We start from the raw sequence: 41,607 nt of genomic DNA, 5'->3' as shown, positions 1-41,607 counted from the left end.
ACTCCGCGCCCCTCCCGCATGTCAGACCACACCTTCACCCTCTCCAATGGCCTCAGGCTGGGCTATGGCGAGTACGGTGATCCCTGCGGCGAGGTGGCCTTCTACTTCCATGGCTGGCCCTCCTCACGCGTGCAGGGCTCGCTTTTCCATGAGCATGCCAAAAAGCACGGCATGCGCCTCATCTGCCCGGACCGCCCCGGCATCGGCCTCTCCGATTTCCAGCAGCGCCGCACCCTGCTCGACTGGCCGGACACGCTGGAACAACTCGCCAGGCATGTGGGCGCGGACAACTACCACGTCATCGGCTGGTCGGGTGGCGGCCCCTACGTGCTCGTCACCGCGCTGAAGCTGAACAAGCGCCTGCTCTCCGCCTCCATCATCTGCGGTGCGCCCCCGCTGAAGTTTCTCGGAGACCAGCAGATGTTCTGGCTCTACCGCTTCATGATCCAGCTGCGGCATTATTTTCCCACCATTCTCGGGCTCGTCCTGCGCCTGGGCGGCATGGCAGCCAGGGGCAGCCCCCACAAAGCCCCGCTGCGCTGGCTCATGAAGCTGCTCGGCCAGGAAGACCGCCGCGTGCTGCTGCTGCCCGGCATCTACGATGTGGTGCGGGATGCCACCCTCGGCGCGCTGGATCGCGGCCCCCGCAGCGTCATCGCCGATGCCGACATCTACCTCAGCGAATGGGGCTTTGAAGTCAGCCAGATCAATTTCCCCATCCACTTCTGGCATGGCAGGCAGGACCGCAACATCGCCTGGACCTACACCCAGCAGATCTCCCAGCTCATTCCGCAGGCCGAGTCCCGCTGGTCAGAGATCGACGGCCACTACTCCCTGCCCATCACTCATGCCGAGCAGATCATCACCACCGCGCTGCAGAAGGAAGTGCCCGTGGGAAATCGCGTTTAGTCCAGGGCTGGCATCATGACCCTCCAGGGGCCATCGGGCATTTCCAGACCACCTTGCCGGAAATGAGCTTGGCGAATGGCGCTCAACTTTGCCTGATCCCGTTTCCCTCCGTGTTTGCAAAGCTGCGTCATCGGGCTAGGTGGAGACGTATCCCAACCTCCCATGCCCACCGAACAAGACATCCGCACCGCCCTTGGCAACGTCCGCTACCCTGGATTCAGCCGTGACATCATTTCGTTTGGCCTCGTGAAAGGCATCCAGATTGAAGGGAAGAATGTGACCATCGACATCTCGGTGGCGACGCGTGACCCGAACATTCCGCGCCTCATCCATGAGCAGGCGATGGACGTTCTGAACAAGGTGGCGGGGATCGGCGAGGTGAAGCTGAATTTTGACATCAAGGACCCGCCGGGAGCGGGCGTGACGGCGTCTGAAAAGCTGGGTAAATCGAGCATTCCCGGAGTCAAGAAAGTGATCGCCGTGGCGTCTGGCAAAGGCGGCGTGGGCAAGAGCACGGTGGCCTCGAATCTGGCGATCGCGCTGAGCCAGAGCGGGCTGCGCGTGGGGCTGTGTGACTGTGATTTGTACGGGCCGAGCATTCCGCTCATGTTTGGCACGGACGAGAGGCCGTATCAGAATGATGAGCAGCAGATCGTACCGGTGGAGAAATATGGCGTGCAGCTGATCTCGATGGGATTTTTGCTGGATGATGGCTCGCCGGTGATCGTGCGCGGACCGATCGCCACGCGCTACACGCAGCAGTTTCTGCGGCAGGTGGCGTGGGATAATCTGGATGTGCTGGTGCTGGATCTCCCGCCCGGCACGGGGGACATTCAGCTTACGATCGTGCAGACGGTGTCGCTGGACGGGGCGGTGATCGTGACGACGCCGCAGGAGGTGGCGCTGATCGATGCGCGCAAGGCGGTGGGGATGTTTCAGAAGGTGAATGTGCCCATCCTCGGCATCATCGAAAACATGAGCTACTTCCTGTGCCCGAGCGACAGCAAGATGTACCACATCTTTGGCAAAGGCGGCGGTGAGAACGAGGCCAAACGCCTCGGCGTGCCGCTGCTGGGCCAGATCCCGATCGAGATGCACGTGCGTGAGTGCGGCGACGAGGGGCACCCGATTGCGCTGGAAGATGCAGAGAAGTCGGCGTCTTCGAAGGCGTTCCGGGAGATCGCGGCGAAGCTGAAGTAGCGGCGGAGCGGAGGGGGCTGAATGCTGCCTGCGGAATCCATGGATTCCGTGGTTGATCATGCGGTTTCTGAAGCGGGATGGAGTGAATGTGGCACATGGGCGCAAGCGCCTGATGTTTGCCTGCGTACTCTTGGGCATGTCTGATTTCTCCACACTTTCGCGCCGTGAACTGCTCTCCCGCATGGGGGGCGGACTGGGCGCGCTGGGGCTGGCCTCCACGCTGCATGCCGCGCCCCGCACGAACTTTGTGCCGAAGGCGAAGCGGGTGATCCAGCTCTTCATGAACGGCGGGCCGTTTGGGCCGGACTTTTTTGATCCGAAGCCGGGGCTGACGAAGTATGCGGGGCAAAAGCCGCAAGGCGCGGACCTGCGCACGGAACGGCCCACCGGCGGGCTGCTGGCCTCTCCGTATGCGTTTTCAAAGCATGGGCAGAGCGGGCTGGAGATCAGCGAGCTGCTGCCGAATCTGGCGCAGCATGCGGATGATCTGTGCGTGCTGCGCTCATGCCACACGGACAATCCGAACCACGGCCCGGCGCTGCTGCTGATGAACAACGGCACCATGACGGAGCGCGTGCCGAGCATGGGCTCGTGGCTGAGCTACGGCCTGGGCAATGAGAATGCTAACCTGCCTTCCTTCGTGGTGCTCTGCCCGGGCAAGCCGGTGCGGTTTTCGGTGCTGTGGACGAGCGCGTTTCTGCCGGCACAGCATCAGGGGGTGTACATCAATCACTCCAACCTGGAGCCGCAGAAGATGATCCCGTGGCTGACGAATGAGAAGCTGGGCAAGGCGGATCAGCGCAGGCAGATCGACCTCATGCAGGCGCTGAATGCGGAGCATCTGGCGACACGTGGTGGAGCGGATGTGGCGCTGAACGGTCGCATCCAGGCGATGGAGACGGCCTACCGCATGCAGTCGGCTGCGACGGATGCCTTTGATGTGAATCTGGAACCGCCGAAAGTGCGCGAGATGTATGGCAAGAGCCATTTCTCCAACGGCTGCCTGATGGCGCGGCGTCTGGTGGAGCGTGGCGTGCGCTTCGTCCAGTTGTATTACGGCAACGGCCAGCCCTGGGACACGCACTCAAAACACGATGAAACAACGCGGCGGCTCGCGGCAGACATCGACCGGCCGATTGCGGCGCTGATCGGTGACCTCAAACAACGCGGCATGCTGGATGACACCCTGATCGTGTGGGGCGGGGAATTTGGCCGCACACCGGTGAGTGAAAACGGCAACGGTCGGGATCACAACCCGCATGGTTTCTCCATGTTCTTCGCCGGAGGTGGTGCGCGCGGCGGCACGGCCTATGGTGAGAGCGATGAGTTTGGTTTCAAAGCGGCGGTGGACAAGATGCACGTGCACGATGTGCACGCGACGATCCTGCACCTCCTGGGCATGGACCACGAGAGGCTGACGTACCGCTACGCAGGACGTGATTACCGCCTGACGGACGTGCACGGGCGCGTGCCGCAGGCGATTGTGGGGTGAGATTTCCGGCGGTAGGTTGGGCGTGGTTGGCGCGTAGAGATCTCTCAGGCACACTGGACACCCTTCGCCAAACCACCCGACTGCGCGGACGTTCCTACGCCATGGTGCTTGCCGTACACTCATGGACGGGCGGGCTTACGCCACACCCATCCTACGAAGGGGGAATGCGCTCCGGTGAAATCGTCCAACTCACACCCGGCTCTTGTCCGTCTTGAAGCGGCTCCAGAAGGAGGGCTTGCTGGGCACGGCGCGGCGGATTTCCACGTTGGGTTTTTTGGTAACCTTGGGGGGCGGTGGGGACTTGGGTTTGTCCGCTGCTTTTTCGGGCTGCGCGGGGGCTGGTGTGGCAGGCGGTGCGTCCGCTGGGCCGTAGAGCTCGCGGGTTTTCTGATGCAGCATTTCAGCCTCGGCGGCACGCTGCATGGAGTCGCGGATGCTGGAGGGGACAGCGCTTTCCGTGAGCGGTGGCAGCAGCGGATTGGGGCCGGCGGCCCAGGTGCCGAGCGTGGGCATCATCGAGGCGATTTCGTTCTGATTGTTCACCTTGTGCAGACCGATGACGCGCAGTGAAGTGCCGAAGAGGTAGAAGATGGTGCTTTCGTCCAGACCTTCGACCATGCTGCCGCCGCGCTGCAGGATGGGGCTGCCGCGCAGGATGATTTCATCTCCGGTGATGAAGGCTTCCTGGCAGAGCGCCTTGGCGGGCTCGTTGAAATTCATTTCAATGAAGACCTTGCCCCGGGCGCGCGCTTTGAGGGGCTTGCCATCGGGCGAGTACTTGAAGACCTGGATCGAGTCTGCGGCGATCTTGATGTAAGGCGGGAACTCCAGCTGCTGCGTGGAGATGCTCTTGGCCTCCACGAAACTCATGCTGAGCAGGAAGCTCAGATCGGTGGGAGACTTCACCAGCGAAATGTCTTTGCTGCCGGTTTTGTCAGCGGTCGCGGACTTGTCGGCAGTGGCTGCGGTGTTGAGGCTTGTGCAGCCGACGCAGAGCACGGCGGTTGCCAGCAGGGCGACTGCGGAGCCGGGGTTGAACAGGGAGGAAAGGTTCATCTGCAAGACTTAGATACACCCAAAGGTGATTTTGCTCATCTTGAAATTATTATAATGTGCCGTCCGAGGGCTGAGCGGGTGGCCTGAGGCGCTCGTAGGTGGAAAACCTCATGGCGTAGGCATGAGTGGCGTCGGCGGGAAAATCCTGCCGTGAGGTCTCCCGCCATTCGCCGGGATTCACCGTGGGGAAGGGGATACCACTGCCGAGGATGGAGTCCACGTGGGTCAGGATCAGGCGGTCGGCGCAGGGCATGGCGGCGGCGTAGGCTTCCCCGCCTCCGCAGACAAAGAGCTCTGCGGCCCCCCCTGCGGCGGCGACTTGCAGGGCCTCGGCCACGCTTGAGACAACTTCTCCGGCAGGCGGGATATACACGGGGCTGCGCGTGAGCACCAGGGGGTGGTGGTCTTCAAACCAGCCCGTCATTTCCTCATAAGTGCGGCGGCCGATGAGCAGCCACTGGCCGCGGGTGCTGCGGCGGAAGTGTTCTTTGTCCCGTGGCAGGTGCCAGGGCACGCCCCGACCGGTGGAGATGAAGCCATCCGCTGAAACAGCGGCGATGAGGGTCTGTACCGGGCGTGAACTCACTCAGTAGATGGCGGATTCACCTTCGCTCAGCAGGCGCACGCGATCTTCCAGCTGTCGTTCGATCGCGGCTTTGACGAGGCGCTCAGCAGGCTCGCGAAGGGGCTCTCCGCCGAGCGGGAAGGTGTCATGATGCATGGGGATCATGGACTGAGCGCCCATCATTTGAAAGGCATCCAGGGCTTCCTCGGGATTCATGTGCACCTGCCGGCCGCTGGGGGCATCGTAGGCACCGATAGGCATGAGCGCGAGGTCGATGCTGGCGCGTTTGCCGATCTCCTGAAAGCCGTCAAACATGGCGCTGTCGCCGCAGTGGAAGAGGCAGCGCTCGGGGGACTTGATGAGGTAACCGCCAAACTGGCGATGTGTGTCATGGATCATCCGGGCGCCCCAGTGCCGCGCAGGGGTGAGGGTGATGCGCAGATCTTGGAAAGTGGCGCTCTGCCAGGTCTTCAATTCCACGATGCGTCCAAAGCCGCAGTTCCGCACCACCTTGCCGACCCCTTCCGGGACGATGATGGGCTGGGCGGCGGCGAGCTTGCGCAGGCTGGGCAGGTGCAGGTGGTCGTAGTGCGCATGCGTGACCAGCACGAGATCGATGTGGGGCAGGTCATGGGCCCAGACGCTGGGGTGGCGGACTCGCTTCACCGGGCCGTGCCACAGCGCCCAGTTGGGGTCGATGGCGATGTTTACGCCGCCGATCTGGCAAAAGAAGCCGGCGTGCCCGAGCCACGTCACGGCGATCTCATTGCTCATGGCGACTGGCAGACGGCCGAAATCCCCGCCCGGCTGACGCGGGGCAAGCAGGGTGGGAATGAGCACCTCATTGAGGAACTGGAAGTTGCGCTTGCGCCAGCCTTCCGTGGGGAGCAGGCCGATGCGATTGCCCTGAGTTTGAGCTCTGTTGAGCAGGCCGCGCTTTTTGAGGGGGCTGGAAGAGGGTCCAGCCCCGCCGGATGAGGAAGCGGGATCGAAAAGCATGATTGGCTGCTTGAATCTATGGATAATAAATCGCCCGGTCCCGTAAATACAAGAATTAAGTGCAGGATGTTGTGGCGGTAGGCGTGACATGTGCCGCCAAAACTTATTCACGCAGCCCTCCCTGCCTCAGATCAGCGGTTTTTGACCGTGCCTAGAGCTGTGACCCATTTGCCTTTGGTGACGACCTTCTGCACCACAAAGCCAGCGCGCTTTCCAGCGGCGAGGCAGTCCTTGGCCTGAGATTTCAAAATGCCGGAGAGCATCAGCACGCCGCCGGGGGCCACAGAGCGAACCATCTGCGGAAAAGCCGACTCCAAGATGTCGAAGAAGATGTTCGCGGCCACGATGTCCCAGGTCTGCTTCGGCTCCCACTTGAGGACGTCGACCTTGGTGAAACGCACTTTGGGGGTGTTGTTGCGCGCCGCATTTTCCTGCGAGATTTTCACGGCGGCTGGATCGTAGTCACAGCCCCAGACGCGGGAGGCACCGAGTTTATCTGCGGCGATGGCGAGGATGCCGCTGCCGCAGCCGAGGTCTGCCATGCTCCATTTCTTTCCGGCGGCCTGGCGCTCCTGGGCAGCATCGACGAGCAAACGCAGCACCGTGGCCGTGGTGGCATGGTGGCCGGTGCCAAAGGCCATGTCTGCCGGCACGGCGATGATCTCGCGGTTGGGAAACTTCGCTCGCGCCTGCTTGACCTCGACGTCGGTTTTGGCGGCGCAGATCACAAATTTATCACGCACCTTCACGGGCGGCGGGGTCTGTGAGGAATGAGCGGCCCAGTTCTGGGGCTTCAAATGACGCACCTCACCCCCGTACTGCTTTTGCACTTTTTTGGCGGGGGCCTGCGACTCGCAGTAAAATTCCAGGCGGATCATTTTGCGGCCTGGAAAGCTGCTGATGACGAGGGTGCCGTCAGGATTGCCGTTGAAACGTTCTTCCCATGTGTCAGCCGAACGTGAAGCTGTGAGTTTGGACCAGACAAACATGAATGTGCAATCGTGAGGAGGGAGGTTGCTGGGGCACCAATCGAAGCCTTAAAAGGCGAAGGTTACCTGGTGCCATCAATCTTTCGGAGATTGATGGAGCGGGTGACGCGATTCGAACGCGCGACATCTTCCTTGGCAAGGAAGTGCTCTACCACTGAGCTACACCCGCAAATTTTTCGGTTCGTTTTCGGTTCGATCCGGAAAGTTTGAGGGCGAGATTCTGGCGCATGAAAAAGATCCTGCAAGTGCAAAGTGCATGTGTTGAGAATGTTTTTTTTCAAGCCATGCTGCTGATGTGAATCTTCCCACGCATACTTGGATCAATGGCCGCATCGTCAGCACTTCTGAAGCCCGCATCTCTCCCTTCGATCATGGCTTTCTGGTAGGTGATGGTGTGTTCGAGACACTCGTGGCACGCCACGGCAAACCCTTCACGCCCACACGGCACTGGCGTCGGCTGGTGGCTTCGTGCCAGGCGATGAACATCACGCCTCCCGAGTATGAGACCTATGTGAATGCGATGCAGGCGACGATGCAGGCGAATGATCTCGCGGACGCGCGCATCCGCGTCACTCTCACCAGTGGCGATGGCCCGCTGGGATCAGATCGTGGTGAATCTCCCGCCACCATGACCGTGGCCGCCACCGCACTCAAGCCCTGGCCTCCCACGGATACGGTGATGACTGTGCCCTGGACACGCAACGAGCGCAGCGCTCTCGCAGGCGTCAAATCCACTTCCTATGGCGACAACGTGCGCGCCCTGGCGCTGGCCCACGGGGAAGGGGCAGGGGAGGCGATCTTTGCCAACACCCGCGATGAACTCTGCGAAGGCACGGGCACGAACATTTTCATCGTCAGCGCAGGCGTGGTGAAAACACCACCGCTGAGCTCCGGTTGCCTGGCAGGTGTGACGCGTGCGCTGGTGCTGGAAGCCTGTGCCGCTGCAGGCATTGCCGTGGAGGAAGTCGCGCTGCCCATCGAGGCCCTGCAAACCTGCGAAGAAGCCTTCCTCACCTCCAGCACGCGGGATGTGCATCCGCTGGCGAAGATTGATCAGCGTGAGATGCCGGGTGTTGCTGGTCCCGTGACGCAGCGCGTGGCCAAGGCGTTTCAGGATTTCGTGGCGGGGCGTGATGATCCGTGAAGGCAGCCGTGGCCGCGCTCAAGGCCATTCATGCCACACCGCATTTTCGACGGTGCCAGGCGCAAGCAAGAGGGCTTTAAAAAGCTTGAAATAAAACCGCCAGAGCGCACTCTTACACACAGAGATGAATCGTGTCCTCCAGATGGGTCTGATGATGCTGGTGCTGCTGATGCAGTCGGCACCGCTGATCATCGTTGCCTCTCCGCAGGAGGAAAAATGCCAGATGGCATGCTGCGCGTGGCTGGAGCAGGCAGGCATGGCAGACTGTGCATGCGCCGAGCCATCTCTCCCTAGCCAGAACCTTCCCGCATCGCTGCCGCCCGCCTCTGAAGGACGCAGCTTCATCCCCCAGGTGGTCTGGACAGAGCTCTCGCAGGATTTTCATTTCCCACCTTTCCAGGCAAAACCCACGGGCTGCACGATCCGGCCCGCTGAGGCAGAGCACGCCATCACCCGGCCCCATGTGCGGCTCAGCGTGCTGCTCTGCTCCATGCTGACCTGAATCCGGCCGAGCACAGACGCACTGTGCCTGCATCTCGCGGTCCCGCAGGGACTCTCATGCTTTGCAGGCGTGGCCTCTTGTCACAACGCCCTGATTCAGCTTCCCCGTGAAAACATTCTCTCTTCTGGCCGGTGCCGTACTTCTGGCACCCGGCGCAGCTCTTGCCTGCGACACCTGCAAGAAAAACACGCCCCCGGCCCCCGGCCAGCGCGTCGTCGAGTACGACCTCCACATCTCCGAGCAGCGCCTGGCCCCGGCGGGCAGGATGGTGCGTGCCCTCACCATCAATGGCGGCATCCCCGGGCCGGTGCTGCGTTTCCGTGAAGGAGACTTTGCCCGCATCCGTGTCCACAATGACCTGCGGGATGAGGAGACCTCCACGCACTGGCACGGCCTGCTGCTGCCCAACAAGGAGGATGGCGTGCCGCACGTCACCACACCGCCGATCCAGCCCGGAACCACCCATACCTTTGAGTTTCCGCTGCGGCAGAGCGGCACCTACTGGTTTCATTCCCACACGCACCTGCAGGAGCAGAGTGGCGTGTACGGCGGCATCGTCGTGGAGCCGCGCGGCGGCGAGCCGGTGAAGGCCGACCGCGAGCAGGTGCTCATTCTATCTGACTGGACCAACACAGATCCATACGAAGTCATGCGCATGCTCATGCGCGGCAGCGACTACTTCGGCATCATGCGGAGAAATTCGCAGAGCATCCTCGGCGCATGGCAGCGCGGAAATCTCAAAGACTACTTCCGCCGGGAATGGAGCCGCATGGTGCCCATGGACGTCTCCGATGTGGGCTACCACGCCTTCCTGATCAACGGCCAGCGGCAGACCCGCATCTCAGGCCACCCGGGAGAGCGGGTGCGCGAGCGTCATCAATGCCCGGCGGCCACCTACTTCCCACCTCAGTTCCAGCGCCGGGCCCATGACCACGGTGGCCGCAGACGGCCCGCCGGTGCAGCCCGTGCAGGTGGGCAGCTTTCTCTACGGCCATCGCAGAGACCTACGACCTCATCATCACCATTCCCGCCGTGGCGAGGTATGAGCTGCGTGCCACCGCCCAGGATGGCAGCGGGGAGGGCGCCTCCGCCTTATTGGGCGAGGGAGGAGCGGCACGGGCCGTCAGCCCGCCGCGTCCCAATCTTTACCAGATGGACCAGATGCTCGCCCTCTCGCTGGAAGAGTGAGGCAGATCCCCGCGCCCCGCTCAGGCTGCCCCGCCCCGGCTCGCCCTACAAGCTGCTGAAAGCCACGCACGACACCACCCTGCCATCCAAACTGCCCCGCCGCCGGATCACCCTGCACCTGACCGGAGACATGGTGCGCTATGTCTGGAGTTTCGATGGCAAGACCATCGCCCAGGAGCCTTACATCAAGATCAGGAAGGTCGAAATCATCTAGCTGGAACTCGTGAACGACAGCATGATGCACCACCCCATCCACCTGCACGGCCACTTCTTCCGCCTGCTGATGGGCGGCGGGGCACGCTCTCCTCTGAAGCACACCGTGGATGTCCCGCCCATGGGCAGGCGTCTGGTCGAATTCGAGGCCAATGAGGACAAGGACTGGATGTTCCACTGCCATATCCTCTACCACATGATGAGCGGCATGGCCCGGGTGTTTCGCTACGAGCAGGGCGCTGCAGTCGCGCCTCATCATGGCGATGCCATGAGCGAGACTCCTGCCGACACACTCGCCGCCGCCGCCGGACTCACCGGCATGACCGCCGCGCCTCACGCCACACACCGCCCGAGCCCCTTCTCATTTTTCAGTCATGATCACGCCGCCGCAGGACTTGGCGAGCACGCCCATGACATGAGCTATTTCTGGGGCGCGGCAGCGCTCCAGACGCAGATGAGCAGCGGCCTGATTTCCTGGATGAATCCGAAAAACAATCTGCTGCTCTCTTGGGAGGTGGGCTGGCGGCGCAATCCCACCACCGAGCATGAAGTGGACGCGCTCTACCAGCGCTACTTCAACATGAACTTCCAGGCCTACGCGGGTTTCCGCTTTGCCAACCATGGCGGCGGAAACCGCATCATCGCCGGGTTCAACTACCGCCTGCCGCTCATGGTCCTCGCAGACTTCACCGTGGACAGCCATGGCAATGGCCGCTTCCAGCTCTCCAAGCGCTTTCAGCTCACCCCGCGCCTGGGAGTCTCCGGCTACGCTTTTTATGACACCGGCAGCCGCTGGGAATGGAGCACCGCCGCCGACTTCACGCTGGCGCGCAACGTCTCCCTCTCTGCCAGCTACCACAGCGACTACGGCCCCGGAGTCGGCCTCATCATCCGCTTTTGATGGAACTCAAACCATCAACTCTGCACAAAAAAACAACACCCACACACCACCATGAAAACAAACACCCTCATCCTCCTCGCCACCCTGCTGCTCAGCCTCGGGCTCGTCTCCTGCGCCAGCACATCCACCACCGGCGGCACCAAGCCCTACCCGCTGAAAGTCTGCCTCGTCACAGGCAATGACCTCGACAGCATGGGCGGCCCCGTCAGCACCGTGTACAACGGTCAGGAGATCAAATTCTGCTGCAAGCCCTGCCTCAAAAAGTTCGAGGCCAATCCGGCCAAGTATCTCTCCAAGCTCTAAGCGGCGGCAAACCCTTTCCCCAGGCGGCCCACGGCTGCCTGGGGCTCAGGACAAAGACAAAACATAACAACAAACGCTAGCATACCATGAAAACGAAACTCATACGCACCACCCTCCTCGGCATCAGTGCACTCAGCGCCCTGCTGCTGGCCTCCTGCCAGGCGCCCGCCTCTGCGCCCCGCAGCGCGGTGACATGCTCCAAGTGCCACACCGTTCACTTCATGTCTCCCTCCATGACCGGCACCGGTCCCAAGGGACTCGTGACCCTGAAGCACTCTGACAGCATGAGCTGTCCCGACTGTGAAAACAAAGTCGTGGCCATGCTGAAAAACGGCAGCCTCACCACGCACACCTGCAAGACCTGCGGCGGCACGCTGCACCACTGCACAAGCCATTGATCCACGCCGTGGGTAAAAGCCGCCTGTGCACGCGCCGCAGGCGGTCTTGCTCACTGGCAGTCGCAGTCCAGGCAGCCATGCGTGGCGCAGCTGCGGCAGATGCTTTCCACCTGCGCGCGCAGTTTCTGCCGAGCGCGCAGGAGACGGACATTCACCGTATTGACGCGCTGCTGAGTGGCCTTGGCGATCTCTGTGGGCGACTCCCCGCCGAGGTCAATGCGCCTCAGCAGTTCCGCGTCCGCCTCCGGCAGCAGCGGCAGCATTTTCATGACACACTGACACAGTGTTTTTTCATCCTCGGGAGACACGGACTCCGGCAGCTCCAGCCGGAGCATGGGCATGGCTTTCTCCTGCGTCATCCTGCGCCGGTGCGCGTCAATGATGGCATGACGCAGCACACGGTAAAACCATGTCACCACCCCCTCGCTGTCCGCAGGCACCTGCCCGGAGCGCAGCGTCTTGAGGAGGCACTCCTGCACCAGATCAGCCGCCAGCTCGGGGTCGCCCGTACGCGAGCGTGCAAATCCCACAAAAGCATCGAAATGCTGGAGTAGCGCATCAGGGATCATCACCCCAATCATACGAGGCGTAAGAAAGTCTGTAACATCTTTTATCCGCTGCGTGTGCAGTCAGGAAGGGGGCACACCTCTTCACCTCAACCCCAACCTCAAACACTGCCACCCCATGAACCTCCCACAAAAATTCGCACTCACCGGCCTGTCCTGCACCTCCTGCGTGGAGAAAGTCACCTCACGTCTGCTCCGGCACCCGGACATCACCGAGGCCGTCGTCACCCTGCAGCCTCCCCAGGCCGCCATCACCACCCGGCACGCCCTCAGCGACGAAGAAATGAACGAGTGGCTGCGCCCCCTTGGGAAATACCAGGTGGCAGCATCCGCGACCTCGGCGGCATCCCCGGCCGCAGCGCCCGCGCCGCCGGCTAAAAGCGCCCGCACCTACCGCCCGCTCCTCATCCTGGTGGGCTACCTGCTGCTCGTCATCGCCGCGGCCAATGTCATGCAGGGCCGCTTTGACCCCGCGCTCTCCATGCGGCTGTTCATGGGCGGCTTCTTCATCGCCTTTTCCTTCTTCAAAATGCTCGACCTGCGCGGGTTTAGCGATGCCTACCGCAGCTACGACCTCGTGGCCAAGGCGCTGCCCGCCTACGGCTTCGTGTATCCCTTCATCGAGCTCAGCCTCGGGCTCGCCTACCTGGCGCACTGGCAGCCCGTGTGGGTCAATGCCGCCACCGCGCTCGTCATGGGCGTGAGCCTCCTGGGCGTGCTCCGGGCCGTGCTCTCCGGCAAAGCCATCCGCTGCGCCTGTCTCGGCACGGTGTTTAATCTGCCCATGTCCACCGTCACCATCATCGAAGATGGCCTCATGCTCGTCATGGCCTTATGGGCCCTGATCCATCCCTGATGCCAGGCGGTGCCAAACCTTCACGACTTCGTCTCATACACCTCGCCCAGCTTGCGCAGCAGTGCTTCGAGCTTGGTGTAGTAGTCGTCTTCCTTGAGATTCGCACGCTGCTCCTTCAAGCCCTTCAATTCGCGTTCCAGCGCATCCCGCGTGCCGCGCTGGGCATCGGTGAGCTGCTGCTCTGCGGCGCTTAAAACGAGCACCATCTGCGCGGCGCGTTCGCCATCGACGGCCATGCCGGCGGGGACGGGCGCGTCGGAGCCGAAAACTTCACTGCGGGTGCCGATGCCGTCGCCGTTGTCTTCGAGCAGGGCGTGCTCGGTGGCGAGACGTTCGTCGTTCTCATAGAAGGTGGTGGTGGCTTTGCTGGCGTGGCGGAAGGCCTCCAGCAGGGAGACCTGTTTATCCTGATCGAGATCCGCCTCGGGCAGGCCGCCGATGGCATCCGCAAAGTATTCACCGAAGCGCGTATAGAAAACTTCGTCCGGGCTTTTGGTGGAGGTGATGATGACGCGGTCCTTGCCGGAAAGCGGTTTCAAAAAGCCGCCGCTGGCCGAGGCGGTGTGAATCACGGCGACCTCCTGCTTCAGCGGCTTGATCCAGCCCGCGAGCTGTTTGGCGTCAAAGTCCGGACCTTCGGCGCTGAACTTGGCTTCGCGTCCGTCAAAGGTGCCGTGGCCGATGAGGACGAGCCACAGCGAGCGTGTGGGGGCTGAAGTGGTGAGGCGTTTTTCGAGTTCTTCGCTGGTTTTCTCGCCGCGGATGATTGCGGGCGTGATTCCCGCCTTGGTGCAGGCGTTCGTCCAGGCATCCACCTGCGTTTTGAATTTCTTGCCGTACTCCTCCGTGCCGGGTGCGCCGAGAACGATGAGGACATCGAGTTCACGCGGGGCGGCATGCAGCAGCGTGCTGCACAGGGTGATGAACAAGGTGCTCAGAAGCTTGAACTCTTTCCTCATGCCATGCCTCCCTTTCTGCGCAAAAACCACTCCGCGCCGATGAAAAACAGCAGGGCCAGGAAGAACCATGGCGAATGCCACAGCGGCGTCGAAAGCGTGATCTCGACGGGCACGCGGATGTTCTTCAGCATCTCGGGCAGCTTGGAGATTTCATCGAGCGCGAGCATCTGGCCGCTGGTCTCGGTGGCGATGCGTTGCAGAAAGGCTTTGTCCGGCGCGAGGCGGCTGAATTCCTCGGCCTGCGGGCCGTAGGTCCAGCCGGTGGTTTTGAGGCCGAGCTGCGTGTGTTTTTCCATGTCCTCCACCGTGGCGGTGGCGCGGTAGTTGCCGGAGGCGGAGGAGAAGAACTCGGTTTCAAACAGTCCCGCTTCCTTGAGGCTGGGCTCGGCGAAGAGCTGGGATTTTTTGCCGTCGGGCTGCGTGACTTCGATCTTCACCAGCGCATCGCCATGCGGCTTGAAGGCGCGGTCACGCACGCGCACGGAGAGCTTCACGCGCTCGTGGTCGGCGGCATCGGTTTCGGCGGAGAAAGAGATGCTGTCCGCCACATCGACCACGAGCCAGCGCATGAACTGCCGCCAGGCGCGCTCCATGTCCTTGCGTGAATCCGCATCGTTCATGCCCCAGCGCCACAGGTCGGCCACCAACACGCTGCCCACGCGGCCTTCGCCGAAACGCTGGGAGACGATGGCGGGCAGGGTGGTTTGCGCTGAATCGGACACCGTGGCCAGAATGCTGGCACCGGGTTTGATGGCGAAGGTTTGATTGATGGCATAAAAGGAGGGCATGGCAGAGAGGCGCTTCTCATCCTCCTCGCGATCCGTGCGCAGCCGCATCCAGGACTCCAGCCAGCCCTCGCGCGTCAAATTGAAGCGCGCATCCAGCATCGGGCCTGCCGTGGTGGTGCGGTCTAAATACACTGGGAGCATGCTGCCGATGGGCGTGTGATCATAACCGCCCGCCTGATAGCACTCCTGCCCGCCGAGCATGAGCAGGGCACCGCCGCGCTCGCTGACGAAGCGCTGAATGAGATGCATCTGCTCCTGGGTGAAGAAGCCGGCTTCGAGATCGTCGATGATGATGGCGCGGTATTCGCTGAACAAATCTTCGGCAGCCTTGGGGAAGCCGTCGCTGAGTTCCTTGGCATCGCGGGTGCCAAGACGGATGAGCACCGGCTGGTCATAGCGCTGCGCTTCTTCGCCTTCCTTCGCGCCAAAACCGCGAAACAAGGGGTTGGCGCTCTCTCCGGCATGACCGCGCCATTCAAACTTGGGCTCACGTTTGGCGATGCGGACGAGGCTGGGCATCTGGATGTCGTCATCCGCGGCGATGGCGCGGCGCAGGAATTTGTACTCCCAGTTCGGCCTGCCGGCGATATAGAGCACCCGGTAGGGGCCTGAGCCACGATCCGCCTCTAATAAACGTGTGTTGTTCGCCAGCGTGGCTTCGCTGACGCCTTCGGCCTTGAGTTCCAGTTTATGGAAGGACACACCGGGCTTGGCCACCGGGATGCGCAGGCGCACCGTCTGCGGCGTGCTGCCATTGAAGGTGACTTTTTCGGTCACGATGGCTTTGCCCTGTTCATCGAGCGCGGAAAGCGTGGCCTGTTTGCCATTGAGCCCCTGGGCAGACACACGCGAGGTGAGGGTGATAGGCGCGTCTTCAAAAGGACTCGTCGCCACGGTGGCATCGAGGATCGCCAGATCGGGGGAGGGGGCGTTCTTGCCGGCCAGCACGGTGAAAATGGGAGCACCCTTGGCCTCCGCCTTCCAGGTGGAGGCATCGGTGGCGTTGCCATCGCTGATTAAGACCACGGCGGCGAGATTCGAGCCGCCGCTGCGCAGGGGCATGAGCGTGCGGCAGAGATCGGAGCGGGAACCGTCATACTTCAAGGCGCGGAAGTGCGGCACGCTTTGTGTCTGTGCGCCCACGGTCATGAGGCGCAGGCGGAAGTCCTCGCTCAGTGATTTGATCCACGCGGCATCTTCCGTGCCGGAGTTCAGCGCGGCGGAGACTTGGGCAGCGCGGGTGGCCTCGCCCGGTTTTTCCGCAGTTTCCAGGGAGGCGCTGGTGTCCACCAGCACGATGACTTCGTTTTCGCCCTTCTTCGGCTGCTGCTTGGTCCACAGCGGATCGAGCAGGCAGAGCGCCAGCAGGGCGAGGGCGGCGAGCTTGCAGGACATCGCCGCGAGTTTGCGCCAGCCACGCAGCGGAGAGCGGCGGTAGCCGAGCCAGAGCAACCCGATGACAAGAAGAACCACCAGGGCGGCGAGCCAGGTGATGTCCGTATTTTGCCAGAGAATGCGGGGCATGCGGTGCCAGTTAAACGTGAAGCGCGGTGAAAAGCTACATCTCAACCGCTCTCAATTGCAGTGGTTGTCAAAAAATTGAAGATGGAAGCGCTTGTCGAATCACGCATTCTCGATTTGGTCTGCGCTCGTTCCAAGACCGCAGCCGCCATGCCTTTATACGATCCCTATGCGTTTCAGCTCGCTGGCTTCAGCGAGGGCGATGTCGATGAAATCCTCGCCGACCTCGACTACCTGCACCGCAACTCACGCTGGACGCACCGGCGTGACCAGATCGAGCGGATGATCGTGGAATCACCGGTGATTTTGCTCGATTTCCTGCGCAGCGTGAAGCCGGAAGTGGTGAAAAGTGCCATGATTCCGCGCCGGGTGAAGGAACTCGTCTTTCGCACGACCCCGGCGAGACAGGCTGTTTGAGTCCTTGCGCGTTGGCTGACATCCGCCACATTCGGCCTCCCCCATGACCCGGCCATTGTGCGCCGGGCGGCGTATTTCATTTCCCCATGTTCAACTGGATCATCAAAAAAATCATCGGCACCAAGAACCAGCGCACTGTGCGCAAGCTTCAACCTACGGTGGCCGAGATCAACCGCATCGAAGCCCAGCTTCAAAACGAACCGGAGGAAGCGCTGCAGCAACGCACCCAGAAATGGCAGGCCCAGTTCCGCGCCTTTCACACGCCGCCATTCCTCGGCGGGGTGAGCCTGCGCATCGCGAACGAGGCTGAGGTGGACGCCTGCCTGGAGGCCGTGGAGAAATATTTCACCGCCCTGAAGCCGCATTTCCCGGCGCTGGAAAATGATTACCTCGCCAGCGCAGCCTGGAACGGCGCCGCCCTGGATGACAAGAAGGCGCGCATCGACCGCGCACGTGAAGCCTGGAACGCCATCCAGCCGGACTTCGCCGCGATCGAGGCGAAGATGCTCAATGACATTCTCCCCGAAGCCTACGCCGTGGTGAAAAACGCCGCCCGCCGCATGTGCGGACGCGAGATCATGGTCTGCGACCAGCCGCTGGGCTGGAACATGGTGCACTTCGATGTGCAGCTTGTCGGTGGTGTGGCCTTGCACCGCGGCATGATCGCTGAAATGGCGACCGGGGAAGGGAAGACGCTGGTCGGTACGCTGCCGGTGTATCTGAACGCGCTCACCGGCCGTGGCGTGCACGTCATCACGGTGAATGATTACCTCGCACGTCGTGACAGCGAGTGGATGGGCAGCCTTTACAAGTACCTCGGCCTCACGGTCGGCTGCATTCAGAACGACCAGCCAAGCCACCTGCGCCGCGACCAGTATCAGGCGGACATCACGTATGGAACGAACAGCGAGTTCGGCTTCGACTACCTGCGCGACAACGGCATGGCCTCCAGCAAGGAGCAGCAGGTGCAGCGCGGCCACTACTTCGCCATCGTGGACGAAGTGGACTCCGTCCTCATTGATGAAGCCCGTACGCCTTTGATCATCAGCGGTCCTGTCATGGCTGCGGAGAGCAATCACCAGTATGAGCGTTATAAGCCCCTGGTGGATCAGCTTGTGCGCCGCCAGAACACGCTTTGCAACCGCCTCATCACAGAAGCCAAGGAAGCCGCCGCCGCAGGTCATTTGGAGCAGGCCGGATTGAAGCTCTTCCAGGTGCACATGGGCCAGCCGAAGAACCGTGCGCTTGCACGCTGCATGGAGGACCCGGAACTCCGCCGTGCCATGGAAAAGGCCGAGCTCTCGCTCTACGCCGACACGCAGAAGGTGGAATTCTTCAAGCTCAAGGAAGAGCTGTACTACTTCATCGAGGAGAAATCCCACGACGCCGATCTCACCGAGATGGGCCGCAATTTCCTCAGCCCCGACGAGCCGGACGCCTTCGTGCTGCCGGACATCGCCACGGTGTACTCGGAGATCGACGGCGACATGACGCTCTCTGAAGAAGCCCGCACCCGCAAGAAGACGGAGATGCAGGACCGCCTTTCCCACCAGGGCCAGCGCATTCACCAGATCAGCCAGCTTCTGCGTGCCTTCTGCCTCTATGAGAAGGACGTCGAGTACGTGGTCGAGGAGAACAAGGTCGTCATCGTCGATGCGCAGACGGGGCGTAAGATGGCCGGACGCCGCTGGAGCGATGGCCTGCACCAGGCCGTGGAGGCGAAGGAAGGCGTGCAGATCGACGCCGAAACCCAGACGCTCGCCACCATCACGATTCAGAACTACTTCCGTCTTTACCAAAAGCTGGGCGGCATGACCGGCACGGCGGAAACCGACGCCGCCGAGTTCCACGACATCTACAATCTCGATGTGCTCACCATCCCGACGAATCGTCCGGTGAAGCGCAAGGATCACAACGACAGCATCTACAAGACACGCCGCGAGAAATTCGCCGCCGTGATCGAGCTGATCCAGGAGCTCAACGCCAAGGGCCAGCCGATCCTCGTCGGCACCGCCAGCGTCGAAGCCTCGGAAATGGTCTCGCGCATGCTCAAGCTGAAGAAGATCACGCACAACGTGCTCAATGCGAAGTATCACCGCCAGGAGGCCGAAATCGTCGCCCGTGCCGGACATCGCGGCGCGGTGACCATCTCGACCAACATGGCGGGTCGTGGTACGGACATCAAGCTGGGTGAAGGCGTCGCCGAACTCGGCGGCCTCTTCGTGCTGGCCACGGAGCGCCATGAAAGCCGCCGTGTGGACCGCCAGTTGCGCGGACGTTCCGCCCGTCAGGGGGACCCCGGCGAGAGCAAATTCTTCCTCAGCTTTGAGGATGACCTCATGCGCAACTTCGGTGCCGCCGAGCGCATGACGAAGATGATGGAACGCTTTGGCATGAAGGAGGGTGAGGAACTCCAGCACCCATGGCTGAACCGCAGCGTGGAAACCGCGCAGAAACGCGTGGAGCAGCGCAACTACGTCTGGCGCAAGCGCGTCCTCGAATACGATGACGTGATGAACCAGCAGCGCGAGGTCGTCTATGAATGGCGCAACGACGTGCTCAACAGCAACGACACCCGCATCCTCATCAATGAGGCCGTGGAAAAGGGCGTCACCGAGCGCCTGGGCGCCTTTGTGTCCAAGGACATCAAGGACGACGAAGCCGACTACGAAGGCCTGCTCGCCTGGGTGAACATGACCTTCCCCGTGGGCCTGCGCACGCTGGACGACGACTTCAAGAAGCTCGATTTCGAAGCCAAGTCCGCCTACCTGAAGGACAAGATCCTCGGTGCCTACGAGGTGAAGGTGGGCAACGCCAATCCGACCGCCTTGCAGGAGATCGAGAAGATGATCCTCCTCAACGCCATCGACCGCCTGTGGCAGGAGCACCTGTACGCGCTGGATGCGCTGAAGGAAGGTGTCGGCCTGCGCACCTACGGCCAGAAAGATCCGCTCATCGAGTTCAAACAGGAGGCCTTCACGATCTTCGCGGAACTGATGAACAACATCAACGGCGAAGTCTTGGGCAACCTCTTCCGCAGCACGCAGCAACTGGCCGCGTTTGAGCAGTTCCTGGCCCAGATGGCCCTGCAGGGCGGTGAAAACGAAGCGCCCCAGCGCCGTGAAGAAGTAGAGGAAGAGGAGAAGCCCGAAGCCGCCCCCAATCCGGGCCGCGACGGTCCCCGCCTCATCCTCCCCAGCAACGTCGCCCGACCCAAGCCCGCCGCCAGCGCCGTTGGCCGCAACGACCCATGCCCCTGCGGCAGCGGGAAGAAGTACAAGCAGTGCTGCGGACGAATGGCGTAAAGTAGCCCAATTGCGCCGCAACTTTCTAAATCTCCCCAACGCGACAGCAGTCCCGCCTGCTGTCGCGTTTTTTTTTGCCCGCGGTCAGGGCTGGCGTGTGCTGATGCCGCATGACCTCGCTGATATGGAAAAGACAACTTCGCTGCTTGGAAGGCGAAGACGCAAGGGCGGTCTTTCTTGACGCCCGCGCTGCTAATCCTCATCATGTTTGCCCAGCCATGACTCCGCGCCTTCTCCTACCGCTCCTCCTCTCACTCTCCTTTTCCGCCCTCGCGGTGGATGACTACAAACTCGGACCTCTCTCGCAGGAGAAACCGGACGTGCCAAAAGGGAAGGTGATCCCGATGCCGGTGCATGAGTCGAAGATCTACGCGGGCACGAAGCGTGACTGGTGGATCTACGTCCCCGCCCAATACAAACCCGAGCAGCCGGCCAACCTGATGGTGTTTCAGGATGGGCATGACTACGTGGGCCTGAAGGGTGCATGGCGGGTGCCGGTGGTGTTTGATAACCTCATCGCCAGCGGCGACATGCCGCCCACCATCGCCATCTTCATCAATCCCGGCCACAGCGGTGAAACGAAGCCGCAGAGCGCATGGAAGAACAACAACCGGGGCAGGGAATACAACACGCTGGGGGATGTGTATGCGCGCTTCCTGCTCGAGGAAATCATTCCGCAGGTCCAGAAGGACTACAAGCTGACCGAAAACCCCGAGGGCTGGGCCATCGCCGGAGCCAGCAGCGGGGCGATCTGCGCCTTCACGGTGGCATGGGAGCGTCCGGACAAGTTTCGCAAGGTCTTCTCTACCATCGGCAGCTACGTCGATCTCGCGGGCGGGCATGTCTATCCTTCCATCATCCGCCTCACGGAGCGCAAACCGCTGCGCGTGTATCTTCAGGATGGCAGCAGCGATCTCGATAATCCCTACGGCAACTGGCCGCTGGCAAATCAGCAGATGGCCAAGGCGCTGGCCTACCAGAAGTACGATTATACCTTCACCTTCGGCGACGGCGCACATAACAGCAAACACGGCGCGAGCCTCTTCCCGGAGGCGATGAAATGGCTGTGGCGGAAGTGAAAATCAAGGGTTCGAAGCCTCATTGGGCCGGGCAATCGGCCCAAAATGCGCGGCCAAGTCACTTTTCACTGTGAATAACTTGGTTTCCACCTTGACACATCCCCCAATCCTCTTACCATCGCGGCCCCTTCTTTCCCAGTCGGAAGATATTTCGTACACAGCACTAATGAAGACGTTTTCAGCAAAAGCCCAGGAGCAGAACCCCACATGGTGGGTCATCGACGCCAAGAACCAAATTCTTGGAGACGTCGCAGTCGCAGCCGCCAACCTCCTGCGCGGCAAGACCAAGCCTACCTTCACCCCGCACGTTGACACCGGTGATTTCGTGGTCGTTCTGAACGCCGCCGAAGTCCGCCTCAGCGGCAAGAAGGAAATCCAGAAGATTTACACCTCGAAGGCTGGCTACGTCGGCAATCAGAAGATCGAAAACGTTGAGCGCGTCCGCGCCCGCCGTCCTCAGCTTCTCGTCGAGCGCGCTGTGAAGGGCATGGTCCCCCACAACCGTCTTGGCCGTTCGGTCCTTGGCAAGCTGAAGATCTATGCAGGTGCAGAGCATCCGCATGAGGCGCAGAATCCAAAGCCTTTCGCCGTCGCTTAATTTTTTCCCTGTTACCTATCGCATGAGCAAGCCTCTCAAAACCACCACCGGCCGCCGCAAGACCGCCATCGCCCGCGTCTTCATCACTGAAGGAGCCGGTAGCATCACCGTCAACGGACGCGACTTCGAAGAGTACTTCCCGACCGTCGCTCTGCAGAATCAGATTCTGTTCCCGCTGGCCCTCACGAATTCCCGCCAGACGTATGACTTCAAGGTGAACGCCAGCGGCGGTGGCTGCACCGGCCAGGTGGGTGCCGTTCGTCTCGGCATCGCTCGCGCCCTCATCGGCGTGAACCCAGAGCTTCGCGGTGTCCTCAAGCAGAACGGTCTGCTGACCCGTGACTCCCGCGCCAAGGAACGTAAGAAGCCAGGTCGCCCAGGCGCCCGCAAACGCTTCCAGTTCTCCAAGCGTTAATCGACTCTTTTTTAGCTCGATGTGTGCAAAACCCCGCCCTGTGCGGGGTTTTGTTTTTTCTGTCGCTGGCGGCAGTATTTCGCGCCAGAATCATCCTTATGTCTTCAGGTCATCTCCTTGTTCTCGGTGCCAGCGTCATCTGGATCTTGTTTTGCATGCGCTTCTGGTACGCCATTGATCAGGAGCACACCTGGCAGCGGCGTTTCATCGCCATCGGTGCCGGCATCGGCGGCGGCCTGATTTACCTCATCGGGGTGATGATGCTGCAGATGCTGAAAGAGCCGCCTCCGCCCGTGGTGGATGAGGATACCGAGATCCGCGTGTCAGCCAGGAAGCCTGCGGTGCCGAAGAAATAATGGGGTGTGCGCTGCGGTAAATGCAGAACGGATTGACCTACAAGGATGCTACAGCAGCGTCATGGAACTCCCCACGCACCGTGTGCAGTGAATCGTGAGCCAGCATGCTGGCGGTAGCGCTGACCGACGGGCAGGAGTGCCCATCGTACTCTATTCCGCGTCGCCAAAGCCGGAGGTGACGAGCTCTTCGAGATCTGCCACGGCAGCCTCGGCGTCGTTGCCGTCGGCGATGATTTTGATCGTCTCACCACGGCCCGCAGCCAGCATCATGAGGCCCATGATGCTTTTGCCGTTCACGGGCTCGTCGTCTTTCTCCACCCAGACGTCACACTGATACTTGCTGGCACGCTTGACGAACTGCGCCGCCGGGCGTGCATGCATGCCCATTTTGTTGCGGATCGTCAGTTCTTTTTGAATGCTCATGGTGGTGAGGGAAGGGGCTGCTGTTAACCTAATTGATCATCCGTCATCTTTTTCAACAACCTTTGGTCAAACTCTACGGCGCTGTTGTAGCCAAAGGTGCGTAATTTAAAATTGATGGCGGCCAGTTCAATGAGTCCGGCCACGTCGCGGCCCGGTTCCACCGGCAGCGCCACCCGGCCGATCTTGAGGCCCATGATCTCGCGGGTGTCGTTGTTCACCCCCACGCGCTCCAAGTCTTCGGTTTTGGCTCCGCGCACGAGTTCCACGATCAAATCCAGGCGTTTGCTCAGGCGCACCGCGCTGACGCCGAAGAGCGCCGCCACATTCAGAATGCCCAGACCGCGGATTTCGATCATCCCACGGGTGATGTCCGGAGCGGAGCCGATGACCTCGCGGTCTTCGATCAGGCGCAGCCGCACGGCATCATCCGCCACGAGGCTGGCACCACGCTGGAGCAGGCCGATGACGCTTTCGCTTTTACCGCAGCCGCTGTCTCCCTGGATGAGCACGCCGAGGCCCTGCACGTCCACCAGGCAGCCATGCACCAGCAGGGTGGGAGCAAAGGCCCACTCCAGCTTGATGGTGGCCGCATTGAGGAACTTCATGGTCATCATGCTGGTCTGAAAGACGGAGATGCCTGCCTCATTGGCGATCTGGACCAGTTCATCGTCAATGCGGTGCCCGCGAGCGATGACGATGCAGGGGATGTCCCAGGAGCATAGCTGGCTGAAGCGCGCCGCACGCAGCTTGGGGTCCAGGCCTTCCAGAAAGGAGCACTCCGAATTGCCGATGACCTGCACGCGCTTGTAGGCGAAGTAGGTGAAAAAGCCGGAAAGCGCCAGACCGGGGCGGTTCACCGAAGGCTCGTTGATCTTGCGCGTGTAGCCCGCATCACTGCCGATCAGCTTGAGCTTGAGCGATTTTTCATTCAGGCTGAAAAACTCCCCCACCGTCACGGATGACGGGCGTTTGACTTTGGTTGGAGGAGGCATGACTTGACATTACGCGAAGCTCCTCAAAGACAGCAACGAAAAAGCAACTCGCACTGGAAAACAGTCTCCAACCGGTTAAATCATCCGACCCTGACGCCGCAACACGTGGCACTGGCTCTTTTATACCTCTATCATGCCCCGCAAAAAGGAATCCGCTTTCGACTCCGTGGAGTCTGTCCTCGCAGACATTCGCGCTGGCCGCATGGTCATAGTCACCGATGACGAGGACCGTGAAAATGAGGGGGACCTGATCTGTGCCGCCGAAAAAATCACCGCTGACATGGTGAATTTCATGGTGCGGCAGGGCGGCGGCATGCTCTGCGTGCCGGTCTCCCTCGAAATCGCCGAGAAGCTGAACCTGCCCAGCATGGTGCCGGAAAATCGCGAGGCCTTCCGCACCGACTTCACCGTGACCGTGGATGCTGCCAAAGGCATCAGCACTGGCATCAGTGCGGCCGACCGCTGCCGCACCATCCGCCTGCTGGCCGATCCCAAAAGCAAGCCGGAGGACCTCGTGCAGCCCGGCCACATCAATCCGCTGGTGGCCAAGCCGGGTGGCGTGCTGCGCCGTGCGGGGCATACCGAGGCCGCCGTGGATCTGGCCCGCCTCGCCGGACTGCGTGAAGCCGGGGTGCTCATCGAGATCATGAACGCAGACGGCACCATGGCGCGTCTGCCGCACCTGAAGAAATTTGCCAAGAAGCACGCCCTCAAGATGTGCAGCATCGCCGACTTGATCGCGCACCGCCGCCTGAGCGAGAAGCTGGTGGAAAAGATCGAGGTCGTGGACATGCCCACCGATTTCGGCACGTTCAAGCTGCACCTTTACAAGAGCAGCCTCGATGGCGTGCACCACGTGGCGCTCGTCATGGGAGATGTCACGCCTGATGAGCCTGTGCTCGTGCGGGTGCACAGCGAATGCCTCACCGGAGATGTGTTTTCCTCCCGCCGCTGCGATTGCGGCAGCCAGCTGCATGCCGCGATGAAGCAGATCGCCACCGCAGGGAAGGGGATCATCGTCTACATGCGCGGCCACGAGGGACGCGGAATCGGTCTGCACGGCAAGATCATGGCCTACAAGCTCCAGGAGCAGGGCTTTGACACCGTGGAGGCCAATCTCAAGCTCGGCTTTCCCATGGACCTGCGCGACTACGGCATCGGTGCGCAGATCATCTCCGACCTGGGGGTGCGAAAGCTTCTGCTCATGACCAACAACCCGCGCAAAGTCGTGGGCCTTGAAGGCCACAAGCTCGAAATCGTCGAACAAGTCCCCGTTAAGTCCACGCCCAAACCCGAGAACGCCCGCTATCTCGAAACGAAGAAGAAAAAAATGGGCCACAAGCTTTAGTCACATGTCCAATTACGCCTCCAGTCGTCCACGCCCCACCCAGGATCCGATCAGCATCGCGATCGTCGCCTCTTTGTACAACAACCAGTTCGTCCAAGGCCTGCTCAATGCCGCCAAGGAAGAAATCGAAGTCATTGCCCCCAATGCCACTGTCGATGTCTATCGCGTGCCCGGCGCCTTTGAGATCCCGGTCTGCGTGGAGCACGTGCTGCGCGGCAGCTCGCCCGATGCCGTCATCACCCTGGGGGTCATCATCCGCGGCTCCACGGAGCATGCCGATCTCGTCGGCGCTTCAGTGACCGATGCCCTGCAGCAGATGGCGGTGAGGCACTGCGTCCCCGTCATTCATGAGGTGCTGCTGGTCAGCACGGAGGAGCAGGCGGAAGAGCGCTGCCTGGGAGCCACCATCAACCGTGGCACCGAAGCCGCGCAGACCTGCGTCAAAATGATCAACCTTTTCGGCAAGATGAAGGCCAGCTTTGCCGGCGAACCCCTTGACCACGCCTAACATCATGGGAAGACGCCGCGAAGGCCGCGAGGCCGCCATTCAATTTCTTTTTGCCCGTGATCTGCAGGGGACGGAAAAGCCCGGGGAACCGGAGGACTTCTGGAGTCTTCACAGCGCGAGGGCTTCCACCCGTGCGTTTGCTGAAAACTTGATCAAGGGGGTGATCGGCCATCAGGAGCAGATCGATTCAGGGATCACCGGGCTGCTGGAAAACTTCAGTTTCGAACGACTCGCCGCCGTGGACCGCAACGTGCTCCGCGTGGCCTCCTACGAGCTGCTCTACTGCCCGGAGGTGCCCACGCCCGTCATCTTGAACGAGGCCATCGACATCGCCAAAGCCCTCAGCGCCGGTGAGTCCGGCTCCTTCGTCAATGGAGTGCTCGACAAGCTGGCCAAATCCCTGCGCAAACCAGAGCCCAGAAAGGTGGAGCATCCTCTTGGCTCAGCCACCGACACCTCTGGCGCCTAGGCGGGCGCGGCTTCATATCTTCAAAACGAATGCGCCGTCAGCATGCCGCATTCCACATTCGTCCTTCTGATTTCGTCATTCATTCGTCATGGCCGGTTTTTTCAAATCACTCATCCAGCGCTTCACCAAGCCCGACATTGACTGGGATGACCTGGAGGCCTCTCTTGTCGGCGGGGATCTGGGGCCACGTCTGGCGCTGCAGATCGTGGCAGACCTGAAGTCCCGCCAGCGCACGCTGCACGGCGCGGACATCGTCCAGGTGTCGCGCGAGCATGTGCGCAAAATTTTGCCCGAGTCGGTGCCTGCGATCGAGCCGATCCCCGGCAAGCCCAAGGTGCTCCTCATTGTAGGGGTCAACGGCACCGGCAAGACCACCAGCACCGCGAAGCTGGCGCACCTGCTGCACAAGGGCGGGCACAAGGTGGTGCTGGCTGCCGCAGACACCTTCCGCGCCGCCGCCGTGGAGCAGCTCACCGTCTGGGCTGAGCGCTTACAGATCCCTCTCGTCAAAGGTCCGCCGAATGGCGATCCGGCATCCGTCTGTTTTGAAGGCTATGAAAAGGCGCTCAAGACGGGGGCTGACTACCTCATCTGCGACACCGCCGGGCGGCTGCACACAAAGCACAACCTGATGGAGGAGCTGAAAAAAATTCACCGCATCCTCGGGCGCAAGGATGCCACCTCACCCCACGAAGTGCTGCTGGTGTGCGATGCGACCACCGGCTCCAATGCACTGCAGCAGGCGCGTGAATTCAATAAGGTGATTCCTTTGACGGGTGTCATTGTCACCAAGCTGGATGGTAGCGGCAAAGGCGGTGTGCTTGTAGCGATTCAGCAGGAACTTGGCGTGCCCACCCGTTTCATCGGACTGGGTGAAAGCGTTGAAGATTTCCAGGCGTTTGATTCGAAGCGCTTCGTGGAAGAACTGCTCTGAGCAGGTCGAGTGGACAAAAATGATACCTTTGGCCGATACTTTGGTATCTTTGTGGCTGAAGTGAATTTTCATCCCAAGAAATCTATTGTCGAATGGGTATGTCTTTCGCTAAGTAGCAGCGCCCACTTTTTAAATCACACCTTGGAGGAAATTACCTGTGACGTTCAAATGCCCCTCATGCGACATGCAACTCAAAGCCGAGCCGGAAATGGCAGGCAAAATTGTCCGCTGTCCTGGCTGCAATACCAAGCTGAGCATTCCAGCCATGGCCCCCGCTTCGCTGCCAGCGCCGTCGGGGCTGCCCGCTCCCAGCGGCGTCACGCCTCCGACCTCACAAGCGCCTGCTGAAAACGATGCTTTCGGCGCGGAATACGAGCATGGTGAAACCACCCCTGAGCACACTCATTCAGCCTACCAGCCCAAAGAACGTGGCGGCTGGGAGGAGACCGATCCGGCAAACCCAAACCCCTGGCTCGCGCTGGCGATTGGCGCAGTGGCATCTCTGGCCTGGTTTGGCATCATGTTCCCCTTTGGCAAAGGGGCGTACAACGCGCCACCCGTGGACACCATGGACTACCTGCATGACCTCTTTCTTGAGCGCACATGGGTGAACTACATGGAGACCTTCTTCTTCTTTTGGGCCATCGGTCTCATCTACCTCAAAATCCAGAAGCTGCGCCACCAGAAGGATGCCATGTATCTGGACGTGCTGCCCGCCGAGCTCGGTCAGGAGATCAACCGCGAAAACGTCGGTCATTTCATCGATCATCTCTATGGTCTGCCCTCCCGCCTGCGTGACAGCATGATGGTGAACCGCATTCGCAAGGGGCTCGAACTCTTCGAAATCCGCCAGAACAACGGCGAGGTCACCAGCATGATGAGCGCCCAGTCGGATATCGACGGCTCCCGCATCGGCGGCAGCTTTTCATTGATCAAGGTCTTCCTTTGGGCCATCCCGATTCTGGGCTTCATCGGCACGGTGCTCGGCCTCTCCCAGGCCATTGGGAGCATTGATCTTCAGGTCAGTGACATCTCCAAGGTCATGGGCTCGCTGGGCAAGGTGACCAGCGGTCTTGGCACTGCGTTCGACACCACCCTCCTCGGACTGGTCCTGGCCATGTTCCTGAACTTCCCGATGAACGCCGTATCCAAGGCGGAGGATGACAACCTCAACAATATCGACGCCTTCTGCAATGAAGTTCTCATGCCACGCCTCAACGATGGCGGTGGCGTGGCCGGTGGAGACACCAACGGCATCATGGACACGCTGGTCAAAGCGGTCGCCAATGCCCAGAAGGACTTCCTCGTGGATCTCAACGCCCTCTCGAAGCAGGTCAAGGAGCAGGCTGATAATCTTGACAAACGGGCCGCCGCACATCAGCAGCGGGTGGATGCCGAGTTTGCCATGACACTCAACCGCATGCGTGAAGATCTGACCAGCGCTGTGAAGGACAGCGTCAAGACCACCACCGACTACACCCGCGCCCTGTCCAGCGGCATCCAGTCTTTGAACACTTTGCTCTCCGAACTCGGGGGCAAGCAGATCCTCATTCACCAGGTGAAGAAAAAGGGCTGGTTCAGCCGCGAATAGCCGCCGCGCCACCACTTATACGCACACATCATGGCAAAACGCCGAGCATCAGGAGAAGGGGAGATTTCACTCTTCCCGTTCCTCAGCATTCTGGCCTGCCTCATCGGGGCGCTGGTCCTGATGATCGTCGTGCTCGTGATCTCACAGATGGGCAAGGCCGAGGGCCGGACTGCGGAGGAAATCGAACGCGCGCAGGACTACATCAAGCTCAAGAAGGAGATCGAGGAGCGCAAAGTGCAGGACGTGATCCTCAAAGAAAAGCTGGCCACACTGCAGAAACTGCAGAAAGAGCTGGAGGAAAAGCAGCAGAAGTTCATCAAACTGCGCAAGCTTCTCGCCACCTCCAAGGACCTGCAGGAGGCGAACCTCAAGATCAGCCAGAAGATGCAGAAAGAGCTCGATGACCTGCTGCTCGAAATCGAAGGCATGAAGAAGCAGCAGGCCGAAAGCAAAAAGGAGATCGCCACGCTCATGGCCGAAATCAAAAAACGCCATGTCCCAGAAGACAAAAAAATACCACCGGTGGTCGTGCAGCCATCGGGCAGCGGCATGGATCCAGACACGAAAGTCTATTTCGTTGAGGCCGCAGGCGGTGCCTTGAAAATCCTCGGTGCCTGGGGGGAGGACTACCGCCTCAGTGCCAGCGCCTCCGTGGTGGTCGCCGATGCAGCCTACAATTACTTCCTTGCAGAGCTGGCCAAGAATCCGAAATCACTCCTGCTCTTCCTGATTCGTGATGACGGGCAGGGGGCCTTCAACAACGGTGCCGGGCGCGCGGAGAACGACTACAAGGTGCGCATTGGCAAGCTTCCCATCCCGGGCAAAGGCGTGCTCGATCTCGCCATGTTTGACAAGTATCGCGGCAAAATGTCGCCACCGCCCGCCGCTGCACCTGCACCTGCACCTGCACCTGCACCTGCACCTGCTGCCGGCGGTGCCAAACCTCCTGCAAAGGCCAAATAATCTAACCCGCAACCTCCCTCAAGACGATGGCGAAGAGAAAACAAGGCGGCGACGGCGAACTCAACCTCGACTCCCTCATGGACGCCGTGACGAACGTCGTCGGGGTGCTCATGATCGTGTTCGTGGTCATGGCTCTCAACACGGCCCAGGTCGTGCAGAAAATTCTCTCTGAACTGCCCCCCGTCACTCCGGAGGAGCATCAAAAAATTGTCGAAGAAGTTAAAAAACTGCCTCCGCCGCCCGCCGATCCCAAGAAGTTGGAAGAGGACCAGAAAAAGGCCCAGGACGACATGAAAAAGGCCGTCGAAGAGCTCAACAGCATCGATACCGCCGACTTGCAGGCCAAGATGAAATTCATGGACCTCGACGCTTTCACCAAGCAGATCGAGGAACGTAAAAAGGAGCGAGAAGCCTCCAAGGTCGAGACTGACAAGTTGCTCGCCGAGGTGGAACGCCTCAAGGCGCTGCTGGATGAAACGCCGGTCTTCACCCCCTCACCACCGACCTATGTGCGCCTGCCGAATCCGCGCCCTTATCCGGAGAAGCCCAACGAGACACGCATCCTTGTGGCCAAACAAGGAGTGCTGTTCTTCAACCAGGCCAAGTTCCTGGGGCCGATCCTTGATGGCATGGACAAGGTGAAGTCACAGCTCGAATTTCAAAAGGTGGAGTATGCGCCGTTTGCCAAGCTGCTTGAAACCATCCTGGGAACTCCCGCCAATGCCCAGAAGGCATGGCCTGAAATCGCTCCGCTTGTGGATCGGGTGCAGCTGGAATACGTGGCCCTGGCCTACAAGGCTTTAGTGACCGGCGGCATTCCCGCCACCAAATCATTCCTCACAGACGTTGCTGACATCGCCGTGGCCACCCGCCAGACCATGCCCGTCGTCGCCGAGGCGATCGTGGCCGCAAGCAAAGGCGATGTGGCACCATGGGTCAAACTGGACCCCGCCCGGCCACCCGCCCCGCCGGTGATCAAAGCCAGCGTTGGTGGTGGCAAAATCAGCTTCTCCTGGGGCTCATTCACCAAAGATGTCAAAACGACGCCAAAGGATGTTGCGGGCTTTTTTCACGATCTGGCAAAGGTCAAAGGCATCGAAAACGCCAGCAAGGCTCGCACCATTTACGATGCCACTCGCATTCAGGCGATGTTGCAGCGTGCGGCCTCCAGCCCGCTGCTGGCGGGTTCCTATGGATTTGAGGCGAAGATCCTGCCCACTCTTCCTTACGTGCAACTGGCACTCACGCCCAAAGGCGGCGGCGGCGAGACCATTGCGGCCTTGAAGCAGCCCAACTCCGCCTACATTCGTCTCATGCGCGACATCAAGGCGGATCCCAATGGCGTGGCCGTCTTCCAGGTCATGCCAGATGCCTTTGAAGCCTATCTCGAAGCTCGAAAAATCGCTGATGATGTGGGCGTGTCCGCCACTTGGGAGTTCCTCGCCAAGCTTGACCTTGCGGTGAACATCTCCGGCTATGAAGTCCAGCGCCTGGCCCCCACACCGCCGCGTCCCGGCTCCGGAGCTCCCGGCGCGGTGACCATTGCCCCCCCAAAACGCTCCATTGATTGAAGTTGGATAGGCTCTATGCCTACTGATTATCAGTTGTTTTTTAGCAGCTTGTCATAATCCGTGCACTTTATAAGGAGTTCATGGACAGCCGGAATTCAAGTGCCACACTCGCGCCTCATTTGCGTTCCGATGCCCTCTGCTTCTTCGCCCTCCCCCCTCCCGCTCTTTGACAAGGTTCGTAAATTTCGCGCTCTGGATGAAGTCCGCGCCGCTGGAATCTATCCCTACTTCCGGGAGATCTCCTCTGCCCAGGACACGGAGGTCATCATCAACGGCCAGCAGGTGCTCATGCTGGGTTCCAACAGCTACCTCGGCCTCACCAATGATCCGCGCATCAAGGAAGCCATCTGCCAGGCCGTGCAGAAATACGGTGCCGGCTGTGCAGGCTCACGCTTCCTCAACGGTACCCTCGACATCCATGTGCAGCTGGAGGACGAGCTCGCGCAGCTCATGAAGAAGCCGGCCGTGCTGCTCTACAGTACCGGCTTTCAGGTCAATCTCGGCGTCATCAGCGCCATCGTCGGCCGTGAAGACTGCATCCTGGCAGACCGGGCAAATCATGCCAGCCTCGGTGCAGGCTGCCAGATGGCTCCAGGGAAGACCTTTCTCTTTTCGCACAATGACATGACGTCACTGGCACGACGTCTGGCCCACCTCCCGCCGGAGTCTCCCAAGATCATCGTGGTGGATGGAGTCTTCAGCATGGAGGGGGACATCATCAAGCTGCCCGAGCTGGTGGCGCTGGCCAGGCAGTACAACGCCGCCGTCATGGTGGACGATGCGCACAGCATTGGCGTCCTCGGTGAGCATGGTTCCGGCACCGCCTCGCATTTCGGTCTCGTGGATGACGTGCATCTCATCATGGGCACATTCAGCAAATCGCTCGCCAGTCTCGGTGGCTTCATTGCCGGGGATTGGGACACGATCGACTACCTCAAGCATCACTCCCGCCCGCTCGTTTTCAGCGCCAGCATGAGTCCGGCAAATGTGGCCGCCGCGCTCGCCGCACTGCGCATCATGATCGCCGAACCCGAGCGCATGGTGCAGCTCTGGGCCAACACGAATCGCATGAAACAGGGGCTGCTCGCGCTCGGATTCAAACTCGGTGCCACCGAGACGCCCATCCTCCCGGTCTACGTCAACGATACGCTGAAGACCTTCATCTTCTGCAAACGCCTGCAGGATGAAGGCGTCTTCGTCAATCCCGTGATCCCTCCTGGTGTTCCTCCCGGTGAAGAACTGATCCGCGTCAGCCTCATGGCCACCCACACCTTCGCGCAGATCGACCGCGCTCTGGAGAAGTTTGAGAAGATCGGCAAGGAACTCGGCATCATTTAAAGGAGCCCGGTTGCGCCGCCCCCGGTCCACTTCCTAGATCCCCCTCACCTTGCGGATCACCCAGTCCAGCAGGCGATCCGGCACCACCCGCACCAGCAGCGAACCCACCACGGAATCCAGCCCCACAGGGTAGCGGGTGCTGGGGCGGCGGGATTCAAGCGCATGCGTCACCGCCTTTGCCACCCGTTCCGGCGGAATCGCCATCGAGGGGACTTTCTCCACCATCTTGCGCAGGGCGATGATGGGCGCTGAGTACAGCTTTTCGCACTCGGGGGGCATGCCCACGAAGAGCTGCTCCGCCGCCTCTCGCGATTTGCTCCAGATCGGCGTCTTGATCGCCCCCGGCTGAATCAGCGCGACCTTGATCCCCCACGGCCGCAGCTCGATGCGCAGCGAATCCGCGATGGCCTCCAGCGCATGCTTCGTCGCCCCATAGCCGGCCAGAAATGGCTCGCACATGAACCCCGAATTGGAACCCGTCAAAACGATGCGCCCCCGGCTAGCACGGATCAGCGGCATCACCGCCTGCGTCACCGCGATCAATCCCAGCACGTTGACCTCGAACTGCTTTTCAAAGGCCTCCATCGGCATGAATTCCAGCGGCCCCGCCAGCGCGATGCCGGCATTGTTCACCAAGCCCTGCAGCCCCACCGCACCGCACTGCGCACCCACCTCCTGCACCACCGTTTTGATTTGTTCACGGTTGGTCACATCGAGGATGACCGGGATGATTTGTCCCTCGGCTCCCGCCAGTAGAGCCTCGCCATCGGCCACCTTGCGCACTCCGGCAAAGACCCGCCAGCCGCGTCCTGCCAGCATGCGTGTGCAGGCTGCACCGATGCCTGTGGAAGCTCCCGTGATGAGGACATTGCGCGGCGCGGCGGTGCTGATGGCGGGCATGAGGAAAGGGGGGGGCTGGGGGCAGAAAGCGCCGTTGATCACGGCCGGGCGAGGCAGGAGGCCAAGGCCCGACGCTTGCCCCATCTTGCCCAAAAAGCGAGTTCGGGCCGCTCTTTTCATCGCGCCTCCATCTGGGGGCATGCCCAGCGCTTCAGCCCACCAACGCCGTCGAGGCAGGGCTGGGGGCGGCTTCTTCCTGAGAGTTCGCCGCGATCACACGCACTTCGATGAACTCACCCGGCGGCAGGTCTTGCAGCTGCGTTTCGGTGCCCTGGACGGTGCTCAGGGTGGCAAAGTTGCCACCGCCCATCATCCTCATCTGCACATGGTAACGCAGGGCATGGAGGGCAGGGGGCCATTGCGCCCGGAGGGTGCCCTGGCCCACGGCGGTGAGCATGACCTGCCCCACCGGCTCTGGCCGCGACTCACCTGCCGGCGGGTTCAGGCCGAAGCGCCGCCAGCGCACATCATCAGCGGGCAGAAGCTGGCCCAGCTCAGCGATCAGGCTGCGCAGGGTCTGTCGAAGCCGTTTCAGCGCCGCATTTTTCTTCTGCACAGCGGTTTTCAGGACGGACTTATAGTGATCCACGTCCGCACGCACCCGCGAGAGGGATTCATGGGTGACCTCGCAGATCGCCGCCGTGGCCCGCATGTCCTGGCTTTCGTGCAGCGGATTCGCGGTGAAGTAGGCGGCCAGTTGCGCGAGCAGGGCCTGGCGCTTGGCGAAGACCTCGGGTACCCTCGTGGACCGGTCAGGAAAGCCTGCCGACTCCCACTGTTCATTGAAGCCATTGCCAAACAGGGCTGCGAGGCGGAGGCGGCAGTGGCTCAGGATTCGTTCACTTTCCATGTCCCGCTCCCGCAGTTCCCGCCGGAGCGCACTGCGTTCATTCTTCTGTTTCTCCACATCGGCCAGGGCGGCGTGGCCGCTGTTTAGTAGCTCCTGAAGTAACGCCCCTGGCGTATCCCAAATCTCGATCGCGCCCTCCAGCTCCATGCAGCCCTGCACAACCTGCCCGCAGAGAACCATCAGCTCGGCGTCATTGGTCGGGGTGGGGTTGGTAGCCATGGCAGGAAGCCGACCGGTTTCTCCAAGTCAGTGCTTGCTGGGAGAGTCAATCGGTCATTCACTCCCAGTTCTTTCTCGATGATGATTTGACGACAGTCGGCGACTGATAATTGATAACAAAGCGACAGACCTTGCTTCTCTCAGGCAATTTATAGATTGGTTGATGTAAACTTGTAGAAATACAGTGAATTACTCAAAAGGTGATACGTTCAAAACGTTACTTTTGTCGGTTTCGCTGCTCAATAATTACTCACCGATGATTGGTGGATGATTTGTCATTGACTCGCTCTTCTATGTAAGATGACCGGAGGCGAAGAAATACCATCAGTTCTTATCAAACGATTTAAGCGTTACGAGGTTTCTTGGTCACGATCAGATCGAAAGGGGCGGTTCGCCAAGGGGAAACGACCAGATCGTTATGCTTGTGTCATGTGTTAACGATTTAACCGTAAACTAGCTTGTCATGGGCTTCACACCTGCCTCACTTGCTTGCCGGTACCTGTAATTTCAGAGGTGAAACTATTCAATCGTTACAAAAATGAATGACTGAATGGTCAAAACGATTGCCAGGACTCTTCTCTTAAACCTCCTCGCATTTGTGATTCCTCCTTCGCTCCGTTGCCTGTCACAGGAATCCCGCTAATCATCCGCCATGCATTCACGCTCTGTCCTCAGTCTCGCGCTGTCCTTTCTGCTCCTTCTCCCGGCCTGCGCTATCAAATATGGTCTGCCAACACGGGGTTACGGTTATCCGGCGGGTTTGTCGGTTTTGGCACCCCGGTTCGGCAGTGCTGGCAATTACACGTACTACCCCCGTTACGAGGCCTATTACCACCACGATTTGAAGCAGTTCTATTACCCGAACGGCAAGAACTGGGAGGTGAAGCCGACCGTCCTCAACAGTTCCGTCCAGGAAATCCGTGCCACTCCCGGCGTGCCGTTCCAGCTCGATGCCCATCCCTCCAAGTACCACGGCCAGATCAAACAGGCTTTTCCCATCGACTGGAGCCCCGGCCAGGGCCGCGCTGATGAATTCTATGAGTTTGGCCGCAGCGGCTGGGATCTGGACAATCGGTAGCCCGGGCGTGGGTTTCTCGCTCAGCGCTTGACCCCTTCTTCCCGCTGACCCACTCTCGCCCACATCATGGATCGTCTCATCTGCCTGATTGGCCTGGTCGTGTTTGTAGCGCTTGCCTGGGCGCTCTCGGAAAAACGTCGGCTCTTTCCTTGGCGGGCGGTGCTGAGCGGGCTGGCGCTGCAGATGGCCTTCGGTGTGCTGATTCTCCGCACCCAGTTGGGCCACGATTCCTTTGCTTTGCTCGACAGGATGTTCCGCCGCCTGCTGGGCTTTGCGAATGAAGGCATCGGGCTGGTCTTTGGCCCGCTGGGTGGCCCGACCACCCTGCAGGCCGCGTTTGGCCCGAACAACAGCTTCATCCTCGCGCTGACGATCACCGGCAGCATCATCCTCGTCTCCGCGCTGTCTTCCTTTCTGTACCATTACGGCGTGCTGCAGTGGGTCGTCAAAATGGCCGCCTGGGTCATGCGCCGTGTCATGCGCACCAGCGGCAGTGAAACCCTCGCGGCAGCCGCAAACATCTTCATGGGCCAGACCGAGGCCCCGCTCGTCATCAAGCCCTATCTCCCACGCATGACGCGCAGCGAGCTGCTCTGCCTCATGGTCGGCGGCATGGCCACCATCGCCGGCGGGGTCCTCGCGGCCTACGTATCCTTTGGCATCTCCGCCGGGCATCTGCTCACCGCCTCCGTGATGAGCGCCCCCGCCGCGCTGATGATGTCGAAAATCCTCATCCCCGAGACCGAGGAAAGCGAGACCGCGCACGGTGCCAGCAAAGTCATCGAACGAGAAACCGCCAACGGCATCGATGCTCTCTGCACGGGCGCGAGCGATGGCATGAAGCTGGCCATCAACGTCGTGGCCATGCTCATCGCCTTCGTCGCCGTGGTGGCGCTGTTCAATTACATGCTCTCCCTTGGCCTGCGCGTCTTCGGTCAAAACGTTCCGCAGCCCCTGCAGCTCGTGCTCGGCTGGCTCAATGCCCCCTGCGCCTGGCTCATGGGCGTGCCGTGGTCCGAGTGCGGCCAGGTGGGCGCACTGCTGGGCGAACGCGTGGTGCTCAATGAATTCTTCGCCTACCTGCACCTCAGCCAGCAGGGTGGCACACTCTCTCCTCGCAGCGCGGAGATCGCCACCTACGCGCTCTGCGGCTTCGCCAATTTCGGCAGCGTCGCCATCCAGATCGGCGGCATCGGGGCGCTGGTGCCGGAGCGCCGGGGAGAACTGGCGCAGCTCGGCGTCAAATCCATGCTCGGCGGACTGCTCGCCTGCTATTGCACCGCTTGTGTCGCCGGATTGCTGCTTTAAAGAGTGAGCCTGCATGTCCGCAACCACCGGCCTCCATGTCTCCGACCTCCTCTTTGCCTACTCGGCCGAGGGCTTCCGTGTGCACGTGCCGCAGCTTGAGCTCGCCGCCGGCAAGGCCCTCGCTTTGGCCGGACCCAGCGGGGCAGGGAAGTCCACCCTGCTGCGCCTGCTCACCGGACTGCTGACGCCCACGGCGGGCAAAGTCAGCCTGGGGGGCGCGCAAATGGAAACGATGACCCACGAAGCACGCCGTGCCTTCCGCCTGCAGCACATCGGCCTCGTATTCCAGGACTTCGCTTTGCTCGACTACCTCACCGTCACCGAGAACATCCTTCTGCCGCATCAGTTCCGTGGAAATGCGAATGCGGCGGTCCATACCAAGATGCTCGATCTCACCCAGCGCCTGCACATCGACCGCTACCTGGACAAGCGCGTCTCGCACCTTTCGCAGGGCGAGCGCCAGCGCGTCGCAGTCGCACGTGCGCTGGTGCATGAGCCGCAGTTTGTCTTTGCCGATGAGCCCACTGCTTCGCTGGACCCCGCACGGGGTCGCATCGTGGTGGACATGCTGCTCGAAGACACCCGCAGACGCGGCGCCTGCCTCGTCATGGTCACGCACGATCCCAATCTGCTGCCGCTCTTTGATCAAACCGTGCGCATGGAGGACCTCGCCACCGCATGAGGACCGCCTTCCATCTGGCCGCGCGCTACGTGCTGCGGCATCGCATCCAGAGCGCATTGCTCGCCGGAGCACTGGGTCTCGTCTTCGCACTGCCGCTTTGCCTGAGGGTGCTGATTGAGCATGCCCAGCAGGAACTCCGCGCCCGCGCCGCCTCCACGCCGCAGATCGTCGGCACACGTGGCAGCGCACTCGATCTCATGATGACCGCGCTCTACTTCAAGCGCGAGAACCTCCTGCCGCTGCCCTTTGGCGCACTCACCGAATTGCGGCACAACCACTCCGCCACCGCCATCCCACTGCACGCCCGCTATCAGGCGCAGGGTGCGCCCATCGTCGGCACAGAGCTGGAATACTTCCCCTTTCGCGGCCTGCACCTCGCCGCTGGCAGACAGCTCAGCCGCCTGGGTGATTGCGTCGTCGGTGCCACACTCGCGAAGCAGCGTGGCCTGCAGCCCGGCGGCCACCTCTTTTCCACACCCGAGCAGGCCTTCGATATGGCCGGCGTTTACCCTTTGAAGATGCGCGTCACCGGCATCCTCACCCCGAACGGCACGCCCGATGACGAGGCTCTCTTCGTCGATCTGAAAACCTGCTGGCTCATCGAAGGCCGCTCCCATGGCCACGATGACCTCAAGAAAGACGAATCCGTCGTGCTCAAAAAAGAAGAGGGCAACATCATCGGCAATGCCGCCGTGCGCATGTTCAATGAAGTCACCGATGCCAACATCGCCTCCTTCCATTTTCATGGCGATGTCTCCACCTATCCCATCAGCGCCGTGATCTTGCTGCCAAAGGATGCCAAGGCCGAAGCCCTGCTCGCGGGACACTACGCCCGCTCCAAAGAGCAGCAGGTCATCCGCCCGCGCGATGAAATGGAGGCGCTGCTCACCCAGCTCGTGCGACTCGAAGGCTTCGCCGCCAGCGCCCTCCTCCTCACCGCCACCGCCGCGCTGCTCGTCACCGCGCTCGTCTTTGCGCTCTCCTTCCGCCTGCGACAGCGCGAATTCGCCACCCTCGAAGACGTCGGCGTCTCGCGTGTTTCCCTCATCAGCGTCAAAGTCCTCGAAGTCCTCGTCATCGGCCTCGCCGCCGCGGTGATCGGCCTCCTCCTCCTTCAGTTTTCCTCCTTCGCCGCGCCGCACCTCCTGCGCTGGGCCCTTTAATCGTCTTCCTTTTTCTTTCCCTTTTCACTCCCCGAATGTCCTACCCCATCGACGCCCTCATCTACGCCCTGGATGTTAATCCCGACATCAGCACCGAAGGGCGTGTGCTCTTCCTGCGTGCCCAGGCACATCCCGCCTTGGAGCACTTCGAAGGCCGCCTCGTTTGCCAGCAAACTTGGAAGCCCAAGGCCAACCTCCTCCAAGCTGCCGGACACCGCGTGGAGCGCGAGGTCCACGGCTTCTTCGATCTCGTCCTCGTCCTCCCCGATCCTCAGCGCGATCTCATGGTGGCCGATCTCGCCCGCGCCCATGATCACCTCGCCCCCGGCGGCGTCCTCATGGCCGCCGTGCACAACGACGCCGGCAGCAAACGCTGCGAGCAGTACCTGAAAGAAGTCGCCGGGCAGATCACCTCCCTCTCCAAGCATCACAGCCGCGTCTTCTGGGCCACCAAGCAAGAAGGCAAACCCTGGAAAGCCGACCTCCTCGAACGCTGGCGTCAGGGCGCCGCCATGCGCCGCATCCTCGACGGCCGCTTCTGGTCACGCCCCGGCCTCTTCAACTGGGACCGCATCGACGAAGGCTCCGCCCTCCTTGCCAAGCACCTGCCAGAAACCATTTCGGGCAACGTCGCCGACTTCGGCTGCGGCTGGGGTTTCCTGAGCGACCACCTCCTGCGCCACTGCCACGACATCGACACCCTCGACATCTACGATGCCGACGGTGACTGCTTCGAGTGCGCCCGCCGCAATCTCGGCCTCGTGCCCACCAAGGTCAAAGCCCACCCCCACTGGCAGGACATCACCACCGGTTTTGAGCGCACCAAGTTTGACGCCGTCGTGATGAACCCCCCGTTTCACGAAGGCAAGGAAGCCGATCCCCTCATTGGCCTCAAATTCATCGCCGCCGCCGCTCAGGCCCTGCGTCCCGGTGGACAGCTCTGGCTCGTCGCCAACCGTCAGCTTCCTTATGAGAACCTGCTGACCGAAGCTTTTTCGCAGATGGACAAGATCGTCGAGACCGGCGGTTTCAAAGTCCTTCACGCGCAAAACCCCATCGTCCAGCCCACCTATGTGCGTCGCGGCAAGCGCCGCCGCTGAATCGGGTGCAAAGAATCTCACAAAGAATGCAAAACAGAAGAACAAAGCGTTTGCAAAACAAGACACCGACTCGATAATCGCGGCCCACTTCGAAAGGAGAATGGGTAGGTACCCGAGCGGTCAAAGGGGGCAGACTGTAAATCTGCTGGCTTACGCCTACGCTGGTTCGAATCCAGCCCTGCCCACCATCTTCATAATCAAGGAATTATGAAGGATGGTCCCCGCCCGGTTGACACTCCTTCCGGTGTCATGCACGACAAAAGCATGACAAAATCGGGGATTACCCCCCGAAAAAAGGGCAAACCGTTCCTGCGCATCAAGCATGGCAACGCCGTGGTGCCAATTTACCGCGGCAAGGTGCGGGACTTCGACAGGTTCACCGTGGCCTTCCACATGAACGGGCGGCGGATCAGGCGCAGTTTCGGCACCTTGGAAAAAGCCAGAACGGAGGCGCAGATTGTTGCGCAACGAATTCAGGAAGGCCTTGCGCCCACCAATGATCTCACCCCTTCACAGCGGGAGTGTTACCTGGCTGCCGAGCGGCTGACGGCTCCCCTCAAACTCCCTCCGGTCGCCGTTGTGGACGAGTATGTGCGATGCCGTGAACTGCTTGGAGATGTGCCTCTGATGGTCGCCGTTCAGGAATTCCTGAGGCGGACGCAGGGCGTCACGCTCGGCGTGAAGGTGGTCGACATCATCGACGAGTTTCTCAAGGCGAAGGCTCAGGATGGGGTGAGTTCGAGGTATCTGAATCAACTGGCCGTGAACGTTCGCAGACTGGCGAAAGCTTTCCCCGGCGAGGTCATGGCGATCAAGCCGGGTGATCTTGATCGATGGCTGCGGGGTCTTGGCGGTTCCCCAGTCACCCGCAATTCCGTGCATCGTTGCATCAAGGTCTTCTTCGCCTTTGCCAAAGCGCGCGGTTATCTGCCAGCATCAGAAGCCAGTGCAGCGGAGATGCTGCATTTGGCCAAGACTGGCGACGTCAAGACTGAGATCTTCAAGCCGGAGGCGATGCGAGGCCTGCTCGAGGCAGCCACGCCTGATCTTCTGCCATTCCTTGCCATCGGCGCGTTTGCCGGGCTGCGGGTGGCTGAAATCGGCCGCTTGGACTGGTCGGCAGTGGACATGGAACGGCGGATCATTCTGCTGCGGGCAGATCAGGCAAAAACCGCTTCCAGACGGATTGTGCCGATCTCGGACAACCTCGCCGCCTGGCTGAATCTCCTGCCCCGCACGGGCAAGATCATGCCCAATCCGAAAACTCCCATGCTGGCAACTGCTTTGGCGAAGCGGATTGGCGTCACATGGCCTCATAACGGGATGCGGCACTCTTACATCAGCTACCGGATTGCCGAGGTGAAGGATGCGGCGCGCGTGGCGCTAGAAGCGGGCAACTCGCCGCACATCATCTTCAAGCATTACCGGGAGTTGGTGACGGAGGCCGAGGC

The 41,607-nt window shown here is 61.0% G+C and carries 41 protein-coding genes and 2 tRNA genes; 31 read left to right on the top strand and 12 right to left on the bottom strand.

The genetic code is table 11. The annotated features are described in order from the left end of the window. The 3 genes from ACILSL_RS20985 to ACILSL_RS20975 form a co-directional block, all read left to right on the top strand. Positions 1-909 (top strand): alpha/beta fold hydrolase (locus ACILSL_RS20985; protein ID WP_395734022.1); only part of this gene is annotated, 909 nt, incomplete at its 5' end. A gap of 162 nt (positions 910-1,071) precedes the next feature. Further along, positions 1,072-2,109, top strand: coding sequence for a P-loop NTPase (locus ACILSL_RS20980; RefSeq protein WP_395734021.1), 1,038 nt, complete (start codon positions 1,072-1,074; stop codon positions 2,107-2,109). A gap of 136 nt (positions 2,110-2,245) precedes the next feature. Then, on the top strand, positions 2,246-3,601 hold the full coding sequence (locus tag ACILSL_RS20975; RefSeq protein WP_395734020.1) for a DUF1501 domain-containing protein: 1,356 nt from the start codon (positions 2,246-2,248) through the stop codon (positions 3,599-3,601). Positions 3,602-3,790: 189 nt separating this feature from the next. On the opposite strand, the gene ACILSL_RS20970 is transcribed toward ACILSL_RS20975, so the two are convergent. From ACILSL_RS20970 to ACILSL_RS20950, 5 genes are all read right to left on the bottom strand, one after another. Further along, positions 3,791-4,657 (bottom strand): hypothetical protein, encoded by an 867-nt coding sequence (locus ACILSL_RS20970; RefSeq protein WP_395734019.1) that lies wholly within the window; start codon positions 4,655-4,657, stop codon positions 3,791-3,793. Positions 4,658-4,706: 49 nt separating this feature from the next. Then, positions 4,707-5,243, bottom strand: coding sequence for a dihydrofolate reductase (locus tag ACILSL_RS20965; protein WP_395734018.1), 537 nt, complete (start codon positions 5,241-5,243; stop codon positions 4,707-4,709). Continuing rightward, on the bottom strand, positions 5,244-6,221 hold the full coding sequence (locus ACILSL_RS20960; RefSeq protein ID WP_395734017.1) for an MBL fold metallo-hydrolase: 978 nt from the start codon (positions 6,219-6,221) through the stop codon (positions 5,244-5,246). Positions 6,222-6,352: 131 nt separating this feature from the next. Continuing rightward, positions 6,353-7,210 (bottom strand): 50S ribosomal protein L11 methyltransferase, encoded by an 858-nt coding sequence (locus ACILSL_RS20955; RefSeq protein ID WP_395734016.1) that lies wholly within the window; start codon positions 7,208-7,210, stop codon positions 6,353-6,355. 94 nt (positions 7,211-7,304) lie between these two features. Beyond that, positions 7,305-7,379, bottom strand: a tRNA-Gly gene (locus tag ACILSL_RS20950). 126 nt (positions 7,380-7,505) lie between these two features. Between ACILSL_RS20950 and ACILSL_RS20945 the strand changes: the two genes are divergently transcribed. From ACILSL_RS20945 to ACILSL_RS20920, 6 genes are all read left to right on the top strand, one after another. Then, positions 7,506-8,354, top strand: a complete 849-nt coding sequence (locus tag ACILSL_RS20945; protein WP_395734015.1) for an aminotransferase class IV — start codon at positions 7,506-7,508, stop codon at positions 8,352-8,354. Between the two features lie 124 nt (positions 8,355-8,478). Further along, a complete protein-coding gene (locus ACILSL_RS20940) occupies positions 8,479-8,856 on the top strand; it encodes a hypothetical protein (RefSeq protein WP_395734014.1) in 378 nt (125 codons plus the stop codon). Between the two features lie 106 nt (positions 8,857-8,962). Further along, positions 8,963-10,258 (top strand): multicopper oxidase domain-containing protein, encoded by a 1,296-nt coding sequence (locus ACILSL_RS20935; protein ID WP_395734013.1) that lies wholly within the window; start codon positions 8,963-8,965, stop codon positions 10,256-10,258. 9 nt (positions 10,259-10,267) lie between these two features. Further along, a complete protein-coding gene (locus ACILSL_RS20930) occupies positions 10,268-11,158 on the top strand; it encodes a multicopper oxidase domain-containing protein (RefSeq protein WP_395734012.1) in 891 nt (296 codons plus the stop codon). Between the two features lie 51 nt (positions 11,159-11,209). Next, positions 11,210-11,461, top strand: a complete 252-nt coding sequence (locus tag ACILSL_RS20925; RefSeq protein ID WP_395734011.1) for a YHS domain-containing protein — start codon at positions 11,210-11,212, stop codon at positions 11,459-11,461. Positions 11,462-11,547: 86 nt separating this feature from the next. Further along, positions 11,548-11,859: a hypothetical protein gene (locus ACILSL_RS20920; protein ID WP_395734010.1), complete on the top strand. Its 312-nt coding sequence runs from the start codon at positions 11,548-11,550 to the stop codon at positions 11,857-11,859. Positions 11,860-11,909: 50 nt separating this feature from the next. Here ACILSL_RS20920 and ACILSL_RS20915 read toward each other — a convergent pair whose 3' ends face one another. Next, on the bottom strand, positions 11,910-12,428 hold the full coding sequence (locus tag ACILSL_RS20915; RefSeq protein ID WP_395734009.1) for an RNA polymerase sigma factor: 519 nt from the start codon (positions 12,426-12,428) through the stop codon (positions 11,910-11,912). 115 nt (positions 12,429-12,543) lie between these two features. Here ACILSL_RS20915 and ACILSL_RS20910 point away from each other — a divergent pair, with 115 nt between their 5' ends. Continuing rightward, complete coding sequence (locus ACILSL_RS20910) at positions 12,544-13,281, top strand: heavy-metal-associated domain-containing protein (protein WP_395734008.1); 738 nt, start codon at positions 12,544-12,546, stop codon at positions 13,279-13,281. 20 nt (positions 13,282-13,301) lie between these two features. On the opposite strand, the gene ACILSL_RS20905 is transcribed toward ACILSL_RS20910, so the two are convergent. After that, positions 13,302-14,240 carry a hypothetical protein gene (locus ACILSL_RS20905; protein ID WP_395734007.1) on the bottom strand — a complete coding sequence of 313 codons (939 nt, stop codon included), beginning with the start codon at positions 14,238-14,240 and terminating at the stop codon, positions 13,302-13,304. Beyond that, positions 14,237-16,552 (bottom strand): hypothetical protein, encoded by a 2,316-nt coding sequence (locus ACILSL_RS20900; RefSeq protein WP_395734006.1) that lies wholly within the window; start codon positions 16,550-16,552, stop codon positions 14,237-14,239. The genes ACILSL_RS20905 and ACILSL_RS20900 overlap by 4 nt, the downstream gene beginning before the upstream one ends. A gap of 147 nt (positions 16,553-16,699) precedes the next feature. Here ACILSL_RS20900 and ACILSL_RS20895 point away from each other — a divergent pair, with 147 nt between their 5' ends. The 6 genes from ACILSL_RS20895 (at position 16,700) to ACILSL_RS20870 (ending at position 22,719) form a co-directional block, all read left to right on the top strand. Then, on the top strand, positions 16,700-16,966 hold the full coding sequence (locus ACILSL_RS20895; protein ID WP_395734005.1) for a hypothetical protein: 267 nt from the start codon (positions 16,700-16,702) through the stop codon (positions 16,964-16,966). 86 nt (positions 16,967-17,052) lie between these two features. Further along, positions 17,053-20,271 carry a preprotein translocase subunit SecA gene (gene secA / locus ACILSL_RS20890; protein ID WP_395734004.1) on the top strand — a complete coding sequence of 1,073 codons (3,219 nt, stop codon included), beginning with the start codon at positions 17,053-17,055 and terminating at the stop codon, positions 20,269-20,271. Between the two features lie 218 nt (positions 20,272-20,489). Then, the gene (locus tag ACILSL_RS20885) at positions 20,490-21,350 is read left to right on the top strand and encodes an alpha/beta hydrolase (protein ID WP_395734003.1); all 861 of its coding nucleotides are present in this window, start codon (positions 20,490-20,492) and stop codon (positions 21,348-21,350) included. A 166-nt stretch (positions 21,351-21,516) separates the two neighbouring features. Further along, positions 21,517-21,948 carry a 50S ribosomal protein L13 gene (gene rplM / locus ACILSL_RS20880; RefSeq protein ID WP_395734002.1) on the top strand — a complete coding sequence of 144 codons (432 nt, stop codon included), beginning with the start codon at positions 21,517-21,519 and terminating at the stop codon, positions 21,946-21,948. Between the two features lie 22 nt (positions 21,949-21,970). Beyond that, the gene (gene rpsI, locus ACILSL_RS20875) at positions 21,971-22,363 is read left to right on the top strand and encodes a 30S ribosomal protein S9 (protein ID WP_300932163.1); all 393 of its coding nucleotides are present in this window, start codon (positions 21,971-21,973) and stop codon (positions 22,361-22,363) included. A gap of 98 nt (positions 22,364-22,461) precedes the next feature. Next, positions 22,462-22,719, top strand: coding sequence for a hypothetical protein (locus ACILSL_RS20870; protein ID WP_395734001.1), 258 nt, complete (start codon positions 22,462-22,464; stop codon positions 22,717-22,719). 150 nt (positions 22,720-22,869) lie between these two features. Here ACILSL_RS20870 and ACILSL_RS20865 read toward each other — a convergent pair whose 3' ends face one another. Further along, positions 22,870-23,142, bottom strand: coding sequence for an HPr family phosphocarrier protein (locus ACILSL_RS20865; protein ID WP_395734000.1), 273 nt, complete (start codon positions 23,140-23,142; stop codon positions 22,870-22,872). 23 nt (positions 23,143-23,165) lie between these two features. Further along, entirely contained in the window at positions 23,166-24,134 is a 969-nt protein-coding gene (gene hprK, locus ACILSL_RS20860) for an HPr(Ser) kinase/phosphatase (protein ID WP_395733999.1), read from the bottom strand. 133 nt (positions 24,135-24,267) lie between these two features. Between hprK and ACILSL_RS20855 the strand changes: the two genes are divergently transcribed. The 8 genes from ACILSL_RS20855 to ACILSL_RS20820 all read left to right on the top strand — a co-directional run bounded on the left by ACILSL_RS20855 (position 24,268) and on the right by ACILSL_RS20820 (position 32,856). Further along, entirely contained in the window at positions 24,268-25,482 is a 1,215-nt protein-coding gene (locus tag ACILSL_RS20855) for a bifunctional 3,4-dihydroxy-2-butanone-4-phosphate synthase/GTP cyclohydrolase II (protein WP_395733998.1), read from the top strand. Positions 25,483-25,486: 4 nt separating this feature from the next. Beyond that, the gene (gene ribH / locus ACILSL_RS20850) at positions 25,487-25,990 is read left to right on the top strand and encodes a 6,7-dimethyl-8-ribityllumazine synthase (RefSeq protein ID WP_395733997.1); all 504 of its coding nucleotides are present in this window, start codon (positions 25,487-25,489) and stop codon (positions 25,988-25,990) included. Between the two features lie 4 nt (positions 25,991-25,994). Continuing rightward, complete coding sequence (gene nusB, locus ACILSL_RS20845) at positions 25,995-26,459, top strand: transcription antitermination factor NusB (protein WP_395733996.1); 465 nt, start codon at positions 25,995-25,997, stop codon at positions 26,457-26,459. 88 nt (positions 26,460-26,547) lie between these two features. Further along, on the top strand, positions 26,548-27,393 hold the full coding sequence (gene ftsY, locus ACILSL_RS20840; protein ID WP_395733995.1) for a signal recognition particle-docking protein FtsY: 846 nt from the start codon (positions 26,548-26,550) through the stop codon (positions 27,391-27,393). A 184-nt stretch (positions 27,394-27,577) separates the two neighbouring features. Further along, entirely contained in the window at positions 27,578-28,984 is a 1,407-nt protein-coding gene (locus tag ACILSL_RS20835) for a MotA/TolQ/ExbB proton channel family protein (protein ID WP_395733994.1), read from the top strand. A gap of 30 nt (positions 28,985-29,014) precedes the next feature. Then, positions 29,015-29,947, top strand: coding sequence for a hypothetical protein (locus ACILSL_RS20830; RefSeq protein WP_395733993.1), 933 nt, complete (start codon positions 29,015-29,017; stop codon positions 29,945-29,947). Between the two features lie 26 nt (positions 29,948-29,973). Further along, the gene (locus ACILSL_RS20825) at positions 29,974-31,518 is read left to right on the top strand and encodes a hypothetical protein (protein WP_395733992.1); all 1,545 of its coding nucleotides are present in this window, start codon (positions 29,974-29,976) and stop codon (positions 31,516-31,518) included. 129 nt (positions 31,519-31,647) lie between these two features. Next, positions 31,648-32,856: an aminotransferase class I/II-fold pyridoxal phosphate-dependent enzyme gene (locus ACILSL_RS20820; RefSeq protein ID WP_395733991.1), complete on the top strand. Its 1,209-nt coding sequence runs from the start codon at positions 31,648-31,650 to the stop codon at positions 32,854-32,856. Positions 32,857-32,889: 33 nt separating this feature from the next. Here the strand turns inward: ACILSL_RS20820 and ACILSL_RS20815 are convergent, their stop codons facing one another. Both ACILSL_RS20815 and ACILSL_RS20810 read right to left on the bottom strand, forming a co-directional pair. After that, the gene (locus ACILSL_RS20815; RefSeq protein ID WP_395733990.1) at positions 32,890-33,756 is read right to left on the bottom strand and encodes an SDR family oxidoreductase; all 867 of its coding nucleotides are present in this window, start codon (positions 33,754-33,756) and stop codon (positions 32,890-32,892) included. Between the two features lie 151 nt (positions 33,757-33,907). Beyond that, positions 33,908-34,825: a fibronectin type III domain-containing protein gene (locus ACILSL_RS20810; protein WP_395733989.1), complete on the bottom strand. Its 918-nt coding sequence runs from the start codon at positions 34,823-34,825 to the stop codon at positions 33,908-33,910. 652 nt (positions 34,826-35,477) lie between these two features. On the opposite strand from ACILSL_RS20810, the gene ACILSL_RS20805 reads away from it, so the two are divergent. The 7 genes from ACILSL_RS20805 to ACILSL_RS20775 all read left to right on the top strand — a co-directional run. Continuing rightward, complete coding sequence (locus tag ACILSL_RS20805) at positions 35,478-35,903, top strand: hypothetical protein (protein ID WP_395733988.1); 426 nt, start codon at positions 35,478-35,480, stop codon at positions 35,901-35,903. A gap of 66 nt (positions 35,904-35,969) precedes the next feature. Continuing rightward, a complete protein-coding gene (locus ACILSL_RS20800) occupies positions 35,970-37,211 on the top strand; it encodes a NupC/NupG family nucleoside CNT transporter (RefSeq protein ID WP_395733987.1) in 1,242 nt (413 codons plus the stop codon). Positions 37,212-37,224: 13 nt separating this feature from the next. Then, on the top strand, positions 37,225-37,893 hold the full coding sequence (locus ACILSL_RS20795) for an ABC transporter ATP-binding protein (RefSeq protein ID WP_395733986.1): 669 nt from the start codon (positions 37,225-37,227) through the stop codon (positions 37,891-37,893). Then, entirely contained in the window at positions 37,890-39,056 is a 1,167-nt protein-coding gene (locus tag ACILSL_RS20790) for an FtsX-like permease family protein (RefSeq protein WP_395733985.1), read from the top strand. Before ACILSL_RS20795 ends, ACILSL_RS20790 begins: the two co-directional genes overlap by 4 nt. 35 nt (positions 39,057-39,091) lie before the next feature. Continuing rightward, complete coding sequence (locus tag ACILSL_RS20785; RefSeq protein ID WP_395733984.1) at positions 39,092-40,156, top strand: class I SAM-dependent methyltransferase; 1,065 nt, start codon at positions 39,092-39,094, stop codon at positions 40,154-40,156. Between the two features lie 102 nt (positions 40,157-40,258). Beyond that, positions 40,259-40,344, top strand: a tRNA-Tyr gene (locus ACILSL_RS20780). 61 nt (positions 40,345-40,405) lie between these two features. Continuing rightward, a partial coding sequence (locus ACILSL_RS20775) for a tyrosine-type recombinase/integrase (RefSeq protein ID WP_395733983.1) occupies positions 40,406-41,607 on the top strand: 1,202 nt, incomplete at its 3' end.

Source organism: Prosthecobacter sp. (genome assembly GCF_044222345.1).
Classification (GTDB): Bacteria; Verrucomicrobiota; Verrucomicrobiia; order Verrucomicrobiales; family Verrucomicrobiaceae; genus Prosthecobacter.
Note: the sequence above shows the minus strand (reverse complement) of the source record. Positions and strands in the feature narration are given on the sequence as shown.

Coding starts and splice junctions, on each gene's coding strand:
- ribH (WP_395733997.1), top strand. CDS start 25,487: ATGTCCAATTACGCCTCCAGTCGTCCACGCCCCACCCAGGATCCGATC.
- ACILSL_RS20910 (WP_395734008.1), top strand. CDS start 12,544: ATGAACCTCCCACAAAAATTCGCACTCACCGGCCTGTCCTGCACCTCC.
- ACILSL_RS20790 (WP_395733985.1), top strand. CDS start 37,890: ATGAGGACCGCCTTCCATCTGGCCGCGCGCTACGTGCTGCGGCATCGC.
- ftsY (WP_395733995.1), top strand. CDS start 26,548: ATGGCCGGTTTTTTCAAATCACTCATCCAGCGCTTCACCAAGCCCGAC.
- ACILSL_RS20785 (WP_395733984.1), top strand. CDS start 39,092: ATGTCCTACCCCATCGACGCCCTCATCTACGCCCTGGATGTTAATCCC.
- ACILSL_RS20895 (WP_395734005.1), top strand. CDS start 16,700: ATGCCTTTATACGATCCCTATGCGTTTCAGCTCGCTGGCTTCAGCGAG.
- rpsI (WP_300932163.1), top strand. CDS start 21,971: ATGAGCAAGCCTCTCAAAACCACCACCGGCCGCCGCAAGACCGCCATC.
- ACILSL_RS20980 (WP_395734021.1), top strand. CDS start 1,072: ATGCCCACCGAACAAGACATCCGCACCGCCCTTGGCAACGTCCGCTAC.
- ACILSL_RS20970 (WP_395734019.1), bottom strand. CDS start 4,657: ATGAACCTTTCCTCCCTGTTCAACCCCGGCTCCGCAGTCGCCCTGCTG.
- ACILSL_RS20805 (WP_395733988.1), top strand. CDS start 35,478: ATGCATTCACGCTCTGTCCTCAGTCTCGCGCTGTCCTTTCTGCTCCTT.
- ACILSL_RS20815 (WP_395733990.1), bottom strand. CDS start 33,756: ATGCCCGCCATCAGCACCGCCGCGCCGCGCAATGTCCTCATCACGGGA.
- ACILSL_RS20855 (WP_395733998.1), top strand. CDS start 24,268: ATGCCCCGCAAAAAGGAATCCGCTTTCGACTCCGTGGAGTCTGTCCTC.
- ACILSL_RS20870 (WP_395734001.1), top strand. CDS start 22,462: ATGTCTTCAGGTCATCTCCTTGTTCTCGGTGCCAGCGTCATCTGGATC.
- ACILSL_RS20800 (WP_395733987.1), top strand. CDS start 35,970: ATGGATCGTCTCATCTGCCTGATTGGCCTGGTCGTGTTTGTAGCGCTT.
- ACILSL_RS20975 (WP_395734020.1), top strand. CDS start 2,246: ATGTCTGATTTCTCCACACTTTCGCGCCGTGAACTGCTCTCCCGCATG.
- secA (WP_395734004.1), top strand. CDS start 17,053: ATGTTCAACTGGATCATCAAAAAAATCATCGGCACCAAGAACCAGCGC.
- ACILSL_RS20810 (WP_395733989.1), bottom strand. CDS start 34,825: ATGGCTACCAACCCCACCCCGACCAATGACGCCGAGCTGATGGTTCTC.
- ACILSL_RS20920 (WP_395734010.1), top strand. CDS start 11,548: ATGAAAACGAAACTCATACGCACCACCCTCCTCGGCATCAGTGCACTC.
- ACILSL_RS20820 (WP_395733991.1), top strand. CDS start 31,648: ATGCCCTCTGCTTCTTCGCCCTCCCCCCTCCCGCTCTTTGACAAGGTT.
- ACILSL_RS20955 (WP_395734016.1), bottom strand. CDS start 7,210: ATGTTTGTCTGGTCCAAACTCACAGCTTCACGTTCGGCTGACACATGG.
- ACILSL_RS20905 (WP_395734007.1), bottom strand. CDS start 14,240: ATGAGGAAAGAGTTCAAGCTTCTGAGCACCTTGTTCATCACCCTGTGC.
- ACILSL_RS20835 (WP_395733994.1), top strand. CDS start 27,578: ATGCAACTCAAAGCCGAGCCGGAAATGGCAGGCAAAATTGTCCGCTGT.
- rplM (WP_395734002.1), top strand. CDS start 21,517: ATGAAGACGTTTTCAGCAAAAGCCCAGGAGCAGAACCCCACATGGTGG.
- ACILSL_RS20900 (WP_395734006.1), bottom strand. CDS start 16,552: ATGCCCCGCATTCTCTGGCAAAATACGGACATCACCTGGCTCGCCGCC.
- ACILSL_RS20940 (WP_395734014.1), top strand. CDS start 8,479: ATGAATCGTGTCCTCCAGATGGGTCTGATGATGCTGGTGCTGCTGATG.
- nusB (WP_395733996.1), top strand. CDS start 25,995: ATGGGAAGACGCCGCGAAGGCCGCGAGGCCGCCATTCAATTTCTTTTT.
- ACILSL_RS20885 (WP_395734003.1), top strand. CDS start 20,490: ATGACTCCGCGCCTTCTCCTACCGCTCCTCCTCTCACTCTCCTTTTCC.
- ACILSL_RS20925 (WP_395734011.1), top strand. CDS start 11,210: ATGAAAACAAACACCCTCATCCTCCTCGCCACCCTGCTGCTCAGCCTC.
- ACILSL_RS20915 (WP_395734009.1), bottom strand. CDS start 12,428: ATGATCCCTGATGCGCTACTCCAGCATTTCGATGCTTTTGTGGGATTT.
- ACILSL_RS20960 (WP_395734017.1), bottom strand. CDS start 6,221: ATGCTTTTCGATCCCGCTTCCTCATCCGGCGGGGCTGGACCCTCTTCC.
- ACILSL_RS20825 (WP_395733992.1), top strand. CDS start 29,974: ATGGCGAAGAGAAAACAAGGCGGCGACGGCGAACTCAACCTCGACTCC.
- hprK (WP_395733999.1), bottom strand. CDS start 24,134: ATGCCTCCTCCAACCAAAGTCAAACGCCCGTCATCCGTGACGGTGGGG.
- ACILSL_RS20830 (WP_395733993.1), top strand. CDS start 29,015: ATGGCAAAACGCCGAGCATCAGGAGAAGGGGAGATTTCACTCTTCCCG.
- ACILSL_RS20865 (WP_395734000.1), bottom strand. CDS start 23,142: ATGAGCATTCAAAAAGAACTGACGATCCGCAACAAAATGGGCATGCAT.
- ACILSL_RS20795 (WP_395733986.1), top strand. CDS start 37,225: ATGTCCGCAACCACCGGCCTCCATGTCTCCGACCTCCTCTTTGCCTAC.